Source organism: Serratia grimesii, from assembly GCF_900186025.1.
In the GTDB taxonomy this organism is placed as follows: Bacteria; Pseudomonadota; Gammaproteobacteria; order Enterobacterales; family Enterobacteriaceae; genus Serratia; species Serratia grimesii.
The window spans coordinates 2,544,448-2,602,118 of the sequence record NZ_LT883155.1; the positions used below are offsets into that span (position 1 = coordinate 2,544,448).

The 57,671-nt window shown below is 52.1% G+C and carries 50 protein-coding genes (1 of these 50 running past the window's edge); 22 read left to right on the forward strand and 28 right to left on the reverse strand.

Annotated features, from left to right (window positions below; all coding sequences use genetic code 11):
* Positions 1-238 carry the 3' portion of an alcohol dehydrogenase AdhP gene (gene adhP, locus SGBXF1_RS12040; protein ID WP_037415129.1) on the forward strand. Its footprint begins 776 nt before the window's first position, so only the last 238 of its 1,014 coding nucleotides appear in the window; its start codon lies off the left edge, out of view; its stop codon occupies positions 236-238.
* A gap of 143 nt (positions 239-381) precedes the next feature.
* On the opposite strand, the gene SGBXF1_RS23960 is transcribed toward adhP, so the two are convergent.
* The 3 genes from SGBXF1_RS23960 to exaC form a co-directional block, all read right to left on the reverse strand.
* Positions 382-582 (reverse strand): alpha/beta fold hydrolase, encoded by a 201-nt coding sequence (locus tag SGBXF1_RS23960; RefSeq protein WP_186428444.1) that lies wholly within the window; start codon positions 580-582, stop codon positions 382-384.
* 74 nt (positions 583-656) lie between these two features.
* Positions 657-1,262 (reverse strand): DUF2239 family protein, encoded by a 606-nt coding sequence (locus tag SGBXF1_RS12050; RefSeq protein WP_186428445.1) that lies wholly within the window; start codon positions 1,260-1,262, stop codon positions 657-659.
* A gap of 252 nt (positions 1,263-1,514) precedes the next feature.
* Entirely contained in the window at positions 1,515-3,035 is a 1,521-nt protein-coding gene (gene exaC / locus SGBXF1_RS12055; RefSeq protein WP_037415140.1) for an acetaldehyde dehydrogenase ExaC, read from the reverse strand.
* A gap of 281 nt (positions 3,036-3,316) precedes the next feature.
* On the opposite strand from exaC, the gene SGBXF1_RS12060 reads away from it, so the two are divergent.
* Complete coding sequence (locus SGBXF1_RS12060; protein ID WP_186426868.1) at positions 3,317-5,116, forward strand: sigma-54-dependent Fis family transcriptional regulator; 1,800 nt, start codon at positions 3,317-3,319, stop codon at positions 5,114-5,116.
* A 39-nt stretch (positions 5,117-5,155) separates the two neighbouring features.
* Here SGBXF1_RS12060 and SGBXF1_RS12065 read toward each other — a convergent pair whose 3' ends face one another.
* Positions 5,156-6,082: an ABC transporter substrate-binding protein gene (locus SGBXF1_RS12065; protein ID WP_186426869.1), complete on the reverse strand. Its 927-nt coding sequence runs from the start codon at positions 6,080-6,082 to the stop codon at positions 5,156-5,158.
* Positions 6,083-6,250: 168 nt separating this feature from the next.
* Between SGBXF1_RS12065 and SGBXF1_RS12070 the strand changes: the two genes are divergently transcribed.
* On the forward strand, positions 6,251-7,471 hold the full coding sequence (locus tag SGBXF1_RS12070) for a styrene monooxygenase/indole monooxygenase family protein (RefSeq protein ID WP_186426870.1): 1,221 nt from the start codon (positions 6,251-6,253) through the stop codon (positions 7,469-7,471).
* Between the two features lie 94 nt (positions 7,472-7,565).
* On the opposite strand, the gene SGBXF1_RS12075 is transcribed toward SGBXF1_RS12070, so the two are convergent.
* The 3 genes from SGBXF1_RS12075 to SGBXF1_RS12085 all read right to left on the reverse strand — a co-directional run bounded on the left by SGBXF1_RS12075 (position 7,566) and on the right by SGBXF1_RS12085 (position 14,035).
* The gene (locus tag SGBXF1_RS12075) at positions 7,566-8,201 is read right to left on the reverse strand and encodes a hypothetical protein (protein ID WP_186426871.1); all 636 of its coding nucleotides are present in this window, start codon (positions 8,199-8,201) and stop codon (positions 7,566-7,568) included.
* Positions 8,202-9,220: 1,019 nt separating this feature from the next.
* A complete protein-coding gene (locus SGBXF1_RS12080) occupies positions 9,221-11,308 on the reverse strand; it encodes a putative bifunctional diguanylate cyclase/phosphodiesterase (protein ID WP_186426872.1) in 2,088 nt (695 codons plus the stop codon).
* Between the two features lie 291 nt (positions 11,309-11,599).
* Complete coding sequence (locus tag SGBXF1_RS12085) at positions 11,600-14,035, reverse strand: glucose/quinate/shikimate family membrane-bound PQQ-dependent dehydrogenase (RefSeq protein WP_037415157.1); 2,436 nt, start codon at positions 14,033-14,035, stop codon at positions 11,600-11,602.
* 336 nt (positions 14,036-14,371) lie between these two features.
* Here SGBXF1_RS12085 and SGBXF1_RS12090 point away from each other — a divergent pair, with 336 nt between their 5' ends.
* Positions 14,372-14,509 carry a hypothetical protein gene (locus tag SGBXF1_RS12090; RefSeq protein WP_156479092.1) on the forward strand — a complete coding sequence of 46 codons (138 nt, stop codon included), beginning with the start codon at positions 14,372-14,374 and terminating at the stop codon, positions 14,507-14,509.
* 339 nt (positions 14,510-14,848) lie between these two features.
* On the opposite strand, the gene SGBXF1_RS12095 is transcribed toward SGBXF1_RS12090, so the two are convergent.
* The gene (locus SGBXF1_RS12095; RefSeq protein WP_186426873.1) at positions 14,849-15,781 is read right to left on the reverse strand and encodes a LysR family transcriptional regulator; all 933 of its coding nucleotides are present in this window, start codon (positions 15,779-15,781) and stop codon (positions 14,849-14,851) included.
* Between the two features lie 137 nt (positions 15,782-15,918).
* Between SGBXF1_RS12095 and SGBXF1_RS12100 the strand changes: the two genes are divergently transcribed.
* On the forward strand, positions 15,919-16,626 hold the full coding sequence (locus SGBXF1_RS12100; RefSeq protein WP_186426874.1) for an SDR family NAD(P)-dependent oxidoreductase: 708 nt from the start codon (positions 15,919-15,921) through the stop codon (positions 16,624-16,626).
* 61 nt (positions 16,627-16,687) lie between these two features.
* Here SGBXF1_RS12100 and SGBXF1_RS12105 read toward each other — a convergent pair whose 3' ends face one another.
* Positions 16,688-17,575 (reverse strand): LysR family transcriptional regulator, encoded by an 888-nt coding sequence (locus SGBXF1_RS12105; RefSeq protein ID WP_130380686.1) that lies wholly within the window; start codon positions 17,573-17,575, stop codon positions 16,688-16,690.
* A gap of 130 nt (positions 17,576-17,705) precedes the next feature.
* Between SGBXF1_RS12105 and SGBXF1_RS12110 the strand changes: the two genes are divergently transcribed.
* On the forward strand, positions 17,706-18,128 hold the full coding sequence (locus tag SGBXF1_RS12110) for an ester cyclase (RefSeq protein ID WP_037415166.1): 423 nt from the start codon (positions 17,706-17,708) through the stop codon (positions 18,126-18,128).
* Between the two features lie 68 nt (positions 18,129-18,196).
* On the opposite strand, the gene SGBXF1_RS12115 is transcribed toward SGBXF1_RS12110, so the two are convergent.
* Complete coding sequence (locus SGBXF1_RS12115; RefSeq protein ID WP_186426875.1) at positions 18,197-19,669, reverse strand: pyridoxal phosphate-dependent decarboxylase family protein; 1,473 nt, start codon at positions 19,667-19,669, stop codon at positions 18,197-18,199.
* A gap of 5 nt (positions 19,670-19,674) precedes the next feature.
* The gene (locus tag SGBXF1_RS12120; RefSeq protein WP_037415171.1) at positions 19,675-21,066 is read right to left on the reverse strand and encodes a diaminobutyrate--2-oxoglutarate transaminase; all 1,392 of its coding nucleotides are present in this window, start codon (positions 21,064-21,066) and stop codon (positions 19,675-19,677) included.
* A 608-nt stretch (positions 21,067-21,674) separates the two neighbouring features.
* On the opposite strand from SGBXF1_RS12120, the gene SGBXF1_RS12125 reads away from it, so the two are divergent.
* On the forward strand, positions 21,675-23,549 hold the full coding sequence (locus tag SGBXF1_RS12125; protein WP_061806219.1) for a PAS domain S-box protein: 1,875 nt from the start codon (positions 21,675-21,677) through the stop codon (positions 23,547-23,549).
* 58 nt (positions 23,550-23,607) lie between these two features.
* Here the strand turns inward: SGBXF1_RS12125 and SGBXF1_RS12130 are convergent, their stop codons facing one another.
* The 13 genes from SGBXF1_RS12130 to hycA form a co-directional block, all read right to left on the reverse strand.
* Positions 23,608-24,639: a HoxN/HupN/NixA family nickel/cobalt transporter gene (locus SGBXF1_RS12130; protein ID WP_186426876.1), complete on the reverse strand. Its 1,032-nt coding sequence runs from the start codon at positions 24,637-24,639 to the stop codon at positions 23,608-23,610.
* Between the two features lies 1 nt (position 24,640).
* Positions 24,641-26,938: a carbamoyltransferase HypF gene (hypF, locus tag SGBXF1_RS12135; protein WP_186426877.1), complete on the reverse strand. Its 2,298-nt coding sequence runs from the start codon at positions 26,936-26,938 to the stop codon at positions 24,641-24,643.
* A 98-nt stretch (positions 26,939-27,036) separates the two neighbouring features.
* Entirely contained in the window at positions 27,037-29,193 is a 2,157-nt protein-coding gene (gene fdhF / locus SGBXF1_RS12140; protein ID WP_186426878.1) for a formate dehydrogenase subunit alpha, read from the reverse strand.
* Between the two features lie 11 nt (positions 29,194-29,204).
* The gene (gene hydN / locus SGBXF1_RS12145; protein WP_037415222.1) at positions 29,205-29,747 is read right to left on the reverse strand and encodes an electron transport protein HydN; all 543 of its coding nucleotides are present in this window, start codon (positions 29,745-29,747) and stop codon (positions 29,205-29,207) included.
* Positions 29,748-29,909: 162 nt separating this feature from the next.
* A complete protein-coding gene (hycI, locus tag SGBXF1_RS12150) occupies positions 29,910-30,380 on the reverse strand; it encodes a hydrogenase maturation peptidase HycI (RefSeq protein ID WP_186428502.1) in 471 nt (156 codons plus the stop codon).
* A complete protein-coding gene (locus tag SGBXF1_RS12155; protein ID WP_186426879.1) occupies positions 30,373-30,789 on the reverse strand; it encodes a formate hydrogenlyase maturation HycH family protein in 417 nt (138 codons plus the stop codon). The genes hycI and SGBXF1_RS12155 overlap by 8 nt, the downstream gene beginning before the upstream one ends.
* Positions 30,786-31,583 carry an NADH-quinone oxidoreductase subunit B family protein gene (locus SGBXF1_RS12160; RefSeq protein ID WP_037415228.1) on the reverse strand — a complete coding sequence of 266 codons (798 nt, stop codon included), beginning with the start codon at positions 31,581-31,583 and terminating at the stop codon, positions 30,786-30,788. Before SGBXF1_RS12160 ends, SGBXF1_RS12155 begins: the two co-directional genes overlap by 4 nt.
* Positions 31,580-32,125, reverse strand: a complete 546-nt coding sequence (locus SGBXF1_RS12165; protein ID WP_186426880.1) for a formate hydrogenlyase complex iron-sulfur subunit — start codon at positions 32,123-32,125, stop codon at positions 31,580-31,582. The genes SGBXF1_RS12160 and SGBXF1_RS12165 overlap by 4 nt, the downstream gene beginning before the upstream one ends.
* Before the next feature lie 12 nt (positions 32,126-32,137).
* On the reverse strand, positions 32,138-33,841 hold the full coding sequence (locus SGBXF1_RS12170) for a hydrogenase large subunit (protein ID WP_061806226.1): 1,704 nt from the start codon (positions 33,839-33,841) through the stop codon (positions 32,138-32,140).
* Positions 33,842-33,863: 22 nt separating this feature from the next.
* Positions 33,864-34,799, reverse strand: coding sequence for a respiratory chain complex I subunit 1 family protein (locus SGBXF1_RS12175; RefSeq protein ID WP_186426881.1), 936 nt, complete (start codon positions 34,797-34,799; stop codon positions 33,864-33,866).
* A gap of 10 nt (positions 34,800-34,809) precedes the next feature.
* A complete protein-coding gene (locus SGBXF1_RS12180; RefSeq protein ID WP_186426882.1) occupies positions 34,810-36,678 on the reverse strand; it encodes a proton-conducting transporter transmembrane domain-containing protein in 1,869 nt (622 codons plus the stop codon).
* Complete coding sequence (locus tag SGBXF1_RS12185; protein ID WP_061806229.1) at positions 36,678-37,292, reverse strand: 4Fe-4S dicluster domain-containing protein; 615 nt, start codon at positions 37,290-37,292, stop codon at positions 36,678-36,680. Before SGBXF1_RS12185 ends, SGBXF1_RS12180 begins: the two co-directional genes overlap by 1 nt.
* Before the next feature lie 87 nt (positions 37,293-37,379).
* Entirely contained in the window at positions 37,380-37,847 is a 468-nt protein-coding gene (gene hycA / locus SGBXF1_RS12190) for a formate hydrogenlyase regulator HycA (protein ID WP_061806230.1), read from the reverse strand.
* A 263-nt stretch (positions 37,848-38,110) separates the two neighbouring features.
* Between hycA and hypA the strand changes: the two genes are divergently transcribed.
* The 6 genes from hypA to flhA all read left to right on the forward strand — a co-directional run bounded on the left by hypA (position 38,111) and on the right by flhA (position 43,830).
* On the forward strand, positions 38,111-38,455 hold the full coding sequence (hypA, locus tag SGBXF1_RS12195) for a hydrogenase maturation nickel metallochaperone HypA (protein ID WP_186426883.1): 345 nt from the start codon (positions 38,111-38,113) through the stop codon (positions 38,453-38,455).
* A 15-nt stretch (positions 38,456-38,470) separates the two neighbouring features.
* A complete protein-coding gene (hypB, locus tag SGBXF1_RS12200; protein WP_186426884.1) occupies positions 38,471-39,265 on the forward strand; it encodes a hydrogenase nickel incorporation protein HypB in 795 nt (264 codons plus the stop codon).
* A complete protein-coding gene (locus tag SGBXF1_RS12205) occupies positions 39,256-39,549 on the forward strand; it encodes a HypC/HybG/HupF family hydrogenase formation chaperone (RefSeq protein WP_037415245.1) in 294 nt (97 codons plus the stop codon). The genes hypB and SGBXF1_RS12205 overlap by 10 nt, the downstream gene beginning before the upstream one ends.
* Positions 39,536-40,663: a hydrogenase formation protein HypD gene (gene hypD, locus SGBXF1_RS12210; RefSeq protein WP_186426885.1), complete on the forward strand. Its 1,128-nt coding sequence runs from the start codon at positions 39,536-39,538 to the stop codon at positions 40,661-40,663. Before SGBXF1_RS12205 ends, hypD begins: the two co-directional genes overlap by 14 nt.
* Positions 40,660-41,673 (forward strand): hydrogenase expression/formation protein HypE, encoded by a 1,014-nt coding sequence (gene hypE, locus SGBXF1_RS12215; RefSeq protein WP_186426886.1) that lies wholly within the window; start codon positions 40,660-40,662, stop codon positions 41,671-41,673. Before hypD ends, hypE begins: the two co-directional genes overlap by 4 nt.
* A 90-nt stretch (positions 41,674-41,763) precedes the next feature.
* Positions 41,764-43,830 (forward strand): formate hydrogenlyase transcriptional activator FlhA, encoded by a 2,067-nt coding sequence (gene flhA / locus SGBXF1_RS12220; protein ID WP_186426887.1) that lies wholly within the window; start codon positions 41,764-41,766, stop codon positions 43,828-43,830.
* A gap of 61 nt (positions 43,831-43,891) precedes the next feature.
* On the opposite strand, the gene SGBXF1_RS12225 is transcribed toward flhA, so the two are convergent.
* Both SGBXF1_RS12225 and SGBXF1_RS12230 read right to left on the reverse strand, forming a co-directional pair.
* Positions 43,892-44,122: a hypothetical protein gene (locus SGBXF1_RS12225; RefSeq protein ID WP_037415254.1), complete on the reverse strand. Its 231-nt coding sequence runs from the start codon at positions 44,120-44,122 to the stop codon at positions 43,892-43,894.
* 18 nt (positions 44,123-44,140) lie between these two features.
* Positions 44,141-45,112, reverse strand: coding sequence for a hypothetical protein (locus tag SGBXF1_RS12230; protein ID WP_186426888.1), 972 nt, complete (start codon positions 45,110-45,112; stop codon positions 44,141-44,143).
* A 238-nt stretch (positions 45,113-45,350) separates the two neighbouring features.
* Here SGBXF1_RS12230 and SGBXF1_RS12235 point away from each other — a divergent pair, with 238 nt between their 5' ends.
* The 7 genes from SGBXF1_RS12235 (at position 45,351) to SGBXF1_RS12265 (ending at position 53,423) form a co-directional block, all read left to right on the forward strand.
* Positions 45,351-46,847: a helix-turn-helix transcriptional regulator gene (locus tag SGBXF1_RS12235; protein WP_130380714.1), complete on the forward strand. Its 1,497-nt coding sequence runs from the start codon at positions 45,351-45,353 to the stop codon at positions 46,845-46,847.
* A 131-nt stretch (positions 46,848-46,978) separates the two neighbouring features.
* The gene (locus SGBXF1_RS12240; protein ID WP_037415265.1) at positions 46,979-47,230 is read left to right on the forward strand and encodes a CsbD family protein; all 252 of its coding nucleotides are present in this window, start codon (positions 46,979-46,981) and stop codon (positions 47,228-47,230) included.
* Between the two features lie 272 nt (positions 47,231-47,502).
* Entirely contained in the window at positions 47,503-47,820 is a 318-nt protein-coding gene (locus SGBXF1_RS12245; protein WP_037415267.1) for a cupin domain-containing protein, read from the forward strand.
* A gap of 332 nt (positions 47,821-48,152) precedes the next feature.
* Complete coding sequence (locus SGBXF1_RS12250; RefSeq protein ID WP_186426889.1) at positions 48,153-48,767, forward strand: TetR/AcrR family transcriptional regulator; 615 nt, start codon at positions 48,153-48,155, stop codon at positions 48,765-48,767.
* A gap of 98 nt (positions 48,768-48,865) precedes the next feature.
* Positions 48,866-49,966, forward strand: coding sequence for an efflux RND transporter periplasmic adaptor subunit (locus SGBXF1_RS12255; protein WP_186426890.1), 1,101 nt, complete (start codon positions 48,866-48,868; stop codon positions 49,964-49,966).
* On the forward strand, positions 49,959-53,021 hold the full coding sequence (locus SGBXF1_RS12260) for an efflux RND transporter permease subunit (protein WP_186426891.1): 3,063 nt from the start codon (positions 49,959-49,961) through the stop codon (positions 53,019-53,021). Before SGBXF1_RS12255 ends, SGBXF1_RS12260 begins: the two co-directional genes overlap by 8 nt.
* 72 nt (positions 53,022-53,093) lie before the next feature.
* The gene (locus tag SGBXF1_RS12265; RefSeq protein ID WP_186426892.1) at positions 53,094-53,423 is read left to right on the forward strand and encodes a cupin domain-containing protein; all 330 of its coding nucleotides are present in this window, start codon (positions 53,094-53,096) and stop codon (positions 53,421-53,423) included.
* A 22-nt stretch (positions 53,424-53,445) separates the two neighbouring features.
* Here the strand turns inward: SGBXF1_RS12265 and SGBXF1_RS12270 are convergent, their stop codons facing one another.
* Positions 53,446-54,486 carry an NAD(P)/FAD-dependent oxidoreductase gene (locus tag SGBXF1_RS12270; RefSeq protein WP_061806241.1) on the reverse strand — a complete coding sequence of 347 codons (1,041 nt, stop codon included), beginning with the start codon at positions 54,484-54,486 and terminating at the stop codon, positions 53,446-53,448.
* A 246-nt stretch (positions 54,487-54,732) separates the two neighbouring features.
* Complete coding sequence (locus tag SGBXF1_RS12275) at positions 54,733-55,623, reverse strand: LysR family transcriptional regulator (protein ID WP_238320962.1); 891 nt, start codon at positions 55,621-55,623, stop codon at positions 54,733-54,735.
* Between the two features lie 136 nt (positions 55,624-55,759).
* Between SGBXF1_RS12275 and SGBXF1_RS12280 the strand changes: the two genes are divergently transcribed.
* Entirely contained in the window at positions 55,760-56,680 is a 921-nt protein-coding gene (locus SGBXF1_RS12280) for an alpha/beta hydrolase (RefSeq protein ID WP_186426893.1), read from the forward strand.
* On the forward strand, positions 56,680-57,612 hold the full coding sequence (locus tag SGBXF1_RS12285) for an alpha/beta hydrolase (RefSeq protein ID WP_061806243.1): 933 nt from the start codon (positions 56,680-56,682) through the stop codon (positions 57,610-57,612). The genes SGBXF1_RS12280 and SGBXF1_RS12285 overlap by 1 nt, the downstream gene beginning before the upstream one ends.
* Positions 57,613-57,671 lie beyond the last annotated feature (59 nt).

The window sequence follows — 57,671 nt, forward strand, 5'->3', positions numbered from 1 at the left end:
GCTGCCGCCGGAGAGTATGGATCTGAGTATTCCACGCCTGGTGTTGGATGGTATTCAGGTGGTGGGCTCGCTGGTAGGGACTCGGGAAGACCTTAAAGAGGCTTTCCAGTTTGCCGCTGAAGGCAAAGTGACGCCGAAAGTGACGAAAAGGCCGCTGGGAGATATCAACGCGATCTTCGAAGAGATGAAGTCAGGTACCATTCGTGGCCGTATGGTCATCGATCTTTCCGCGTCTTAATGTAATAAGCAAACGGAAGGGGTAATGCTTGTCGGTTACGGCGGGCAAGCATTACTTTAACAGGATCTACCTTGGGAGCAGCCGGTTCCGCTGTTCTCAATCACTCGGGCGCGCCAGTATTGATAGCGCGACGCGCAACCCGATCAATCATGCGATGAGCAACCCGCGTCACGATTGTCAAAGCGAATCACACGATAGCCTTTTGCCACCAGACTTTCACAAAATAACACCGGCCAGCGGATCATCTGCGTGCCAAGACCGGAGATTAAAAGAAGTGGCTCGGCATGCTTATCGCCGAAGCTGTCACAACTCAGATTGATGCCATTTACATTGAACGTCTTCATTTACCCGTCCGATTCGATACTTCAGGACACATGCACACAGTATTTACGGTGCAGACATCAATAAGCGCCTTGCTTCATACCTGATCGTAGGCCGCTAAACTCATTGCGTAATTGCGAATGTCAGTAGGCCATTTGGCAGTAAGTTGGATGAATTTTTCTGAGTCCCCCGCGAACAATGCTCGTGAACTTTCTTCGAAGCCGGGCATATTGCCCGCCATTGTCGACATGAACTGGTAAGCACGTTCCTGCGTCCTGCGCTTATCGTCACGGTCCACGGTGTTGCGCCTGGCCTCTTCAACGAGTTTGCGTAAGGCGACAGAGGCCCCTCCCGGCTGTGTCGACAACCAATCCCAATGGCGAGGAAGTAGCGTAACCTCGCGTGGGATCACGCCGAGCTTTGGTCTGCCACGGCCACGTGGCTGAAGTGAGGATTGAGCGCTATCGATGGATTCAGATGCTTCTATAGGGTCTTTGGCTAACCGAGTGATCGCTTCAGCGTCTGTTCCACGAATATCGACCTCTTGGACTCGGCCTGTACGGTCATCAAAGATCAATACCGGTTCAGTGGAACCTGACGCTATAGCCCGCTTTACAGCCAGCACGTTGGTTTCCAGGTTGCCACAGGCAATGCGTTTTACACCGTCAAAGCTGGTGAAGGAGGGGGTATCTACAGTTTTCATGGCGATATCGTCAGAGTTTCAATGTTGTATAATTATATCCGGGTAAAATTAAACATCAATTAATACCCGGATAAAATTCAAAATCGGCTTTGTTACTGACGATGTTGAGCGCCCCTGAAAGCATCAAACGCAGCGGAGACACAGCGGTGTGGGTTGCAAGGGACCCTGTTTTGGGTCCCTTGCCAGGTAGAGGTGTTATAGCTGAGGTCTAGAGACTAACGAACAGACATTTGGCCTTATCCCGACAACAAATTAAAACAGCCCGAGTGGTTTTGCGTCGTAACTGACTAACAGATTCTTCACCTGTTGGTAATGCGACAACGCCACTTTGTGGGTTTCGCGACCGACGCCAGAGTTTTTATACCCGCCGAAAGCAGCATGCGCAGGGTAGAGATGATAACAGTTAGTCCAAACACGCCCGGCCTTAATGGCACGTCCCATACGGTAGGCACGGTTGACATCACGGGTCCACAGGCCGGCACCCAGCCCGAACTCACTGTCGTTTGCCAGTGCCAGAGCTTCGGCTTCATCTTTGAACGTGGTTACACCGATCACCGGCCCGAAGATCTCCTCACGGAAGAAACGCATGCTGTTATTACCGGTAATCAGCGTCGGCTGAAGATAGAAACCGCTCTGCAATGTCTGTTCATGGCTGGCGCGTTCACCACCGGCAATGATTTTCCCGCCTTCATTTTTGGCGATCTCAATATAAGAGAGGATCTTGTCGAACTGCTGTTGAGACGCTTGTGCACCAATCATGGTGTCGGTATCAAAGGGGTCGCCCTGGCGAATGGTAGTGATACGCGCCAATACTTTCTCCATAAATTGTGGGTAGATCGACTCCTGGATCAGTGCGCGTGAAGGACAGGTACAGACTTCACCTTGGTTAAAGAAGCCGAGGATCAGCCCTTCAACAGCTTTGTCGATAAACTCCGGTTCGGCCTGCATAATGTCTTCAAAGAAGATATTAGGCGACTTGCCGCCCAGCTCCACGGTGCTGGGGATAATGTTTTCAGCTGCACAGGCGAGAATGTGCCGGCCCACCGGCGTTGAACCTGTAAAGGCGATTTTGTCGATGCGTTTGCTGGTCGCCAACGCCTCACCGGCTTCTTTACCAAAGCCCTGAACCACGTTGAGAACCCCTGGTGGCAGCAGATCGCCAATCATTTCCAGCAGCACACAGATGCTGAGTGGCGTTTGTTCTGCGGGTTTGAGTACGACGCAGTTGCCAGCTGCCAGCGCCGGGGCCAGTTTCCAGGCGGCCATCAGCAGCGGGAAGTTCCAGGGAATAATCTGTCCAACCACGCCCAGGGGCTCATAAATATGGTAGGCCACGGTATTTTGGTCGATCTCAGCGGCAGTACCTTCTTGCGCGCGCAGGCAACCGGCAAAATAGCGGAAATGGTCAATCGCCAGAGGGATATCAGCATTGAGCGTTTCGCGGATCGGTTTACCGTTATCCCAGCTTTCAGTCAACGCCAGCAATTCTAGCTGCGACGCCATGCGATCGGCGATTGCCAGTAACACGTTGGAACGTTCCTGTACGCTGGCTTTGCCCCAGGTTTCTGCTGCGGCATGTGCGGCATCCAACGCCAGTTCGATATCTTTTGCATCTGAGCGCGGAAACTCTGCGACTGTTTGACCTGTCATTGGGGAGGTGTCAGTGAAGTAGTTGCCTGAAACGGGTTCGACAAATTTGCCACCAATATAATTGCCATAGCGTTTTTTGAAAGACACCAACGAGCCAGGTAAACCGGGATGAACGTATTTCATGTAAACACCTCTCATGGGAACTGACACTGTAGGGTTGACGCCTGAATGCACGACGCCATCGCAGAAACCATAAGCATTACCTATGCCACATTGTGATGACACAGTACTCCATAAAAACAAAAGTATTTAATATCATAAAGTTAAAGGTATAAAATACCTGCTCGCGACAATAAAACCGTTGTCTTATTATTCATTTCTATTATTTTTTGTGTTCCATGTCGCAACGCATGGGACACATTCATGATACAAAAATGCAACACTTTATTTGGCGGGAGTTGGGTATGTTGCATAAAGACCAGACCACCCAGACCGGGTTTTCCTCTGATAGCGATAATCTGTCACTCCCCAGTACACTCTCAGAATCCTGGTTACGTAGCCAACACTATGGCTTGAACCGAGCTGACGATCTGGTGCCTTTTGTACGGCCTGCTTTGCTCAATGAAGTGCGTGGTCAAAACGGTTGGGTTGCGCAATTGGCACAGCCGCTGATTGCGCGTTTAGGCAACGAAATTAACCGCCAGCCCTCCATTGTGGTGGTCTCTGATGCCTGTGGATTGGTGTTGGAGACCTGCGGGAATACTGACTTTCTACATAAAGCGTCGCGCATCTCTCTGGCTCCAGGCAACTTGTGGGGGGAACAAGAGCGTGGCACTAACGCCATAGGTACTGCGCTGGCGTTGGGGAGCCTGTGCGAAGTCAACGGTGATGAACACTTCCTTAATCAGAATACAGGGCTTTATTGTTCGGCAGCGCCGATTTACCGGCCCAACGGCGTGATTGCTGGGGTGCTGGATATCTCTACACCGGCGCAGCGCCCATATAATAATGCGCGCTCACTGATATTACAGGCGGTCAGGCATATTGAGCATCAGTGGGTGATGAGTGGCGTGACTGCTCAGCATTGGACGCTGCGGCTGCACAGTGATGCGCGTATGCTCGGCAGCGCACAAGAGCTGGTATTGGTGTTCCAGGACGATATTCTTACCGCTGCCAATCGACTGGCGATGCAAGAGTTTAATCTCTCGGTGGCTTCTTTTGGCACGCTAGACTTTGCCTCACTGTTCCCGGATATGTCACGACAGGCGATGAATGCGCCACGCCAGACGCTGGCGATCAATAATCGCCACTATTACTCACTGTTGCAGATGCCGGAAAGGCATTCGCAAGTCGTTAAGCCGCTGGCACCGCCTTTTGATCGTGATGGCGCTGACAGGCAGAAAGCATTACGTATTCTAAATGCCGGTCTGGCGCTCTGTATTCGTGGGGAAACCGGCTGCGGCAAAGAGTATTTCAGCCAAAGGTTATTTGAGGAAAGTCGGCGTCGGCAGGGAAGTTTTGTGGCGATTAACTGTGCGGCACTGCCTGAAAGCCTGATTGAATCCGAACTCTTTGGCTATGCGCCAGGGGCGTTTACCGGTGCTAATCCCAAAGGGTACATGGGCAAAATCAGAGAAGCCGACGGTGGCGTATTGTTCCTGGATGAAATTGGCGATATGCCGCTGGGCTTACAAACCCGACTGCTGCGTGTGCTTCAGGAAAAAACGGTTACGCCGCTCGGCAGCCACATCTCCTACGCGGTAGATTTTTCGCTGATCTGCGCCACCCATCAGGATCTGGATCAGCAGGTTGCCGCAGGAGCCTTCCGCGAAGATTTACTGTACCGTATCCAGGAATTCAATCTGCGTATATTGCCGCTGCGTGAACGGGCACACGTGGATCGTTTTATTCTTAATCTTTGGCGTGAACTGGGGGGCGAGCAGCGTGGTATCAAGCTGGGGCCTGATGTCGTCGCGGCGTTGGTGCGTTATCCGTGGCCAGGGAATGTGCGGCAGTTGTTGAGCATGCTCAAGGTGTTGTTGGCTCTGACCGATGATGGCAATCTGATCACGCTTGACGATCTACCTGAGCCGTTCAGCGCAGTCTCGTCATCTAGCACAGAGACCCTGACGGCACCGCAAGACATGATTGATGCCATCAGACATGCCAACGGTAATATCAGCCAGGCGGCGAAACGGCTGGGGGTATCACGCAGTACGCTTTACCGCAAAATGGAGAAAAGCAGGGGACGTGTGGCGGACTGACGGTAACCAAGGCCCACGCGTTGGGCCTTGGCGTTAGAATTACTTATCTCCCAATCCCAAAGGGTTAATTTCAGAATGTTCGATTTTCTCGTCGCTTTCTGCCCAACGATCCAACACTTTCAGGTAACTGCCATTGGCAATTGCACTATTGAGTGAAGCTTGCACGGCATCAACCAACCCATTGCCTTTTTTTACCGTGACCGCAATGTTAGCACTGCGTGGCCACCCGCCAGGCACGATGCCAACCAGCGTCGTTTTACCGTTTAACTTCGCCTGATAAGCGCCGGACACGTTTGGACCAAAGGTCGCATCCGCCCGACCAGACTGGATGGCCAGCGTCGCGGCAGCCTTATCAGTGACGTAAATCGGCTGAAGGGCTGGTAAACCTTTCGCCTGGTTCTCCTTATCCCAGGCAAGCAGCACGGCCTCCTGATTAGTGCCGGAATCCACGATGATCTTTTTACCGGCAATATCCGGTGCCGATTTTATCGAGGTGATTTTACTGCCGGTCTTCACATAGAAACCCAGCGTATCCTGGCGATAGGTAGCAAAGTCGAATTTGGTTTTACGTTCCTGAGTCACGGTAATGTTATAAATCGCCGCGTCGTATTTCCCAGAGGTGACACCCAGTGGCCAATCTTCCCATGAGGTCGGTACCAGCTTGAGTTTCAGTCCCAGTCCATCGGCAACCAGCCGCGCAATATCCGACTCACTGCCAATCACCGTTTTATTATCACGGGCGTATAACCCAAATGGCGGGCCGCTGCCCAAAATTGACACCGCTACGGTTAAGGTATTGGGTTCGACGAATTTAAACCCTGCCGGAATTTTGGCCACAGCCTCGGCGCTTTTCACCGTATTAATGGGTGTTTCGTTAGCGACCAGATCAATGCCCGGCGCAGCATTAGCCAGGGAGGAAAGGCTCAAGAGTGCCGCCGCTGCGGTGAGTTTTGCTCTATACATCATTATGATTACCTGCATTATTATGTTGTTGGGGCGGTCAAGGCACTATCCTTTAAGCCGTTAAATCTGTGAACGAACAAAATTGGCTAACTAATTTTAGAAATGTCACGTTGTGCCCGCGTTGCGGCGCAGAGTGGGCTTGTGACCCTTAACTGAAAAAGAGAATGCAACATGAGAACTATTGCCATTGTAGGCGCGGGGCAATCTGGCCTGCAGTTGGCGCTTAGCCTGTTGGCTGAAGGCTATCCGGTTACGTTGATGACCAACCGTGATGCGAGACAAGTGCGTGACGGCAGAGTCATGTCCAGTCAATGCATGTTTCACGACGCACTTGAGGCTGAGCGGGACCGGCAACTAAACTTCTGGGAGGAAGATGCCCCGTGTATTGAGGGGATTAGCCTGACACTTGCTGAGCCTCAATATGCGGAGCTGCCGATATTGCATTGGCGCGGCGACCTGGATCAATACGCGCAATCTGTGGATCAACGGTTGAAAATGGCCGGCTGGATGGAAGAGTTTGAACGGCTCGGCGGCAAGTTAGTGATTGCTGACGTCGGGATCGAGGCCTTAGAACGGTTGACGGCCAGTCATGACTTAGTGCTGTTAGCTGCGGGCAAAGGTGACATTGTTAACCAGTTTGGGTTGGATACGCAGCGCAGTCGGTTTGATCGACCACAGCGCGCGCTGGCGCTGACCTATATTCATGGTATGCGTCCAATGGAGAGCGGGGATCAAATTAACTTTAACCTGATTCCTGGCGTGGGAGAGTACTTTACCTTTCCAGCGTACAGCCTGAGCGGCGTTTGTGACATCATGGTGTTTGAAGGGATTCCAGGTGGCCCAATGGACTGCTGGGACGGAGCTAATACGGCGGAACAACATCTGCACACAAGCCGGGATATCCTCAAACGCTGGTTACCTTGGGAGGCGGAGCGCTGCAAAGACATCGAACTGACCGATGCGCAAGGCTTTATGGCGGGGCGTTTCACCCCTTGTGTACGCCAGCCAATACTGACATTGCCTTCCGGTCGTCAGGTCTTGGGTATGGCGGATGCATTGGTATTAAACGATCCTATAACCGGTCAGGGGTCTAACAGCGCGGCCAAATGTGCACGCCTTTATCTGGCACAGATTATCGCCCGCAGCGACGCGGCGTTTGATGCGGATTGGATGGAGCACACCTTTGAGCTTTATTGGGATTATGCCCGCCACGTTGTCAACTGGACCAACAGCATGCTATTACCGCCGCCACCGCATGTGATGGAGTTGATGTTTAATGCAGCTCATTCGGATGTGCTGGCGGACAAAATTGTCAATGGGTTCAACGATCCTACCCAATTTGAGCCCTGGTGGTTCTCGCCAGAGCGGGTACCTGGACTGCTATCTGAGTGACTCGACAGTAATACCGACCCTATTTTTGACCTTAAACGCAAAAGGAGGCCAAGGCCTCCTTTCAACAACATCATCGTTGATGTGCCTGAGTTACTCAGGAAATAACGTTGATGTATGGGTCAAACCAGAAATAGCCTTTGCAACTGCCATCTACAAATAGCGTGAACTCAAGCCCGTAATTCAGAAGCCCGATAGAATCCCCGATATCGAATGTCACGTAAGGGTGGAAGGTGCGCGGCGTCGAGGAGGTGCCGTCCTGCCCAGCTATCACGCCGCCATCCCGCCAGTATGTGGTGAATGGTGCGTTATCATCGGCCCACTGAGGCTGCGTGGGCGCGTAATCGAAACTATATTCATCGTTGTGTCTTTCCATGAATGCAGGCAGGTCGAGCGGTTTGTCTTCCCCGAGTATATTAATCTGTGTATTAGGATCGGTAGGCGTACCGGTCACGAAGGTCTTAGGCGTTTCATTTCCCACTTTCCAGGAATGCGCGACGAAACGCACTGGCGCAATAATGATGTTTGGTTGACGGTTCAGATCCTCCAACCAGATCTGGATCTGCTCTTCCTGAGAGACCGGCACCGGATAATCACCATCGAAATTCTGCGGGGTGGCTTTATCTTGGCTGACGAGCATTTTGGGATGATCAACCGCCACGGGGTTATCGAAGGTACCACCTTTAGCCGGAAGCGTACCCGTATCAACAGTAAAAATAATCTGTGTTCTCATTTATCACGATATGAAGGCATCCCGTTCGCAAGATTTCTGGCGTGTTGACATTATGAGGGTAGTTAACGCTCATCTGTTATTGTCATTACTCAGACGGTCTTGCAAACTTTCAACATTCACCCTTTTACAAAATAGTTAATATTTATCAGCACATATCGCTTTTAACGATATGAAGCTGACGTATTTTTTCGCATGCTTGAACACGAACTACTGTGAAAGGCGTTTTTCGGTATCATTACCACGTGATTTAAATAAGAATAATCAACGGGTAGTCCCGAAAGATATTCTCGATCAGTGATTCATTAATGGTAGTAAGTTATCTCTCACAATAATATGTGAGGGAGTTGCCATCATGAGTAAAATGATGGTTATTGAAAGATAGAATAGGCACGATTGAATATCAATGGCGAAAAGTAAATATAATTAATTAACGCAGGTGTGAAATGATTAAAATGAAACAAATAATGATGATATTAATCTCATGATGAATGATTTGCATGCCTGGTTAATTAACAAGCTAAAAAACCTTGTCAGAGTCAAATGAAACTGTATGAATAAAATTGTAATTGTCTGTTTTTAAATTGGTTTTTACATTAAATTGAGTTCGGGGTATCCCGGTTATTGGCCGTTTTTACTTAGGTAAGATTTACTCCAGCATGTTGTTTTGCGAGCATTTTTCCGTTGAGCAGTGGATTTTCTTAATGTGAAAATCCATTTTTTTGCGTCGGGAATCATTAAGGAAACGAATAAAAACATGCTGTTAAACAGCCTTTCTAAGGATATTTGGTATTACGCACCCATCAATTTTATATATCGTTTTTTAAACTCATGAGTATAGATAATAACTTTTTATCATTGACTTGCTCTATTTTTAGATTGAGTGTGGTTGTGACTTTTGGTGTTAAATAAGTGACATTGCAAGAGAGGTGATTACCTTATTCTAAAAAGTATCGGGATAATAATATCCTGCGTGGTGATAGGGGCTGCCCGGTATTACTGTCCGGGCTATGTTTATTCGCTCACAGGTTTAAAGTGACATTTTGTCGCAGCATGTTAAGCACTTTTGGCGCCTCAACGGCCTGACTAAAAAGAAATCCCTGCCCAAGGTGATAGCCTGAATCACACAACGTCTGGCGTTGCTGTTCGGTCTCAATGCCTTCTGCAATGATATCAATCGACAACTTTTGCCCCAGGATCCCCATGCTTTCCACAATGCCCAGAATGGCCGGCTCGTGATTCATACGCCGGATGAAGTCTCGGTCCAGCTTAATGCAGTCCAGAGGGTAGTCCATGAGATGTGTAAAGGATGAATGCCCGGTACCAAAGTCATCAAGTGCTATTCTGATCCCCATTTCCTTGAGCATCTGCAACGCGCGCAGTACATACTTCGAACCATGTTTGTTGAACGCATGTTCGGTGACTTCCAGCTCAATCAGGTGATGCGGAATGTGGAACATCTGCAAACGTCTCAGGAACGTTTCAGCGTAGTTATCACGTAAAAACTCGATGGGGGACGCGTTTAACGATACCGGCAAAACTTCGATACCGGCGGCTAACCAGCCAGAAATATCGGTAAAAACCTTCATCTGCATGGTTTCGCTGAGTTTGGTGGCTAATTCGTAATCGTTAAACGCCTCACTGACCGTATCAGGCATCTGCATCCCCTTTAACGGACAATACCACCGCAGCAGGGCTTCAAAACCAATGATTGCGCCATTGTTCAAGCTGACCTTGGGCTGATAACTGGGGCGGATCAGATTATTACGGACAATTTGGCGCGCGTGATTAAGTTGTGCAGCACGTTCCTTTGCCTTATCCATCATTTGCGGATTAAACATATAAACGCCACCGCGGCCGCCGTCTTTGAGTTCGTACAGGGCGGTATCGGCGCATTTCATCAGTTCTGACGCATCACGGGCATCTTGAGGGTAGATCGCACCACCGATGCTCATACCACAATGCAGCGCCTTACCCCCATATGTGATCGGTGATTCAAGCTGCATCAAAAAGGCATTGGCGATCTTGAAAATATCTTGTTCGTTTTCGACGTCGCTAATCACTATCGCAAATTCATCGCCCCCTAAGCGGGAGACGAAGGAGTTGTTGTTCAGGTATGCCGTTAATCGGCGGGCTAAAACGCGTAACAGATGGTCACCTGCGGCGTGTCCAAGGGTATCGTTAACCAGCTTAAAGTGATCAAGATCCAGCAAAATCAGCCCCAGGGACGTATTGTTGCTCAAGGCTTGTTTCATTTCTTGTTTTAATTTCTTCTTAAATAAACGTCGATTGGGTAAGCCGGTCAATTCGTCATATTCACTGGCGATCAATAACCGCTTTTCAGCTATTCGCTGGGAGGTCACATCGCGGGAAACACACAATATATTTTGTATCTGTTCATCTTTGTCGAAAACGGGGCTAAGGATATTATCCCAATGTTGAAGCGTGCCCGTTGGTGAGGCACTGAGACCGGCGAAGCGGGCATTTTTCCCGTTTAATACTTTGCGCAGCGCCTTCCTGCCACGGTTGCGTACTTCGGGTTGCAGCAGCCCCAGCCAAGGCATGCCAAATTGTTGTTGGTTCTCATCCAAGCCCAAAGCGAGGTTACCCGCTTTGTTCATGTGCAGTACCGAACCGTCATTATTAATGACTTTGATACAATCGACGCTGGCGTCGAGCATATTTTTCTGCGCTGCCAATGTTTCTGCCGTTAATTGCTTTTTCAGCATTTTTTCATGGATATCGGCACAGCTAAGATACCAATGCACTAGCGTAGAGCCCTGATCTTTTTTTGCGCCGAACGACAGTAAAAACCAACGATACTCACCGCTGCAATGGCGCAGCCTGGCTTCCTGAACGAACGAATCGGCGCTGAGCATAGACTGTTGCTGCAACATAGTAATGTGGGCATATTCGTCGGAGTGTAGGGCTTCTAACCAACCGACGTCATTGTGATCAAATGAAGAAAGACCGGTATATTCACACCACAATGTATTGAAATGTCCTCCGAGTCCCTTACCAACGCCAATGAGATTTGGTAAACCATTGAAAATTTCATTAGCGATATCAACAGGATGATTTTCATCGCTGTGCTCGGGTAAAACATTCATCTGTCATTTCCTCTGAGAACCGTCCGACATTTACGCTAAAAGAAACCATTTTAATAATATTATAGTCAGCGGCAAATCGCTCTATAGCCTAGTCTGTGCGATAAAAAGCCGCCAGAGAGAATGAAATATAATTCCGAGCAACACATTAGGAATACTCTCGTATTTAAGCGTTAAATTACTTCCATTGATTGCGTCTCGTTTATGATTAAATATCACGAATGCGTAGGGGACTGGATATAAAAAAGCCCCCGCGGTTAGGCGGGGGCGGGAGATTTTCATGCGCGTTGAGATTTACTTATCAAGTGCATAGGCAATGACGTAGTCGCCACGATCGGGTGACTGACGCGCGCCACCGGCGGAAATCACAATGTATTGCTTACCTGTGGTTGGTGAAATATAGCTCATTGGTGTACCGCCACTGCCAACGGGCAGGCGCGCTTTCCACACTTCTTCACCTGTCGAAGAGTCAAATGCTCGCAGATAGTAATCTTGAGTACCTGCAATGAAGACCAGGCCGCCCTGGGTCGCCAGAGTACCACCCAGTGTTGGCATACCCACGGGCATTTGCGCCCGCATCTTGATACCAAACGGACCGGTATCCTGCACGGTTCCGGCCGGGACTTGCCACACCACTTTTTGCGTTTTCAGATCGATTGCCGACAGGGTACCAAATGGTGGTTTCTGGCACGGGATACCCAGTGGGGACATAAAGCGGTTTTTGTTCACGCCGTAGGGTGTGCCTTTCAATGGAACGGCACCCATACCTGTGTTGACTGACTCACCGCCATTGCTGGCCGGTGTATTGGCATCGGTTTTCTGTGGGATCATCTGTACCCACAGGCCCAATCGCATATCGTTGGCGAAGATATAATGGTTGTTAGGATCGGTCGACAGACCTCCCCAGTTCATGCCGCCCAGCGAACCGGGGAAACTGAGTGAGATGTCGGTGTCCGGTGCGGTGAACAACCCATCGTAGCGCATCGATTTAAAACTGATACGGCACATCAGTTGATCGAACGGCGTTGCGCCCCACATGTCGGATTCAGTTAGCTTTTCATTGCCAATCTGCGGCATGCCGACTGAGAACGGTTGAGTGGCTGAGTATTGTTCTCCGGGAATAGTACGCGTTTTCACAGGCAGCTCTTTGACTTCTGTCAGTGGTTTGCCGGTGTGGCGATCCAAAACAAAAATCTGCCCAGTTTTCGCACCAATCACGACGGCGGGTTTGGTGGTGCCATCTTTCATTGGGAAGTCGATCAGGCTAGGCTGCATCGGCAGGTCGAAGTCCCACAGGTCATTATGAACCGTCTGATAAACCCATTTTTCTTTGCCGGTAGTGGCATCAAGCGCCAGGATAGAGGCACCGTATTTGTGATCCAATACGTTACGGTTCGCGCCCCACAGGTCAACTGAAGAGCTCCCCATTGGTAAAAATACGGTATTCATCGCCGGGTCATAGGACATAGGTGCCCAAGAGTTCGGCGTACTGCGCACAAAGGTCTGACCCGGCTTCAATACCGAGTTTGGATCTTTATTGCCTGGATCGAACGCCCAGCGCATATCACCCGTGATCACGTCGAAACCACGCAATACGCCGCCAGGCATATCAGTTTGCACGTTATCGGCCACGCGACCACCAACCACAATGGTCGTGCCGGCCAGCGTTGGCGCAGAGGTGAGTTGGTATTTTGGATCGGCGGCATCGCCCAGACCCGCTTTCAGATCGACCACGCCTTGCTTGCCAAAGTGTTGGCAGAACTCGCCGTTATCAGCATTGATTGCCACTAAACGCGCGTCGATAGTGTTCATCAGAATACGACGCTGACAGCTGTCACCGGCGGCTAAAATTGCCGGTGTCGCAGGCGTTGAACCTGGAACTGTTGGCTGTTGCAGTGGTTTTGTGGCATCAAAATAGGCCAATCCACGGCAACGGTTCCAGACCTGGGATTTCGCATTGACTTCACGCTGCCAGATTTCTTTGCCGCTGTCAGCATCGACGGCAATCACGTTGTTGTGCGGTGTGCACAGGAAAATGCGGTTGCCAATTTGCAGCGGCGTTTGCTGATCTTCTGCGCCATTGCCGTCTGGACTTAGCGGAATGTCACCCGTATGGAAGGTCCAGGCAACCTTCAATTCTTTCACGTTGTCGCGGGTGATTTGGTCCAGCGCCACGAAACGACTGCCGCCTGGCGTGTTGCCGTAGTTGTCCCAGTCTTTCTGTTGTTTGGCTTTATCCACGGGGATTAACGGCAGCTGTTTGCCACTGAAAGCGACGGTAGGGTGTGGCTGGAACATCTGTACGAATGTGCCGACCATGCCAACTGCCAGTACGGCGCTGAACAGGTAGGACAGTGTCGCCAGTGGGACTTTACCTTCTGATTTACGCAGCGCAGGCCAGCTAAGGAAGGCCAGTAGCATTAAACCGGTAGGCACCATAAGCCGTGATACTAATGGCCAGAAATCAAACCCGGCATCGCACACTGACCAAATCAGTGTGCCAATGAAAACCAGCAAAAACAGTATTACTGCCGAAGATTTACGACGGAAGAATTGCACAGCTGAAAGCAGGGTGACAATACCTGCGATCAGGAAGTAGCTACTGCCGCCCAATGAGACTAATTTGCCACCGGCAATGGCAAAGAACAGGCCGACGACAGTAAGGATTATCCCTAATAAACAACATGATAATGTAAGTTTTATACCCGGCCGGGTATTTGATTCAGGCATAGCGAAAAGACTCCAAGATAATGTTTTTCTTCATGTTTACCCCGAGTGTTTACGGTCATACATTCCCTGGTTGGGTGAAGACTTTGAACGTAAATCAAACGATGGAATTCCAGAATTGTACCATTTGATTCGTTATAAGGTTAAGGATATGTTGCTTTTTGAGCGGAAATTGTTAGACCTGCCTGCGAGCAGAGATGACAGCGGCGACGTTATTGACGTTATTAAAGGGGCAATGTTGTTTGTGCCACGACTAACATGCTGTATTCACCCGAACTATCACCATTATTATTTGTTGCACGACGTTATAATTAGACTAACCCTTATGAGGTATATCAAGTGATGGGGAAAGCATTTAATCGTCCATTAATTACCTTTGAAGAAAATTGGCATACCATCTTGTTTTCTGGATTAAACCAGTTTGCTGGTGAAGAGGTTAATGATTACTTCCTAAGCCCTGATGAAATCAGGGGGTAATAAGGATGCCAGCCTCTATGTGCAGGTAATATACAAAACATCGCTTATATTTTGTGTCATGGATAACTGTGGTGGATTATTTATTCTCTTTTCAGTTTCTTTAGTTACATAAGGTTAGAAAATTTAGTTCATTACGTTAATATTAGTATTCCACTATGCAGTGCTTCGATTGATTGGGCGTCATCGTTTTACTGTACTGCATAGTGGTCACTCGTAGATTAAGATTTATTTTTCAGAGAAAAATCAACACCCCTCTCTTGCGCATAAATAATCGCCATTTAACTTCTTCTTCATTAATTTAATAATACCGTCGCCGATGACATATTTGCGTCTATCTCTTCAGATATTTATCACCGAAAAACGTTGTTTAACAACACTCAATACAAATTGCCTCAACCAACGATGAGCGGGATCTGCCTCTAAACGGGGGTGCCACATCTGTGACACGGTAATTCCTCGGGTTTTTACCGGCAACTCAAAAACATAGAGTGTGGCGCCAGGCTGATCACCCGTGGGGTGATTTAACAAGAAGGAGGCGGGAACCAGTGCAACCAAGTCGGACGCCTGAGCTACCGCCAGCGCGGCGGGAAAGCCAGGCACCACGGCGGCAATCTTCCGTTCCAAACCTAATGCAGCCAGCGCTTCATCTACTGGCCCGGTTAATAAACCACGACGCGAGGCAACGACATGACCACAAGCGGCGTACTGTTGGGCGGTAACCTCGGGTTCTTGCTCAAATGGGTGTCCTTTTCTGACGACAGCAACAAAGCGGTCACGAAATAACGTCTGTAATCGAATTTCTGGCCCCATGTCTCCCAACACGCCAATCTCAAGATCGACCAATCCTTCGCGTAAATGTCGTGAGCTCTTTTCTGGCTTAGGAGCAAAACACAGACGCACCAAAGGGGCGACCTGCGCAGCCGCGGCGATCAGCGCTGCACCAAATGCCTCGACAAATCCTTCATTGGCACGCAGGGTGAAGGTGCGATCCAACGCGGCTAAATTCAATTCCGTTGCCGAAGGGCGAAGGACCGCGCGAGCCTCAAATACTGCGTTTTGCGTACGCTCACGTATTTCCTCAGCATAAGGAGTTAACACCATATGGCGACCCGCTCTGACCAGTAAAGGATCGCCAGTGACTGCACGCAGGCGGCTAAGTGTGCGGCTCATTGCTGAGGCGCTTAGTTTAAGGCGGCGTGCAGCACCCGCCACACTGCCCAGGGTAAGAAGCGCATCGAGAGCAATCAGTAAGTTGAAATCGGGTTCTGTCATGTCTGGCATCCTGAGCTATAAATGAATGTAGGCGTCTGGTGCATGTTATAAGTGCAAATGCTGCTTCTTCCGCAATCTACTCCGCATAGTTATATTTTCTACACGACAAAACAACAGAAATGCAGAGGAACTGAACAATGGCAACACCGTCTTCACAACAAAAAACTGTCCTGCTTATCGGTGCTTCCCGTGGTCTGGGGTTTGCCATGGTGGAAGAGTGCTTAAAACGTGGTAACAAAGTGATCGCCACTGGGCGTGCATCGTCTAAAGACGCTCTTTACCGTTTGGCTGAAAAGTACCCTGAAAATCTTGAGGTAGAGACCACGGATATCACGGAGCCTGAGCAGGTGAGTGCCTTACATGAACGACTCCGCGATCGGCATGTTGACCTGTTGTTTGTTAATGCAGGCGTTAAAAATGACGATCGTGAAACAATCGCAGACGTCTCGACCGAAGAGTTCACTCGGGTAATGGTGACCAATGCACTGAGCCCCATGCGTGTCATCGAAACCTTTAAGGACGTGGTCGTTCCTACAGGCACGATTGGCGTAATGTCCTCTGGACAAGGGAGCCTAACGAATAACACCAATGGCAAGTTTGAAGTCTATCGGGCCAGCAAATCCGCGCTAAATATGCTGATGCGCAGCTATGCGGCACGTAACAGTGACGATCCTCGGACTCTGCTGTTGATGGCACCCGGCTGGGTGCGTACTGAATTAGGTGGGTCAGAAGGGCGTCTGAGCATCGAAGAAAGCATTCCGAATTTGCTCAATACTATCGAAGCGTATCACGGGCGTTCAGGGCTGCATTACCTCGACTATCTGGGCAAAGTTGTGCCTTGGTGATAGGGAAGCGTCAGCCCGCCGCCTCGACGTGTGGGGCACGGGTTTATGGGGGCTGGAAAGTCTACGGCTGCAGCTCGTTGATAAGAAAGTCGATAAAAGCCCTTGTTTTTGCAGGTAAATGTAATCGTGAGGTATAGACCATATTGACGGCCAGTTTGGGGAGTTCCCAGTCGCTTAAGACGGGGATTAAGCGACCTGATTGCAGATCCTCATGAATGACATAGGTGGGTTGGGCCAAAATACCCAGATTTTGCAGTGCGGCACGACGAATAAGAAAACCATCATTGGCTTCAACATAAGGCGTGAGAAATGTGGTGACTGACTCGTCGCCCCGTTGAAAAACCATTTTATAAGGATCGTTAGCGTAGGAATATAGCAGTAGTTGATGCTCAGCCAGTTCTAACGGGTGATTAGGGTAACCGTGGTGTTTTAAATATTCAGGTGTTGCGGCTAAAACGCGTTTTGTTTCCGTTAATCTTCGCACAATCAGACTTGTGTCGGGTTCATTTTCTCTGGTGCGAATAGCGATGTCGATATTATCGTCAATAATGTCGTAATAACGGTTCTCTGCAACGATATCTAAGCGGACATCGGGATAGAGTTGTTTGAACTTAGGTATTAAAGGGAAAATTAACTGAAGGCAAAGTGATAATGATCCCGTCACGCGTAACACCCCAGCGGGTTGATCTTTACTCGCGGTAACGGCGTCGGTTGCATTTTGCATTGCGCTGAGCGCAACTTTGGCATTCTCGTAAAACTGCCTACCGACCTCAGTAACAAATAGCCTACGGGTGCTCCGTTCTATCAATCTTACGCCGAGTCTATCCTCCAATGCCACCAGGTGGCGGCTTGCTGCCGCGTTCGACAAACTCAGCGCTTCTGCCGCTTTACTGATGCTACCCAACTCGGCAGTTTTCACAAAAAGCTCATACTCTGTCCAGCGGTCCATTAGCCTTTTTCCATTGGTGGAAATGTGATTTCCAGAATAAGACTTTTTCAATGCGATTGGAATTGACACTATACCTGCAGCCTTATAGCGAAGGTTATCGACGCTGAAGATCACGAATATGGAGCTATGCATGACGGATATTTTACGTGTTGTAAAAGACTATTTTTCAATATGTGTTGATGGCAAGAATGTAGAACGGGTTTCCGACTTCTTTGCAGATAATGTCGTTATTCACAGACCTGACTGCGCCGCGCCTGTTGTCGGTTTGGCGCCTTTCAAAACAGCATTGCGCGCGAATGTCACCGATCGCTATGAATCCATTCATACGACGTTTCAAAAAGAAGTTGTCACCTCCGACACCGTTGTCGTGGCATTAACTCATGTGGCAAAAGGATCTAATAGTTGGCACGGCTTTGATGTCACTGGCAAAGATGTGACCTGGACATCGTTAACTTATTTTCGGTTTGGTGACGATGGGAAAATCATTGAGGAAATTGTTGAGCGCAATGAGTTGTTTATGGCAAAGCAATTAGGGATTATCGATTACGAATAAGGCAGTTTTAGTAATAAAAAAGCCGATAACGGGAATGTTATCGGCTTTTCACTGCGGGTTAGGGCAGATTAGGCGGCAGGCAACTGCTGTGCAGTTTTATCCACTAGCGCCAGCAGGACTTTGATATCGTCCAGGCTGACCGTTGGGTTTAACAACGTCATTTTCAGGCAGGTAACGCCATTAAATTCGGTCACCCCAACGTTGGCACGGCCTGACTCCAGCAACGCATCACCAATCCGCTGGTTCATCAACGCGACTGCCGCGTCGCCGCGCGCAGTCAATGTTTCAGGACGGTAGCGGAACAGTACGCTGGCCAATTGTGGTTGCATCACCAGTTCCAGCGCCGGTTGGTCACCGATATAGTGTGCAACTTGCTGTGCCAGCGTCACGCCGTGATCGATGATCGCTGCGTATTGCTGTTGTCCCAATGCCTCTAATCCCATCCACAGTTTTAAGGCATCAAAACGGCGGGTGGTCTGCAAGGATTTAGAGACCAGGTTAGGCACGCCCTGAGCTTCGTCAAACTCGGAGTTCAGGTAAGCCGCCTGATAACGCATCAGTTCATAGTGACGGGCCTCTTTCAACAAGAAAGCGCCGCAGCTGATGGTTTGGAAGAATTGTTTATGGAAGTCCAGAGTAATGGAATCCACCAATTCAATACCATCCAGGTAATCACGGTACTTCTCGGAAAGCAGTAACGCACCGCCCCAGGCGGCATCAACATGCACCCAAATCTGGTGCTCCGCAGCCAATTCTGCAATACCGCGCAGTGGGTCGATCGCCCCGGCATCAGTAGTACCTGCAGTGGCGACAATCGCCAGGATCTGCTCGTCATTGGCCTTGGCTTGCGCCAGTTTTTCGGCCAAATCGTTCAGATCCATTCGGGCGAATTGATCGGTTTTCACCAGCGTGACGGATTGATAACCCAGACCGAGCAACGCCATGTTCTTTTGCACAGAGAAATGGGCATTCTCAGAACATAACACTTTAATCTTACGCAGATTACCCACCAAGCCATCCTGTTGCACAGAATGGCCTTGTTTGGCGAAGAAAGCATCGCGTGCCAGCATCAGACCCATCAGATTGCTCTGAGTGCCACCACTGGTGAACACGCCTGCATCGCCAGGCTGATAACCTACCTGGGTGCGCAACCATTCAATCAGCTTCATCTCGATGATGGTGGCTGACGGGCTTTGATCCCAGGAATCCATGCTTTGGTTGGTGGCGTTAATCAACACCTCAGCAGCTTGGCTAATCACCAGGCTTGGGCAATGCAAATGCGCGACGCACTGTGGGTGATGCACCGACAGGCTGTCTTTTAAAAAGTACTCAATCGCACGTTCGATTGCCGCCTGGTTACCCAGGCCCTGAGGATTAAAATCAAGCGTAATGCGTTCACGCAGTTCGGCAACGGTTTTCCCTTGGTACATCTCGGGTTGTTGCAGCCACTGCACTACCGCCTGGCTACTTTGCTCGATCGCTTGCTGGTATGCGTCGGTGCTTTGCGCCGAGGCTGCCAGAATCGGGTTTAACCGGGACATCGAATTCACTCCATACCTACAGGCTTAACGCCTGCGGCTAACAGGGCCTGTTCAAATTTGTCCAGGAAAATGCCCAGTTCATCGTTAGAGATCAGCAGGGAAGGTAATAGACGCAGTACGTTACCGTTACGGCCACCACGCTCCAGGATCAAGCCTGCATCGAAGCATTTTTTCTGCAGCAGAGCAGACAACTGACCGTCAGCCGGGTAGCAACCCATATGATCCTGCGCTTCGTTTGGTTTAACGATTTCCATGCCAATCATTAAGCCCAGACCACGCACGTGACCAATCACCGGGTAACGTTTTTGCAGCTCGGCCAGTTTAGCTTTCAGCCATTCACCTTGTGCGGCAACCTTATCCGCAACGTGGTTATCTTTAAGATGCTGCAGGGTGGTCAGGCCAGTGGCCATCGCCAATTGGTTACCACGGAAGGTGCCGGTATGGTGGCCAGGCTCCCAGGCGTCAAACTCTTTCTTGATACCCAATACTGCCAGTGGCAAACCGCCGCCAACAGCTTTGGACATCACAATGATGTCTGGCTCAATGCCTGCGTGTTCGAAAGCGAAGAATTTACCCGTGCGGGCAAAACCAGCCTGAACCTCGTCGATGATCAGCAGAATGCCGTGTTCCTGAGTGACTTTGCGAATACGTTGCAACCACTCTACAGGGGCCGGGTTAACGCCACCTTCACCCTGAACGGCTTCCAGAATAACGGCCGCAGGTTTGCGCACGCCGCTTTCGACGTCGTTAATCAGATTTTCGAAATAGTAAGTCAGTGCTTTAACGCCAGCTTCGCCGCCGATGCCTAGCGGGCAACGGTACTCATGCGGGTAAGGCATAAACTGGACTTCCGGCATCATGCCGTTGATCGCTTCTTTCGGCGACAGGTTACCTGTTACCGCCAGCGCACCGTGCGTCATGCCGTGATAGCCACCGGAGAAGCTGATCACACCAGAACGGCCGGTGTATTTTTTTGCCAGTTTCAGTGCGGCTTCTACCGCATCTGCGCCCGATGGGCCACAGAACTGCAGACAATATTCCTGGCCCTGTCCTGGCAATAAAGAGAGTAAATAAGCTGAGAACTCATCTTTCAACGGTGTTGTCAGATCGAGTGTATGTAACGGCAAGCCGCTGGTAATGACATTTTGGATGCTTTGGAGGACGTCAGGATGGTTATGACCCAGAGCCAGCGTACCCGCACCAGCCAGGCAATCAAGATATTGATTATTCTCAACATCCGTGATCCACACGCCTTGGGCTTTCGCAATTGCTAACGGCAATTTGCGGGGGTAACTCCTGACATTCGATTCAAATTCAGCTTGCCTCGCTAAATATGTTTCGTTGTTTACATTTTTTGAACTCACACCTAAATTATCAATACGGACTTTATCCGTCATCATATCTCTCCTACAACTGGGGGTATCGATACCGCCCGAGTTGAATTATTGAATGCAACAATTAACTACCGTGAGAAAAACGCGCCCAATATATGGCTTTTTACCCCCCGGCTCAATAGTTATTTAGCCGGGGGGTAATTATTGTTTTTTCGATAAAAATCAATAAATTGGTGCTTTATTAGCCAATAATGCCACCGTATGGACGTAACGGGAAAGTTGACAAGGCACGTATTGCGCCCGCAATAAAAGTAGGGGTACTAACCCAATGCACTTATTTTGCTGACAATTTTCTGATCGTAGCCAGGTTTACGCTTGGGTGTTTTTTAAGCAATAACTTATTATAAATAAATCGTTGCTTAGAAATTGAGCGAATTTAGGATGGCATAACCATAGTAAACGGGTGGTTATTGTCGTTAAATCTAAAATATAGGGGGTTTTATTGATGTTTTGTCTGCATGATTAATTCTTCTCCTGAGTCAGTAAAACCAGCAGAACCGTCTAAGCTGAATGAAATAAGTCAGTTACGGTGCGGTGTTAAGCCATTAAGGGTAACGGCTAGCCATGCAGGTTGTGAATCAGCATCGCCCAGTTATAAGCCGGAGTAACCTATGTACGAACCCTGTTTTCCAGAAAATGAAACCGAACGGCTATCGGTTCTGCATTCACTGAACATACTGGACACGAATTCAGTAGAGAAATTAGACCGGCTCACGCGCCTGGCCGCCAAATATTTTGGCGTCAGTATTGCCCTGATTTCGTTAATCGATCGCGAGCGCCAATGGTTCCTTTCTCGCTCGGGCCTGGAGGCACGGGAAACCCCACGCAATATTTCGTTTTGCGGTCACGCCATTTTGCAGCGTGACGCGTTGGTGGTGCCGGATACTGCGGTTGACCCGCGTTTCTTTGACAACCCCTTGGTCACCGGCGGGCCCAAGATCGGTTTTTATGCCGGGCAACCCTTGTTGTCACTGGACGGTCTGCCGTTAGGCACCCTATGCATTATCGACGGTCACCCACAGGCGTTCTCCTCAGAGATGGTGCATGATTTACGCGATTTTGCCGCCGTTATCGAAGAGTATTTGCACAGTATTGAGCGTGATATCTATACCGAGAGTCTGAAATCAAACCTGCAACGTACCGAAGCCCTGTTTGAGCAGACCTTTGCACAGGCGGCAGTGGGCATGGCTCTGGTCTCGCTGGAGGGATATTGGCTACGGGTGAACCCGCGGATCTGTGAAATGCTGGGATATTCTGAGAGAGAATTGCTGGATCGCACCTTCCAAGACATCACCTATCGCGAAGACCTGCACACTGATCTCGGGCTGTTGAAACAACTGTTAGCCAATGAAATAGACACCTATTCGATGGAAAAGCGCTACATCCGCGCTGATGGTTCAACAATTTGGGTTCAACTGACGGTGTCGCTCAATCGTTTGCCGAATGGAGAGCCTCATCATTTTATCTCGGTCATTGTCGATATCAGCGAGCGTAAAGCGGCCGAGGCTGACCTCTATGCACTGCAACATGAGCTGGAAGACAGGGTAGTGACACGTACCCGTGAGTTGAATTTTGCCGTCAATAAACTCAATCATGAGATTGCCAATCGGGCACTCACCGAGCTGCAACTGAGTAGTGAGAAAGAACGCCTGCGGGCCATTACCGATAATATGCCGGCCTTGATCAGTCAGATTGACGTCAATGAGCGTTATCTGTTCGCCAACAGTGCTTACAAAAGCTGGTTTGGTCTGGATGAATCTCAGCTCAATACGATGACCGTACAGGCATTTATGGGCGACGAGGCTTATGCCGTAGCCAGACCGATGATCGAGCGGGCGTTACAGGGGGAAACCGTCAGCTTTGAGAATGAGCTGCAAACGCGCCAGGGGACAGCGATCATTCATACCACCCTGGTACCCAGTGAAACCCAGGGCTTCTATATTCTGTCCATGGATATTACCGAGCTTAAACGTTTGCAGCGGCGGTTAGAATACGACGTCTCTCATGACATGCTGACCGGGCTAACCAATCGGCGGGCTTTCCTGCTCCGGTTAGGCGCAACGCTTCAGGCTTGTTGCCCACAGCAGCAGATGGCGTTGTTGTTTATCGATCTTGATGGTTTCAAAATGCTTAACGACAGCTTTGGCCATGATTTCGGCGATCTTATTCTGAAAACCTTTGCAGAATTGCTCAATGCCTGTGCCGGGCCTCATCACAGCGTTTCACGCCTCGCCGGTGATGAGTTTACGGTTATCCTCTGGCCTTTGGCACACCCACAACTGCAGGTCAGTGCCTTTTGCGAAAGTGTACTGGTCAAGCTGGCGGCAATGGAAAGGGTCGGCAATCAAAAAGTGAATCTCTCCGCCAGTATCGGTGCAGCCATTACTTCTGGCGGTGATATTACCGCCGAGGCCCTGCTGACCAAAGCGGACGATGCCATGTATCGGGCAAAATCCGCAGGTAAGGGGACCTATATTATCCGTTAATCAGAGTCCACGCTGGTGGCAGCCCAAACCAGGATAGTTGGGCTGCCGATAATGGGGACTAAAAGGTCAGCGAATCATAGTTTTTGCGCCGGTAATTCAGCGCGGACAATGCCCACAGCAGCACAAACAGCACGATAGCGGCGTAACCGACGCTGCCCATATGGGCATTGAGAATCTCAACACCGTGCCAAAGGCCGCCTTGTAACCCCAGTTTGTCGGCCAACAAACCTAAACCTTCCAGGCCCCCAATCACCAAAGCAATCACCCCGCTGGTGCCGGTAATGGTCATATTGTAATACAGCTTGCGGATCGGTTTATTGAAGGCCCAGCCATAAGCGCCGACCATCACAAAGTTATCCAGTGAGTCGATCAGCGCCATGCCGCTGGCGAAAAGCAACGGGAACAGCATAATCGACCAGACCGACAGGCCGGACGTGGCGCCTGCCGCGGAGATACCCAACAGACCGACTTCGGTGGCGGTGTCAAAACCCAGACCAAACAAAAAACCGACCAGATACATATGCCAGCTTTTATTCACCAGATTAAAAGCAAAGCGATACAGGCGTGTCATCACACCGCCGCTACCGTTAACCAGCAGAGCCACATCTTGTTCCACCAATTTTTCTCCGCGTTTCGCCTGACGGAAAATTCGGTAAACATCGCGGAAAATCAGCCAGTTTAATAGCGCCATGGCCAGCAGGAACAGTGAAGAGATGAGCGTGCCCAGTGTCGCACCATACTGATGCAGCCAGCCAATGCGGTCGCCAAAGGCCAATGAAGTGGCGGCAATGGCAATGCAGGCCAGGATCACAATGCTGGAGTGGCCCAAAGAGAAGAATGCGCCGACGGAAACCGGGCGCTGGCCTTGCTGCATCAGTTTGCGCGTAACATTATCGATAGCGGCGATATGGTCAGCATCCACCGCATGACGCAGCCCATAGCCATAAGCGAGCAAAGCGGCGGCGATTAACGCCGGGTAGCGATGGAAGGCGGCAAAAGCGGCCCCCCAGGCCAACAGATTTAGCGCCACCAGCGCCAGTAATAACCAAAAGGCGCGGGTATGGGTGTGGAAAAACTCGCGGTTTAACATGTCAGGTCCTGTCAAAGGTAGAAGAAGAAGCCGGAGAGTGTTGGGCGCAGGCGACCAGCGCCTGACCCAGCGCCAGCCCGCCATCACCCGCAGGCAATTGCTGTGGCAGCAGTATTTGCAAAGGGGCCAGATGGTGCTGCAGAAGTTGACGCAGCAGACGGTTGTGCAAAACACCACCACTTACCGCCACATGCTTAATGCCATGTTGAGCAGCAAAATGTTTGGCCATATTCGCAAACCCTTGCGCCAACGCATCATGGAACGCCCAAGCCTGTTGCGCGGCGGGGGCCTGCCAGCCCAGCCATTGCTGCCAGAACACGGATAAATCCAACTGATTACCGTGAAGCGGTAACGTAACAGGGTGAGGGCAAGGCTCACTTTGATGGGCAAGAGCTTCAAAAATGCTGGCTGCTTCTCCCTCCCAACTTTGCTGTGCAGGGGCATAACCCAGCGCCGCTGCTGCGGCATCAAACAAACGACCGCATGAAGAGGCTAACGGCGCATTAATACCGGCGTTAATTGCGTGTAGCAGCGGTTGCCATGGGGTTTGCAGCAACGGTTTAGCCTGTGGATAGCGTTGCCAGTCCGGTACGAAACGTGCAAAGTGCGCGAGCTGATTACGCCAAGGTTGTTGTGCGGCACGATCGCCGCCGGGCAGCGCGACTGCCGGCAGGCCACCCAGATGGCGGCAACGACGGTAATCAAATAACAGGCATTCTCCACCCCACAAAGCACCGTTCTGCCCATAACCGAGACCGTCTAACGCCAGGCCGATCAGGGCACCGCCGTCCAGCGGCCAGTGATGCTCAGCCAGACAAGCGGCCAAATGTGCATGATGGTGCAACACGGGTGTCACCGGCAGCGATTGCCGCGCAGCCCACTGGTGGCTGACATAACCGGGATGAGCGTCGCTTGCCAGCCGCTGCGGTTGGCAATGGTATAAGCCGATGAAATGCTGCATTGCCTGTTGCCACTGTTGCTGGATATCCTCCCGTTCTAAATCACCAAAATGCGCGCTGAGCAGGGCGTTATCTCCTGCGATCAGGCAAAAAGTATTTTTACGATCGCCACCCACGGCCAACAACGGTTGCTGAGCAGGAAAGCCTGGCGGTAGCGGCAGGGCGTCAGGCACGAATCCACGCGCCCGGCGTAGCATTTCATGGCCATTCGGCAGCAAACGAACGAGAGAATCGTCCGCACGTTGTACGATCTCGCGATTGTGCATGAGCCACAGATCGGCAATTCCGGTCAGCTCGGTTAACGCCTGGTCATTCGTTAATACCGGCGCATGGCCTGCAGCATTGCCAGAGGTCATCACCAACGGCCGTTGTATTTCTTGCATCAAGAGATGCTGAATTGGGTTAGCGGGCAACATTAAGCCCACTTCATTCAATTGTGGGGCAATAGCCTCGGACAACGGTGACTCGGCAGACAGTGCCGTCAGGACGATAGGCGCGGCAGGCGACGTCAATAATGCCTGTAACCGCGGCAGGTCAACGTCAGCGGAACAGCGCTCCAGCCAACGGGTATCCGGTAACATCACCGCCAGCGGTTTGCTCGGTCGCCGTTTCCGTAGGCGAAGGCGATCGACGGCCTGGGTATTGGTGGCGTCACAAGCCAGGTGAAAACCGCCCAGACCCTTGATTGCCACAATGTGTCCGGCAGCCAAGGCGACGGTAGCCTGTTGCAACGCCGCTTCGCCTTGATACTGTGGCTCTCCCTGCGCCCCACAGCAGAACAGCTGTGGCCCACATTCGCTACAGGCCACGGGTTGTGCATGAAAGCGTCGGTCTTGCGGGGCGTGATACTCCCGATCGCAGCGCGGGCAGAGAATGAATGGCGCCATGCTGGTTGCCGGACGATCATAAGGCATCGTGCGAATAAGGGTAAAACGGGGGCCACAATGCGTGCAGTTGATAAAGGGATAACGGTAACGCCGATCCTGCGGATCATTCATTTCCTGTAGGCATTGTGGGCAGGTCGCCGCGTCCGGGACGATGTGCGTAGCCATAGCGCCGGACTGACTGGGGCGGATGCTGAAATCATTGGGGGCGTGCAGCCAGGTAAAGGGCCATTGCTGAATGCGATCGATCTGCGCCAACGGAGGCGCCTGTTGGTGCAATACATGCAAGAACAACTCAAGTTCGACGGGCTGTACCAGACGAATCTCCACACCAGCACTGTCGTTCCAGACTTCGCCACGCAGGTTGAGCTGTTCGGCCAGTTGCCAGACAAAAGGTCGGAAGCCGACGCCCTGTACTTTGCCGCTGATGCGCAGCAGTAATCCTGAATGGGACATAGTTAATTACCTTCTGCGGGTTTTGTAGGGGCGCTGCATGGCTGCGACCGGGTTATCGGGGCGAATTATTCGCCCCCTACAAAGTTGACGGTGCCGCTTTAGAACACATCTTCTGCTGCGCGACGCAGGCGGGCCTTCATGTCGCTGTAGCTCTGTTGCGCATAATTTTCCGCCCAGTTCTGATCGCTAATTGCCGCCAGTTTTACCGCGCAGTACTTGGTTTCTGGCGTTTTGGAGACCGGGTCCAGATTTTCTTGAGTCAGTTCGTTACAGGCCCCAATCCACCATTGGTAGGTCATATATACCGCCCCCAGATTGATGCGTTCGTTATAGTTGGCGCGACTGATGACCTTGCCGCGGCGCGAGCTGACCCACACCAGTTGCTGATCGGCAATACCCAGCGCTTCGGCATCCTGTGGATTGAGCTGCACGAAACCGGGTTCATCAGCCAGAGTTTGCAACGCGGCGCAGTTACCGGTCATCGAACGGCATGAGTAATGGCCGACCTCACGCACGGTACAGAGCACCAGCGGGTAGTCTGCATCCGGGATTTCCGCTGGCGCACGCCAGGTGGTGGCAAATAATTGGCCCTTACCGGACGGCGTGGTGAACTGATTGCCCTGATACAGATAAGGCGTTCCCTGGCTTTCCAGCGTGGTACAAGGCCATTGAACATGGCCAAGTTCGCCCATTTTTTCGTAAGTGGCACCGTAAAACAGCGGGCAGAGTTCGCGCATTTCGTCCCAGATCTGCTGGTTATCGTCGTAATGCATCGGATAGCCCATCTCGGTCGCCAACAGACTGATGATTTCCCAATCGCGTTTGACGTTGTACTGCGGCTCAATGGCTTTTTCGAAACGTTGGAACCCGCGATCGGCACAGGAGAATACGCCACCATGCTCACCCCAGGAGGTGGCAGGCAGGATCACATCGGCCTGTTCGGCGGTTTTGGTCATAAAGATGTCTTGCACCACGACAAAGTCCAATGCCTCGAACGCGCCACGCACCAGGCTCAGATCGGCTTCGGTCTGTAACGGATCTTCCCCCATGATGTAATAGGCCTTCACTTTACCTTCGTGCACCAAATGTGGGATCTCGGTAATGCGGTAACCGACGTTGGGATCCATCTTGCTGGCATCAATACCCCAGGCCGCAGCGAATTTGGCGCGGACGCCAGCGTCGGTGACGGCCTGATAACCTGGGAACTCATTGGGCAGGACGCCCATATCACAGGCACCCTGAACGTTGTTCTGCCCACGTACCGGGCCAACCCCCACATTAGCGCGTCCCAGATTGCCGGTAAGCAGCGCCAGACTGGCAAGGCCTTTGACCACATCGACAGCCTGACCGAATTGAGTCACGCCCATGCCCCACATGATGGTGGCGGAAGGCGCACTGGCGTAGGTGCGCATCGCCTGGCGAATTTGCTGGGCGCTAACGCCGGTCAGATGTTCCACGGCTTCTGGCGCATAATCCGCTAACTGTAGGCGGTAAGCCTCGAAACCTTCCGTGTATTTCGCCACGTAATCGCGGTCATACAGGTTTTCTTCAATCAGCGTATAGGCAAAGGCATTCACCAGCGCCATGTTACAGCCGTTTTTGATCTGCAAATGTTGGTCGGCAATACGTGCGGTTTCGATACGGCGCGGGTCACAGACGATAATTTGCGCGCCTTTCTCTTTGGCCTTCAGCACCCGGCGAGCCACGATAGGGTGCGAATCGGCACAGTTGTAACCGATGACCAGCAGGCATTTAGAGTTTTCGATATCGCCAATCGAGTTGCTCATTGCGCCGTTGCCCAAGGTGGCCTGCAAACCTGCCACCGACGGGCCATGACAGACACGGGCGCAGCAGTCAACGTTGTTGGTCCCAATCACCGCACGGGCAAACTTCTGCATAACGTAGTTGGTTTCATTACCGGTGCCACGTGATGAGCCGGTATGCATGATCGCGCTGGCACCGTGTTTATCTTTGATCTGTTGTAAGCGTTGCGCGGTATAACGAATCGCTTCATCCCAGCTGACCGCCTCAAACTTGCCGCCTTTCTCACGGCGAATAAGCGGCTGGCTCAGGCGCGGGGTCAAGAGTTTGGTATCGTTTAGAAAGTCCCAGCCGTAATAACCTTTCAGGCACAGCTCGCCCTGATTGGTCACGCCATCAGCCGCCTCAGCACGGATGATTTTCCCGTTGTCGACCACCAGTTTCATTTTGCAGCCTGCACCGCAGTAAGGGCAGACGGTTGTGATTTTTTTCATCGGTTCAGTTCCTAAAACAGTGACGACAGGGTGTCGAGCGCGGCGCGACGACGTTTCTCGGCATTCATTTCTTGCAGCATATTGCGGTCAACGCAGTGCAGTGCATTAGTTGGGCAGGTTTCCATGCAGGCGGGGCCGCTATCACGACCGATACACAGGTCGCATTTATGGGCTTCGGCTTTCTCGGTGGTGGCACTCATCACTGCGCCGTTCTGGCGGACAACCGGGCGGGTGATCACTTCCATCGCGCCGTAAGGACAAGCGACGACACAGGTTTTGCAGCCGATGCAGCGTTCTTGCATCACCAGTACCATGCCGTTGGTGCGACTGATCGCACCGTTGGGGCACACATTGGAACAAGGTGCGTCTTCACACTGGCGGCACAGTACGGCGGTACTGACGTTAACGCCTTTGATCACATGCAGTCGCGGGGCGAAGCTGGCGGGATTTAGCGCTGAAATTTCCTGGCTTTCACTGTGTGCCATCACACAGGCGATCTCACAGGTACGGCAGCCGATGCATTTTTTGGGATCGGCGATGATAAACCGGTTCATCAATAACTCCTGGGTTACCCTTCAGCAGGGTATGGCAGTAGAAACGTTGTGACTTCTTTTAGGCATAAAGCATGCCAATTATTAAAATCCATTAAAAACATAGGATTAGTGAGGATGTGACGATATGACCGACCACGCATCGACATAATTGACGATGCCGCGTCAGACATTCGTCACCACCAGTTGTGGGTAGCCGCCCTGGTGCGGCCAGTCATGCAGCCGCTGATGCAGGGTGGTTACTGCCTGCCTTACTGCCGCGCCGATCGGGTAGTAAAACGCCACCACCTCCGGCTGAATGCCGATAAAGGTAATATCCGGCACCGTTTCGCGCAGTTGGTCGATCAGGAAGTTGAGCGGCAGGTTATGGGTAGTCATGATGAACATGTCGGCAATGTCTTTTTCATCGATCACCCGGGTTTCACCCGCGGCCAGCCCCATGTCGGTGGCATCGACAATCACCAGCCGATCGGGGTGCAGCTCGCGGATATGGCCAATGTCGTTTTCCGGTGCGGCGCCGCCGTCAATCACCGTCCAGCCGTCGGGGGGATTGCCGGCACAGAGTTCTGCCAGCAGCGGTCCGGCACCGTCATCACCCATCATGCAGTTGCCTACACACAATAGAACGTCAGTCATCATGCCTCCGGACCATTAGATAAATGGCAGGTTCGTTTTCAATCGATTGCAGCAGGGCGATCAGCTTCTGGCTCCAGTCTTGCTGTTCCACGGTCATCTGCGGCGCTGCGGTACTCAAGGCAGTGGCTAACAAGTGGGTATGGCTGCTGTCGATACAAATTTCCCCAAAGCGATCGACCCCTTCAAGCTTGCGCCGGGCGGTGCTGCCTACGGGCAGGTGGGCCACCCATGCGTGGAACCCGGTCAGTGGGCAACTGAGTTTGGCCTCCAGGCAGTCGATAACACCCAGATGGTGGCCGATAGCCAGGCTGTAATAGATCACCTCTTGGGCTTTGGGTGGGGCCTTTTTCTCTTGCACGAACTTACGGCTTAGGGAGTAAAACACCACTTGAGCCTGAGAACCGGTCATAGTCGCAACTCTCCACGCAGTACCCGCTGATAGATACCTTGCAGGTTGCCGACAATCTCGCTCAGACGTAGATCGTCTTGTTGTTGCAGGTAAGCGCTAATGCGTTGTTCGACGGGGAGTGCACTGTCTGCTGCCAGCAATTGCATGAACTGGTCGGCGATTTGGCGACCATAGCGGTAGCCGGCCATCCGCCTGGCTTCCCGATCCAGTAATACCCTTAACGGTTGGGGGAGTTCAGGATGCAGCAAATGTGCCGCTTCACCCTGGGTTTCATCATGCTGACGGCCTTTGATTTTCTGATCCAACAGACCGAGCGCCATGGCGAAACCGTAAATGGTCGCGGCGGGTGTTGGCGGGCAACCGGGGATATAGACATCGACCGGTACGATGCGATCGGTGCCGCCCCATACGCAGTAGAGATCGTGGAAAATGCCGCCGCTGTTGCCGCAGGCACCGTAAGAGATGCTGATTTTCGGATCGGGTGAGGCTTGCCAGGCACGGATCGCCGGGATACGCATGGCGCGGGTGACAGCCCCGGTAAACAGCAAAATATCGGCGTGACGAGGTGAGGGAACCACTTTAATACCGAAGCGTTCGGCATCGAACAGCGGCGAAATGGCGGCAAAAATCTCTATTTCACAGCCATTGCAACCGCCGCAGTCCACCCGGTAAACATAGGCCGAACGGCGGATATCCTTCAGCAGGGTAGTTTTTAGCTTGGCGATACTGTCGTCGAGGGTGATCGGCACCGGCAGGCCATTTTCATCGCGTGGGCCAATCAGTGGCGGATTCATGAGATGACCTCCCGGGTCAAATGACGGCCAATGTCAATGCGATCGGCCTGGGTCAGGTTTTGCTGTTGTTTACAGGCAGGACAGGTTTCAAACTGCGGACGGCGGGCGGCCATTTCTGCACTGCTCAGTCCAAGCAGCGCAATCGCATAATCGATTTCTTTTTGCGACGCATAGGCTTTGCCACATTGGCGGCAATGGCAGAGGGCAAAGTCGGCGTGTTCGTACAGATCCTCTTTGCGCCACACCGCCAGCTCGAATGCCTGTGAAAGTCGGATGGCGGTGGTTGGGCAGACCTCTTCACAGCGCGCACAGAAGATGCAGCGACCAAGAAAAAACTGCCAACGTATTGTGCCGGTGGTCAGGTCGGTCGACATGGACAACGCATTAGACGGACAGGCGTTAGCACAAGCCCCACAGGCAATGCATTGCTGCGGGTTATATTCGGGTTTGCCGCGAAAATTCGGGTCAATGACCAATGGTTTGGCTGGATAGGCCACGGTGGCAGGCCCGGTGTTCAGCACTTTTTTAATCAGTTTCAGCATGATGGGCTCCGGTTAGAACGGTTTGTTTTTCCGTTCGATGCCATAACGCTCAATTTCTTTGTACGGCACGATGATGGATTGGCGCTTACGCACGTCGACGATGGTCATCCTGTCGGTACAGGAATAGCAGGGATCCAGGCTGCCAATGATCAGCGGGGCGTCAGAAACGGTATTGCCGCGCAGCATGTAGCGCAGGGTTGGCCAATTGGCATAGGTTGCGGCACGGCAGCGCCAACGGAACAGTTTCTGGTTGTCGCCGGTCATGCTCCAGTGGATATCATCGCCACGCGGCGCTTCGGCGAAGCCCAGGGCAAAGCGGTGTGGAATGTAGGTGAATCCCTCCACGGCCAGCGGCCCAGTTGGCAAGGTTTGCAGACCAAACTCGATAATGCCAAGCGAGTTGAACACTTCGTGAATACGTACTTTAAGCCGGGAGTAGACGTCACAACCGTCCTCAACGCACAATTCCACCGGCAGTTTGGCGTAGCCGGCAAACGGATGATCGAGACGAGTATCACGTCGGTGGCCGCTGCCACGGATCATCGGCCCCACGTTGCTGTAGTCACGAGCCACCTGAGGATCAAGACGGCCAACGCCTCGGCTACGTTGTTCGGTATTCGGCGTACTGAGCAAGATATCGACCAGATCCACCAGCTCACTGCGCATTTGTGCCGCCAGCCGCAAGGTTTGCAACATGTCGTCTTTCAGAATGTCGCGACGGATGCCACCAATCAGGTTCAAACCATAGGTTTTACGCGCGCCGGTCAGTATCTCAGCCATCTTCATCGACTGTTCACGCACCCGGAAGAACTGCATAAAACCGGAGTCAAAACCGACAAAGTGGCAGGCTAGCCCCAAATTCAGCAGATGGCTGTGCAGGCGTTCCACTTCCAGCAGGATCGAACGGATCATTTGGGCACGTTCTGGTACCTGAATACCCATCGCGTTCTCTACCGAACTGGTGTACGCCACACTATGCGTAAAACCGCAAATGCCGCACACGCGATCCGACAAGAAGGTCACTTCGTTGTAACCCATGCGGGTTTCGGCCAGTTTCTCCATCCCACGGTGTACGTAGAACAGCCGGTAGTCGGCATCGATGATGTCTTCACCGTCCACGAACAACCGGAAATGCCCCGGTTCATCTGACGTAATATGCAATGGGCCAATAGGCACGACATTGGCTTTGCTACCAGCCAGGCTCTGGAACGGATAGGTTTCCACGTCGGTGGTTGGTGCGGGGCGTTGACGATAGTCCATGGCGTCTTTACGCAACGGGTAGAGATCGTCCGGCCAGTCGTCCGGCAGCACCAGTCGGCGTTCATCTGGCAAACCCACCGGGCGCAGGCCATACATATCGCGCACTTCGCGTTCACCCCAAACGGCAGCAGGTACCCGTGGCGTCACGGAAGGAAACTCCAGCGTTTGAGCATCAACTTCGGCGCGTACCGTGATCCAGCATTTTGTGCCTTGCTCCATCGACAGCACGTAATACAGCGCGTAATTGCCACACAGCGTGCGTTCGTCGTTACCAAACAGCACCGACAGCCAGCCGCCCTGTTGGTAATACAGCCATTCCACTACTTCCGGCAGTGCGTTGAGTTTGACGGTCACCGTCAGTTGGTCGGCCGTTTGCCATTCCGCCGCCAGCATGGCAGCGGGGAATTGTTGCTGCAATGCCGCCAGATAGTGCTGGCCTTGATGTTCGTTAGTCATTGTTGATTGCCTTAATCATTATTCAGCCGACGACCAGCCAGGAAACCAGCGCCAGAAACGCCAGTCCAAAACCGGTCCAGGTGGTGTAAGCGGTTTTCAAGAAACGCAAACGCGCCACGCTGTTTTCGATAACCGCAATCAGTGCCACGGCACACAGCAGCTTGAACAGCGCCAGTACCAGTCCAACCAATAATTGCGAAGCGTTGAGTTCTGCCGCTTGCCCCCAGGGCAGGAAAACGCCGAGGAACAATTGCAACACCACCAGTTGTTTGAGGCTGATGCCCCATTTCAGAATGCCTAGCTCAGCCCCGGAATATTCCGTCAGCGGGCCTTCCTGTAGCTCTTGTTCCGCTTCAGCCATATCGAACGGCAATTTGCCCATTTCGATGTAGGTGGCGAACGCACAGGCCAAGCCGGCCAACAGCAGCGGTAACCCGGCGTGGTGTGGCAACCCCAACACGCTTTGCACCATCGCGCTTAGTTGGGTGGAACCCGCAACCAATGCCGCTACCCACAAACCGAGTAGTAAAATGGGTTCAACCAAAATGCCCAACACGGCTTCGCGGCTGGCACCGATGGCGGTGAAGGGGCTACCGGTATCCAATCCTGCGATAGCGAACACAAAGCGCACTACGGCGAACAGATAGATCAGTGTGATCACATCACCGATGGCGGGCAGCGGTGAGGCGGTGGTCAGCATCGGTAGCGCACAGGCGATGGCCAGCAAGGTGCCGGTCAACAAATAAGGCATGGTACGAAAGGTCAGGCCGGAAGCGCCCGGTGCCACGCTTTGACGCTTGAGCAGTTTGGCGATATCACGGTATTCCTGTAATACGCCGGGGCCACGTCGGGTGTGGATGCGGGCTCGCAGCACCCGGCTGATCCCGGCAAACAGCGGGGCAACGGCCAGTAACAGCAGGGCCTGTACCAAGCCGAGTAATACATAGGGATAGGTCATCGTTATCTCCTCAGGCAAAAGCCACAACCAACAGCACCGCCAACTCTACGGCGGCCAGACCGCGGCAGAAGGTAACGAATACGTTACGGTGTAACCCATCACTGACTTTCTCAGGCAGCCAGCGTCGCAGTTGATACAGCGGGGCAAACATTACTCGCAACGGCTGAGCAAAGCCGGTAGCGGTGATCACCATTGCGTCTTCATGCCCATAACCGCAGGCCCAGGCACTGCCTTGCACCCGATGAGGCTGGCGACGAGTTTGATAACGCGCCGCGATCAACAAAGGCAGCAGTGGCATCGCCAGCAATAAAATGGCGATCAGCGGAGTAGAAACCAGCGCATCAGTCACAGACAGGTTGTGTTCCGGCAGGGTGCCAATCAAGCGGGCAAACAGCGGGACGATCCAGGGGGCGCCCAGACCGCATAGCAAGCACAGTAATGCAGGCAGTACATGGCTGAGCGTCAGCCACAGGTTGGCCTGAACCGCATTCTTGGCAGCGGCGCTACGCGGCGCGCCCAAGCAAGCGACACCAAATACCTTGCTGACGCACATCACCGCGAGTGCACCGGTCAAGGCTAAGGTCACTGCCAGCAACGGGCCAAACAGATGCCCGATAAAGCTGGGTGCTGCGCTGAAACGGAAGAGTCCCTGATAGATTAGCCATTCACTGGCGAACCCATTTAAAGGAGGCAGTGCAGCCATCGACACCAGACCAATCAACAGGGCAACCGCGGTCCAGGGCATCAGCCGCGCGAGTCCCCCCATTTTTTCCATGTCTTTCAGGCCGGTTTGTTGCTCAATGGCACCCGCCGCCAGAAGCAGTGCGCTTTTGAACAGGCTATGATTCAACAAGTGGAACAGACCGCCGATCAGGGCGAATGCGGTCAATAGCGGCATTTGTAGCGCCATGCCGACCATCGCACCACCGATACCCAACAGGATGATGCCAATGTTCTCCAGCGTGTGATAAGCCAGCAAGCGGCGCAGGTCGTGCTCCATCAGCGCATACAGCCCGCCGAAAAACGCGGTCCCAGCGGCTAACAGCAACACCAGTAAGCCCCACCAAAGTGGCGGTGTGCCCAACAGATCCATACCTATTTTCATAATTCCCAGCAGGCCGACTTTCATCAGTGCACTGGAAAACAACATGGCGGCGGAGGCCGGTGAGCTACTGTGAGATTGAGGAACCCAGGCATGTAATGGCATCACCCCGGCAAAGATGCCGAACCCGGTGAGTGCCAACAAAAACACGCCATTACGCAGTGCGTCCGGCAATGGCGTAGCGCGGATCACGCTGAAGGCCAAACTGTGGCTATGGGTATAAATCAGGGCGAAAGCGATAACCAGTAACAAGGTACCCAAGCGCATCAGTAAGAACTGGTTATGCCCGGCACGCAGGCTTTTGGCTCCTGGGGCATGGACTATCAGGAAATAGCCGCACAACGCGGCCAGCTCCAACAGTAACAGCAGCGCCAATGCATTATCAGCCATCACCGCGGCACTTAACGCCGACAGCATCAGGTTGGTCAGACCACCAATTCGCCCGCGAACGCGCGCGTTTAAGCTCAATATGCAGCCTACGTGATACAGCGCGGTGCAGATACCGCTGAGGGCAATCACCAGTAGTAACAGTGCGTTAGGGCCACTGATTTCCACGGCATAATTCAGCCAGGGTAAGCGGGCGCTATGCAGCGGCGTAAACAGCATAGATAAGGCCGCCAGCAATGTGGCTATAGCACACAACAAGCTGCCGCCACTCAGTAGCTGGCTAACACGTGGCCAAGGAGAGATTAGCCAGCTCAACAGGGCGCAGAGCAAGTACCCCGCCAATGCCAATGTCAGAAGCAACAGTGGATCGGGCGTAATGGTATACATCATTAATTCGGCTCCTTGCGGGATTCAGGGGCGGCAACGAACGGTAACTCGGCACTGAGCGCCTGCATGGCGTTACGTCTTTTTTGCTCGCTTGCATTACGTACGTCATGATCAGTCACCAGACGGATGGCCTGGGTAGGACAGGTACGGATACACGCGGGGCCATCGGCACTGAAGTCGCAGAGATCGCACTTCACCGCCACGGCACGGACACCGGGTACGCAATCCAGGAAGGGGCTGATCGGGCGCGCTGCTTTGGGCGCGGGCAATGCCAGCGGGGTGTTGCAGTCCGCAGGGATCGCCAGCGGAGTACTGCCCCCGAAACCAATGGCGCCGAACGGACAGGCAATGCCGCACAGCTTGCAACTGATGCACAGGCTTTCGTTCAGTACGATGGCGTCATCTTGGTGGCGGATAGCATTGACCGGACATACCTGTGCACAGGGGGCGTCTTCACACTGGTGGCACATTGCCGGTGCAGAGTCGCGGGCGTTGCGTATTACCTGCAAGCGGGGTAATGCCTGCAATCCATATTGCCGGTGTTCCGCAGAACAACTTGCCATGCAGGTATTGCAGCCAATACACAATTTAGGGTCCGCAATAATAAAGCGGTTCATGCACACTCCTTGCTTCGTCATTTATGACGAAATCGTCAGTAAAAAATGACGTTTCGACAGTTTTCTGTCAGTGATTAACGCCGACAGTCAGACGGGTAAGGTTATTTTCTTCAGTGCGTCATAAATGGCATTGCCATCATGAAGAGAGTCAAACAAGCATTGGTAAATAACGGCTATCTTATCCAGATAATGTTCAAATACTGCCTGCGTATCACGGTTGTTTATTTTCCCGTCGACATTGCCGCTTTCATCCAGTGTGGCATGTGCAAAAGGGGCAAAATTTTCCGGTTCGTGTGCCGTCGCCAAATTAATGCGGTAGCAAATATCGCGACTGTAGAACCCCTCGCTTAATTGAATGCTGACAATAAAGTGGTTGAACAAAACAAAGCGCAAGTCGTCTTCCTGCCCATAAGTAAACTGATGATTAATCTTCTTTTTGGTGGTGGTAACTGCTTTGATTAACGTGCTGTGGTAGGTCTGCCACTGTGCCATCAGACGGTTGCTTTTGCTGGCGATATAATCGGCCTGGCTGGTTACTTCACTGATTGTACTCATTGTCCTCACTCAAAATTGATGATCATTGTCGAAATAGCTCCTGGTCAACGAGTTAAAGCATAAAGTGTGCCAAACATTCTAATTCCTCACTAATCCCTTTTATTTCAACCGTTGGCGATAAATTAAATGCGTAGCCAGCCCGTCGGCGACTGATGTAATTACTGTCGACGACATGACGCTCGACAAATATGTCAATTTCGGCTTGGCATCATATTTGCAGTGTTATTAATACAACGCGTTTTATCACCTTTGGTGGAGACCAGATGCACGAAATAACCTTGTGCCAACATGCGATGGAAATAATGCAGCAACAGGCTCGCCAGCATCGTGCCCAGCGTATTACAGCAGTGTGGTTTGAAATTGGCGCATTTTCCTGCGTGGAAGCGGAGTCTTTGCGCTTTTGTTTCGACATGGTGTGTCGTGACACCCTGGCCGAAGGCTGCGAACTGCATCTGGTGGAACTGAAAGCGCAGTGTTGGTGCCATGACTGCCAGAGAGATGTCCAGTTGCTGATACCGCAGGTTTTGGTCTGCCCGCACTGTAGCGGACGAAATCTGCGGGTACAGGCCGACGATGGCTTGCAAATAAAACGCCTGGAAATTGAATAACAGAGGGGAATGAATATGTGCAGTACCTGCGGTTGTGCCCAGGGTGAATTGACGATTGAAGGAGAAGTAAAAGTGCCATTCCGTCCGCAACGGAACAGGCAAGGCGATTTGCATTATGGTTTGGGGCTGGCCGGTACCCATGCGCCAGGTATCAGTCAGCGCCGTATGCTGGACATTGAAACCCGGGTGTTGGATAAAAATGATCGCCTGGCAGAACGCAATCGTCAGTATTTCGCTGAACAACATATTCTGGCGCTGAACCTGGTATCCAGCCCCGGTTCCGGCAAAACAACGCTGTTGACAGAAACGCTGCTGCGGTTGCGTGGTCAGCACCCGTGCGCGGTGGTGGAAGGCGACCAGCAAACCACCAACGATGCTGAACGTATTCGCGCCACGGGCGTGCCGGCGATCCAGGTCAATACCGGTAAAGGCTGTCATCTGGATGCCCAAATGGTGCATGAGGCCGCCCAGCGCCTGGAATTAAAACCCAATAGTCTGTTGTTTATCGAGAACGTCGGCAATTTGGTTTGTCCGGCCAGTTTTGATTTGGGTGAACGCCATAAGGTGGCGGTGCTGTCGGTTACCGAAGGGGAAGACAAGCCACTCAAGTATCCACACATGTTTGCCGCCGCACGGCTGATGCTGCTGAACAAAATCGACCTGCTGCCGTATCTGAACTTCGATTTGGCGGCCTGCATCGACAATGCCCGCCAGGTGAACCCCACCATTGAAGTGATTACCCTTTCAGCGACCAGCGGTGAAGGCATGGATCACTGGCTGACCTGGCTGGAGAAACAGTTATGTGTATAGGCATTCCTGGGCAGATCGTGGCGTTGGATGAAAACCACCGTCAGCATGCCTGGGCCGACGTTTGTGGCGTACAGCGTGAAGTGAATATTGCGTTAGTTCGCAAAGACGATGAACCGAGAGAAGCCATGATCGGCTGTTGGGTGCTGATCCATGTGGGCTTCGCAATGAGCCGCCTCGATCAGCACGAAGCCGAAGAGATGTTGGCGGCACTGCAAGCGATGGGGGAAGTCGAACAGGACGTGGCGCTGTTTTTAACGGGGGAAGGTCAACATGCACTACGTTGACGAATTCCGCGATCCACACCGGGTAAAAGCCCTGTTGCAGCATATCCGACACCGTGCCGCCCAGTTGCCGTTTACCGCTGAGCGACCGCTACAAATCATGGAGGTGTGCGGGGGGCATACTCATGCCATTTTCCGTTTTGGCCTGGATAAACTGCTGCCGTCGCACATTGAGTTTATTCACGGACCGGGTTGTCCGGTATGTGTGTTGCCGATGGGGCGCATAGACGCCTGCTGCGAGATTGCCGCGCACCCGGAAGTGATATTTTGCACCTTTGGCGACGCGCTGCGGGTACCGGGAAAACAGGGATCTTTATTGCAGGCCCGTGAGCGCGGTGCCGATGTGCGGGTGGTTTACTCTCCACTGGACGCTCTGACACTGGCACGGCAAAACCCGCAACGGCACGTGGTGTTCTTTGCCCTTGGTTTTGAAACCACCATGCCGGTTACGGCGATCACATTGCAGCAGGCACGGCAGGAAGGGCTGAAGAACTTTAGTGTGTTTTGCCAACACATTAGTTTGATCCCGACGCTGCGCAGTTTGTTGCAACAGCCAGATGTGCGCATCGACGGTTTTCTGGCTCCCGGCCATGTCAGCATGGTGATAGGGACCGAGCCTTACGGTTTTATCAGTCGGCAATACGGTAAGCCTTTGGTGGTGACCGGCTTTGAACCGCTGGATATCTTGCAGGGGGTGATGATGCTGGTTGAACAGTTCATTGGGCAGCAGAGTCGGACCGAAAATCAATATCGCCGCGTGGTGCCGGAACAGGGAAACCTGCTGGCTCAGCACGCCATGAGCGAGGTATTTGTGCTGGGAGGCGGCAGCGAATGGCGCGGCCTTGGGACCATTGCCGACTCCGGTATTGCCTTAACACCGGCCTATAGCGACTTTGATGCGGAACGCCGCTTTCGGCCACAACATCGTCAGGTCGCGGACGATCCTCTTGCCCGTTGTGGTGACGTGCTCACGGGACGCTGTAAACCACGTGATTGCCCGTTATTTGGCCGCGGTTGTACGCCGCAAAATGCTTTTGGTGCCCTGATGGTGTCTTCAGAAGGCGCCTGTGCCGCCTGGTACCAATACCGCCGTGAAACAGAGGAAATCCCCGCATGAATAACGTGATTACTATGGCGCACGGCAGTGGCGGTGTGGCGATGCAACAGTTACTGGATACGCTTTTCTTACCTGCCTTTGCCAATCCACTATTGGACCAGCGTGAAGATCAGGCGCGGTTAAATTTGGCAGAGTTAACGCAGCAGGGCGATCGACTGGCGTTTACCACCGACAGTTACGTGATTGACCCCATCTTTTTTCCCGGGGGGGATATCGGCAAGCTTGCCGTTTGTGGCACGGCGAACGATCTGGCAGTCAGCGGTGCCTGTCCACGGTATCTTTCTTGCGGGTTTATCCTCGAAGAAGGCTTGCCCTTGGCTGATTTGCAACAGATCGTTGCCTCAATGGCGGCGACTGCCCAACAGGCCGGCATTCGCATCGTGACCGGGGATACGAAGGTGGTACAACGTGGCGCTGCTGACAAAGTGTTTATCAATACTGCCGGTATCGGCGTGATCCCGCCCGATCTCAATTGGGCCGCTCAACATATTCGGGCCGGTGATGTCATCATTGTCAGCGGCACATTAGGTGACCATGGGGCAACTATCCTCAATTTACGGGAAAGTCTGGGGATGTCGCTGGACGTCATCAGTGATTGCGCCGTATTAACCCCTTTAATTACGCCCTTACGCACTATCAGTGGCGTGCGTGCGTTGCGTGATGCTACCCGCGGTGGTGTGAACGCCATTTTGCATGAGTTTGCTCGTGCAGCACATGTCGGTATCGAAGTTGAAGAGAGCCTCTTACCGATAGCGCCAGCGGTAAGGGGAATTTGTGAGTTGCTGGGGCTGGACGCCATCAATTTTGCCAATGAGGGCAAGCTGGTCATCGTCGCCGCACCTGAAGCCGAACATGCGGTTTTGGCCGCATTGCAAGCCCATCCCCTGGGAACCAACGCGGCGGTCATTGGCCGAGTGACGGCAGGGAGACAAGTGAGAATGCAAGGGGCTTACGGCATCAGCCGCTTACTGGATTTGCCACATGCCGAGCCTTTGCCACGCATTTGTTGATCCTGTCGGGGGAGAACCTTGTCGCCCAGCGTTACACTTTGTGACGTGACTCACTAAAATCATCATCGCGACTCAGGCAAGTGATAAACAATGTCGAATGCTCAATTAGAAAAACAAGAATTACTGGAAATTACCCGCACGCTACTCAGTCAGCACAACTTCGCCAATTTGCTGATGCAATTGCGTCAGGTGCTGCAACGTCAGCAACTGGCAGACCATGTGACGCTGGTGCTGTTTGATTTGTACAGTGAGCGAGTCAGCTTTCATGGGCTGGATGCGCAGCGGCAGCCGGTTATTTATCAGGATGAAACTCTGCTGTCCAATGGGCCGGTGAGCCGACTGCGACAAAGCCCGTTGCCGCAACGCTGGCAGAGTGATGATCTGCATGCGCGCTACCCACAAATCAGTGCGTTGGCGTTGTATCCACCCTTTAAACAGTATTGCCTGATGCCGCTGCACGCTGGCGGTACCCTGATCGGCGGTTGTGAACTGTTACGCAGTAGCCCGCAACCCTTCAGTGATGCCAGTCTGGTGCAGTTACAGACCCTGATGGAATTAGTTGCGCTGGCGGTGGAACGGATCAGGTTGCGTGAGCAGGCGGAAAACCGCCAACGTCAGTTGCGCCATGAGCGCGACGATTACCGTATTTTGGTCGATGTCACTAACGCGGTGCTGTCGAAGCTTGATCTGGATGATTTGATCGGCGAAATCTCCACGGAAATTCACCGTTTTTTCAAGATCGACGCCATCAGCATGGTGCTATGTGACGATAAAACCGATCAGGTGACCATCTACTCCACCCATTATCTGCAAGATGACGTGGTTGAACGGCAGCAATACAGTGTGCCGTTGGCCGGTACGTTATCGGAACAGGTGATGCAGAGCGGTGAGATGCTGCTGTTAAATCTAAAGCATTCCGATCGCCTGGCGGCTTATGAACGTCAGTTGTTCGATCTGTGGCATGACCAGATTCAAACGCTTTGCGTACTGCCATTGGTGTTTGGCAAAAAGACCCTGGGCGTACTGAAACTGGCACAATGCCAACCGGACAACTTCAACGCAGCCAATCTGCGCGTGTTGCAACAGATTGCCGAACGTATTGCTATCGCGGTCGACAACGCACTGGCCTACCAGGAGATCAACCGGCTTAAAGAGAGCCTGGTACATGAGAACCTGTATCTGACCGAGCAAATTAACGGTAACAATCCAGATTTCGGCGAGATTGTCGGGCGCAGCGTAGTGATGTCTGCGGTGCTCAAACAGGTTGAAATGGTGGCAAAAAGCGACTGTTCTGTGCTGATTCTGGGGGAGACCGGCACCGGTAAAGAATTGATTGCGCGCGCTATACACAATCTGAGTGAGCGCCGTGAACAGCGTATGGTGAAAATGAACTGTGCAGTGATGCCAACAGGATTGCTGGAAAGTGATCTCTTCGGTCATGAAAAGGGCTCGTTTACCGGAGCCACAAACCAGCGGATGGGGCGCTTTGAACTGGCCGACAAAGGCACCTTGTTTCTGGATGAAGTCGGGGAAATTCCCGTTGAGCTGCAACCCAAGTTGCTGCGGGTGTTACAGGAGCGTGAGTTTGAGCGAGTCGGGGGTAACAAAGTAATTTCGGTTGATGTGCGTCTGATAGCAGCGACCAACCGCGATTTGCAGCAGATGGTGGCCGATCGGGAATTCCGCAGCGATCTTTTCTACCGGCTGAATGTGTTCCCGATCGTCATCCCGCCATTGCGTGAACGGCCGGAAGACATCCCGCAATTAGTGAAATTCCTGACCTACAAAATCGCAAGGCGGATGAAACGTACCATCGATAGTATCCCGGCGGAAACGTTACGTTTGCTGAGCCAAATGCCATGGCCAGGCAATGTGCGTGAATTGGAGAATGTCATCGAGCGCGCCGTATTACTGACACGCGGTACCGTACTTAACCTGCAACTGCCGGAGATTCAGTATCCTGTACCTTCGATGGCGTTGCCTATCCCTGCGGCGGAACCCATCCAGCCCGGCGAGGACGAGCGCCAGAGGATTATCCGCGTACTGAAGGAAACCAACGGTGTGGTTGCCGGCCCACGTGGCGCGGCACAGCGGCTGGGTCTGAAGCGAACCACATTGCTTTCCCGGATGAAAAAATGGGGGATTTTGGTCAAGTAAGGGGAGTATAAAAGGCCAGAGCCCGGTGCTATCGGACTCTGGCATCGTTAGAGGCTTGATCTTAACTGTTCAGCTTTGTTTCGTCGTCAATATCAAGCGGCCTTTGCTTGCGGAGTAAATGCAACAGTAACGACACGCGTCGCTCTGTCCGCTCCGGCGTGTCCGGCGGCAAGTTATAGCGCAAGGTATAACGCTCGTTTTTTTCATTGAAGAATTCGATGACAAGCACGGGGACCGAAGCCCCGACGACTTGTTGATAGTTCAATGAGATAGATGACAGGTCTCTTTTCATGAAAACACTCATTATCCATCAGCTCACGACAACGGTACGACGTGTTGATACCGCAATCCGGCCGATACCAAAACTCAGTGCGGCACCCAATAGCAGTATTAGTAAAGAACTCCATGCCGCACGGGAGACTTGTTTGGCAGCCACGTCCGCAGCTTCACGGGCTTTCTGCTCAGCCTGAGCTTTAAGCTGTTCGACTTTTTGCACCGCCTGCTGATAAGCCTGGGCGTAATTATCAACGATTTGGGTTGCTTCGGCGTGACTCTTACCGGTACGTGCAGCAACGATGTTCACCAGCGCATCCTTATCCGCGGCGTTCAAAGCAGGTTCACCCGATTGCTTAACGCGTTTGAACCATTGCTTGAGCTCTGTGGCCGCCTGCGTTGGGTCAGTGGTTGCATCCGTGGCTGATTGCTTGCCGTCCGTCGCCGCTTGTTCGGTTTTTTGCGTCAGCTTTGACGGGTCTAATTCAGTCTTACCGGTTTGCTTGAGTGTGGTAGTCAACTGATTCTCCAAATCGTCCCAGTCCAGACTAATACCTTTCTTATCAAGCTGCTGTTTGACGCTATCACCAATACCCGGTGCTGCTGCAGCAAGACCGTTACCCGCCAGAGATAGCCCTTTGCCAACGGCATTGCCGGCTAAACCGACAACGCCACTCGCCAACGAAATAACCAACCAGGTAGTCAGCAACGTGGTAACCGCCCAACTCAACAGGCCGTGCAAGCCACCGCGGTCCGGAGCCGTACGACCGGCGATAAATGCCCCTGCGGCCAAGGCGATCAGCGTGGAGACAAATAGCCAAATTCCGGTCCCAACACCGAAGCCGCTTAAGGGGTTGCCTTCATGCATCGGGTCCACGGCAGATGCGCCAACGGCGGTACCCAGAACGCTTAATATTAGATAGGTCACCAGCGCCATGGCACTCCCGGCCAATATTGAGCCCCATGAAACGTGAAACGCAAAGCGATTGGATTCATAGACAGTGGTCATTGTTATTCCTTATATTTACTGGACAAGTGGTTGTATGCGCAGCAGTCAACCGCGCCGACTAAATCAGTCTGCCGCTCTGCACCACTAACCGTCCCGGTTCATTTGCACCGCTAGACCTAGTGCATTCACACCCCGCGAATGAATGACTTACGCACTATGCTGATCGTGAAGTCGCGTAACTTACAGGAGCTCCGATCGCCGCTCGGCGGCCCGAGACCTTTCGCCTTTTGGAGAAAACATGAGCCAGGCCGTTCTTGCCAGCGAAACTAACCGTAGCCAGTTACAACAGATCATCTCAGGGCTGACTGAAGGGGTGATCCTGATTGAAATCGACCAGACTATTCTGTGGGCGAATGAAGCCGCTCTGAACATGCATGGATTGAGTCATCTGAGTGAGCTGGGGGCAAATGCCCGTGAGTATGGCGAGCGTTTCGCTTTGCGCTATCGCAACAATCATCCTTTAACGGCGGATCAATACCCGATTAACCGGGTTGCCAATGGTGAGACATTTAGCGACGTACTGGTGGAGGTGAAACCCAGCACTGAGCCAGATTTTATTTGGGTGCACCGTTTACGCAGCCTGATTATCACCGATCACCAAGGACAGCCTGAGTTACTGGTTTTGATCTTGAGCGATGCGACAGAATGGGCAAGTGCAGAGGCGCGTTTTGAGAAAACCTTCAACGCCAATCCCGCACCCGCAGTCATCTGTAGCCTGAACGATCTGCGTTACATTAAGGTCAACCAAGGGTTCCTCGATATGACCGGCTATAGCCGCGATCAGGTCATGGGCAATTCGGTCTACGCATTGGATGTACTGGAGCAGGCAGAGCATAAAGAACAAGCGGTGCAGCGCCTGATAGACGGGGAAACTATTCCGCAGATGCAGGCTGAACTGAAACTGCCTGCCGGGGGAACTAAACTGGTGATCGTCGCCGGCCAGCCGTTAGACATTAATGAAAAAGATTGCATGCTGTTTACCTTTACCGATCTTGAGCCACGTCGTAAGGCAGAATCAGCATTGCGCGAGAGTGAAGAGCGCTTTGCCAAGTCCTTTCGTCTGAGCCCCGTTCCTACGCTGGTATGCACCGCCGACAAGCAGCAGGTGTTGGATATCAATGAAGCTTTTATGAAGACTACCGGCTATGCCGCTGATGAGCTGATCGGTAAGTCGGTTGATGACATCAATTTTATCGACGGGCAAGGAGAATGTCAGCGCTTGTTTACCACGTTGGGGAAAACTGGCAACGTCGAAAGTCAGGATTTTAAAATCCGGAAAAAGGGCAATGAGGTGATCGACTGTGTGGTCTCAGCGGATGCGGTGAGTATTCAGGATGCCCCTTGTTACCTGCTCGTGCTGATGGACATTACTGAGCGTAAACGTTCAGAACTTGAGTTGGTCGTTGCCATCGAGGAAGTGATGCAAGATGCGTCTTGGTTTAGTCAAACTCTGCTCGAGAAGCTGGCCAATGTAAAAAGTATCAATAAGCCCAACCTGTCTGCATTTTCCTTCACCGATCTTACCGCCCGCGAACGCGATGTATTGGGGCTAATCTGCGAAGGCCTGCCGGACAAGAAAATCGCCACGCGGCTCAACCTTGCCCCCAATACCGTTCGCAATCATGTGGCTACGGTGTATTCCAAACTTGATGTGCATAGCCGCAGCGAAGCTATCGTCTGGGCCAGAGAGCGGGGGCTGTTTGCCGGCGAGCGACAGCCTAAAAATGGCAAATAGGGTGCAAATGAACTAGTCCTGCCCATGCAAACTGACCTTATGAACCATTGACTGCCAGATTAATATTGGGGAACCCGTACAGGTATCGGCGTGTAAAGACGCCGATGTGAACCTAACCTCAGGAGAGCATAATGAACAGCGATAAGATCAATGGTGTTATGGACAAAGTTGTGGGTAAAGCGCAAGAAGCGGCAGGTGACATGACTGGCGATGAACAGTTACAAGCCGAAGGTACCGCCCGCTACGTTGCTGGGACAGTCCAAGAGAAATATGGTGACGCTCTAAACTGCATCAGCGATGTGGTCAGGAAAAAACCCATCACTACCTTGGCAATCTTTGCCGGTGTGAGTTTATTGGCCGGCCTGTTGTTACGTCGTCGTTAAGATTGATTTAACTGCCATTTATTTCTGATATCGCCCGCTTTTTGCGGGCGAACTGTTGCCAAATAGGCTTGTCATTGATAGCCAAATTCACTCATCCTCTATCGTCTACGCAATCATCTTTGTCAGCTATCCTTCCTTGAACAGAACCAAAACCATCTTGGGCTCTGTTTTGCGTCTGACGCATACGTCCTATATATTTATTAATAGGCCCAATGGCCGTTAGGGAATAGTGATTCTTGATCCAACTAGTCACCGATTACTAGGAAGCTATCATGCATAAAAGAACACTGGCGACATTGCACTACGAGAATATGCCTTACGACGGGGTGTACTACCATATCTTAAAACGTGAGGCGCAAGGGCACACGGCGCTGTTGAAACTTGATGCTGGCAGTAAGCAGTCGGCCCGCATGCATCCGGGCTGGGTTAAATTGATGGTCCTGTCCGGTGAGCTCAAAATAGGGGACCAGACTCTTCAGTCTCATGAAATGTTGATGATCCCGGCCAAAACCGCGTATACGGTAGAAGCCATAACGGAAGTTTTCTGTCTGGCGATTTCTGAACTCGATGGGGTTGAACTGGCCCGTTAAGGATTGTACTTATCAGATTGGCCTGGTGGGCGTCATGGCTTATCTGATGGAATTCCCCGTTCAAGCTACGGGGAGTTCTGATTTAGGGCGGTAAACGGCCTAAAACCCAATGAAAGACATCGGTTTTGCCTGCTGACATCCGCTTGCCATCGTTTTTTGAACTGATATAACCCATCCAATCTATCCTGCCAGTTTCAGAACATCCCAATGTCCATGCCTCTCACTGCAACGTCTTGAGCCATCAACAGAGAAGGGATATAAAACATTATTGTGACAAAATGACAAATTAGTCACTCGTTGTGAATCAAGGCGCACAGAGATAAGCTATACCGATGAATGAGAAAATAAATACACCACAGACGCGGGGCCCCTCGGACCACAGTGTTCGCGATCAGGTCGTGGCAGCCGCTACCGAATACTTCGGACACTACGGTTATGAAAAAACCACGGTGTCCGATCTGGCTAAAGCTATCGGCTTTTCGAAGGCTTATATCTACAAATTCTTTGAATCCAAACAGGCGATTGGCGAGGTCATCTGTTCAAATCGGCTGGCGATGATTATGGCGCTGGTGGACTCAGCAATCATCGATGCACCTACTGCTTCAGAGAAGCTGAGACGCTTGTTTAGGGCCTTGTCAGAGACCGGTAGCGATTTATTCTTCCATGACAGAAAACTCTATGATATCGCCGCCGTCGCTGCACGCGATCAATGGCCGTCTGTGACAGCGCACGAGACGCATCTGTTGCAAATCATCCAACAAATCCTCCGTGAAGGGCGTGAGTCTGGAGAGTTTGAACGCAAGACCCCTTCGGATGAAACCGCCAGTGCGATTTATTTGGTTATGCGTCCCTATATCAACCCCGTACAGCTGCAATATAACCTGGAAACCGCCGGGGAAGCCGCGGTGCTATTGTCGGCCCTGATATTGCGTAGCCTATCGCCTTAACACAATACTATCGCCTTAACACACCAGTGACCATTGACTTAATTGGTCACTGGTCGGAGAATGCGGTTCTTGTCTTGCCAATGACGTAAGGGAACCCCATGCTTCGGCTCAAACCTGCCACCATTGCCGCTTGCCTGTTACCGCTGGGCCTGGTGGGCTGTGATCACGTATCGACCGTCGACGATCCACGTAATAAGCCGCCGTTAGTGAGAACAGCGGTGGTTGAAGATGCGGTCGATATCTCCCGTGCATTCACCGGCGTCGTGGTCGCCCGAACTCAAAGTGATTTGGGATTCCGTGTCTCCGGCAAAATACTGGAACGTCTGGTCGATACCGGTCAGTCCGTCAAGCGCGGTCAGCCGCTGATGCGACTGGATCCGGTTGATCTTGGCTTGAAGGCACGAGCACAGCAACAAGCGGTGGCGGCCGCCCGGGCGCAGGCTCGGCAGGCGACTGCCGATGAGACACGTTACCGTGGGCTAGTCACAACCGGCGCTGTTTCGGCTTCAGCCTATGATCAGATCAAAGCGGCTGCGGATACCGCAAAGGCGCAACTCAGCGCCGCAGAAGCTCAGGCAGATGTTGCGCATAATGCGTCCGAGTATGCTGTTTTGCTGGCTGACACCGATGGTGTGGTGATGGATACGCTCGCCGAGCCAGGACAAGTTGTCAGTGCAGGGCAACCCGTAGTGCGACTGGCACGCGCGGGGCAACGAGAGGCCATAGTACATCTACCGGAAACGTTGCGTCCGGCCATCGGCAGCGTGGCTATGGCCCGATTGTATGGCCACAACGCGGGAGAGGTTCCTTCAACATTACGCCTGCTTTCTGATGCCGCCGATCCTTCCACCCGGACGTTCGAGGCAAGGTATGTACTTAACGGTCCGCTGGCAGGGGCGCCCTTAGGAGCGACCGTAAGCCTCAATATTGTCAAAAATGAAAGTACGGCGACAATGCGTCAGGTCCCCATAGCAGCGCTGTTTGATCCAGGCCAGGGGGCCGGCGTATGGGTTATCGCTGGTAAGCAGGCAACCGTATCCTGGCGCCCCATACAAGTCCTTAGCATCAGCGACGATGTCGCGATGGTTACCGGCAATCTTAATGCAGGTGAGCAGATCGTGGCATTGGGAGCCCATTTGCTGCGAGACGGTGAACAGGTAAGGGTGACATCCGCTTTACCGGGAGCCGTCTATGAGTGAAGGACGCTTTAATCTCTCGGCGCTTGCCGTTCGCGAACGGGCTATTACGCTGTTCCTGATTCTTCTTATCGCAGTTGCCGGTATCCTTGCGTTCTTTGAACTGGGACGGGCGGAAGATCCTCCATTTACGGTTAAACAGATGACGGTTATCACCGCCTGGCCGGGGGCGACTGCACAGGAAATGCAGGATCAGGTCGCCGAACCGCTCGAAAAACGGATGCAGGAACTAAAATGGTATGACCGCACCGAGACTTATACACGCCCAGGGCTAGCTTTCACCCTAGTGTCACTGGCAGACAAAACACCGCCATCCAAGGTGCAGGAAGCTTTCTATCAGGCACGCAAGAAGCTGGGTGATGAGACTAAAAACTTACCCGCGGGCGTCATTGGGCCAATGGTCAATGACGAGTTCTCTGACGTGACCTTTGCGCTGTTTGCACTAAAAGCCAAGGGAGAACCGCAGCGTCTGTTGGTTCGTGATGCAGAATCTTTACGCCAACGTTTACTGCATGTATCCGGTGTTAAGAAGGTCAATATCATCGGGGAACAGGCCGAGCGCATCTTTATTTCATTCTCTCACGATCGGCTCGCCACATTGGGGGTTACCCCTCAAGAGATTTTTTCTGCGCTAAACAGTCAAAATGCCTTAACGCCCTCGGGGTCGATTGACACCCACGGGCCGCAGGTCTTCCTCCGCCTTGACGGTGCCTTCAACACCCTGGCCAAGATTCGCGCCACGCCCATTGTGGCGCAAGGACGAACTCTGAAGCTTTCGGACGTCGCAACAGTGGAGCGCGGCTATGAAGACCCGGCGACCTTTATTATTCGCAACAACGGCGAACAGGCTTTGCTGTTGGGTATTGTGATGCGTGAAGGGTGGAACGGACTGGATTTAGGGAAGGCGCTTGATGCTGAGACTACCAAGATAAACGCGGATATGCCGCTGGGTATGACGTTCACTAAAGTGACCGATCAGTCAGTTAATATCCGTTCCGCCGTTAATGAGTTTATGGTGAAGTTCTTCGTTGCACTTCTGGTAGTGATGGTAGTTTGCTTCGTCAGTATGGGGTGGCGAGTGGGCGTTGTCGTCGCGGCTGCTGTCCCCTTGACGCTGGCAGTCGTGTTTGTCGTCATGGCAGCCACCGGCAAAAACTTTGATCGTATCACCTTGGGCTCGCTGATACTGGCGCTGGGATTGCTGGTTGACGACGCTATCATCGCCATTGAAATGATGGTGGTGAAAATGGAGGAAGGTTACGACCGTATCAAAGCCTCCGCCTATGCCTGGAGCCACACCGCCGCCCCTATGCTGGCGGGGACGCTGGTGACAGCGATTGGATTTATGCCTAACGGTTTTGCGCAGTCAACGGCTGGTGAGTACACCAGTAATATGTTTTGGATTGTCGGTATCGCGCTGATCGCCTCTTGGGGGGTTGCGGTGTTCTTTACGCCGTATTTAGGGGTTAAGATGCTGCCGGACATCAAGAAGGTTGAAGGCGGGCACGCGGCAATCTATAACACTCGCCACTATAATCGTTTCCGCCGCTTACTGACCCGTGTCATCACTCGTAAATGGTGGGTGGCCGGTGCGGTGATTGCCGCCTTTATCGTGGCCATCCTTGCTATGGGGCTGGTAAAAAAGCAGTTTTTCCCCACCTCCGACCGTCCTGAAGTGTTGATCGAGGTGCAAATGCCTTATGGTACCTCCATCGAGCAGACTCGTGTTGCCACCGAGAGAATTGAAACCTGGCTGAAAAAACAAGGTGAGGCCAAGATCGTTACGTCCTATATCGGTCAAGGCTCACCACGCTTTTATCTGGCGATGGCGCCAGAGCTGCCCGATCCATCGTTTGCAAAAATTGTGGTGCTCACCGACACCCCGTCAGCCCGTGAGGCATTAAAATTCCGCCTGCGAGCGGCGGTGGCAGATGGACTGGCCGCAGAAGCGCGAGTGAGAGTCACCCAGTTGGTGTTTGGCCCGTATTCGCCATTCCCGGTTGCGTATCGTGTTATGGGACCGAACGCCGATAAACTGCGTGAGATTACAGGCCAGATCGAGGCCGTGTTGCAAGCCAGCCCAATGATGAGAACCGTCAATGCCGACTGGGGAGCACGCGTGCCGACGCTGCATTTCTCTTTGGATCAAGACCGGTTGCAAGCCGTGGGGTTAACGTCAAACAGCGTGGCGCAACAACTGCAATTTCTGCTCTCAGGTGTACCGATTACTACGGTGCGCGAAAACATTCGTGCCGTGCAGGTTGTAGGACGTGCGGCAGGGGACATTCGACGCGATCCCGCCAAGATTGAAGGCTTTACTCTGGTGGGGTCTGCCGGGCAGCGTATTCCGTTGTCGCAGGTGGGTGAAGTCGATGTACGGATGGAGGATCCCATTCTGCGGCGACGCGACCGTACCCCAACGATGACTGTGCGAGGGGATATTGCAGAAGGGCTGCAACCACCAGATGTTTCCACAGCGATACTAAAAGAACTCCAGCCGGTAATCGACCAACTGCCTGCCGGTTATCGCATCGAGCAAGCGGGGTCGATTGAGGAGTCAGCCAAAGCAACCAAAGCAATGTTGCCACTATTCCCAATCATGATTGCGCTGACGTTATTGGTCATCATTTTGCAGGTACGCTCTATGTCGGCAATGGTCATGGTGTTTCTCACTGCGCCGTTGGGCCTGATTGGCGTCGTCCCCACATTACTGCTGTTCCAACAACCATTTGGCATCAACGCCTTGGTAGGCTTGATAGCACTGTCGGGTATTTTAATGCGAAATACCCTGATCCTGATTGGGCAAATTGCTCATAATCAAAAAGCAGGCATGGATCCGTTTAATGCCGTGGTGGAAGCCACAGTACAACGAGCCCGTCCGGTGTTGCTCACGGCGTTGGCAGCCATATTGGCGTTTATCCCACTGACCCATTCGGTATTCTGGGGCACACTGGCATACACGTTGATCGGCGGCACCTTCGGTGGAACTATCATGACTTTGGTATTCCTGCCCGCCATGTACGCTATCTGGTTTAAGATCTGTCCTGACAAGGCATAACGTGATGACATTGTCACTTGCTTGCACGGTAGAAGACTTCACTGGGCGAGGCCAACAATGGAGAAGGTCAAGATGTTGAAGAATATGTTCACACATTTTCCTGACGCCGCACTTAAGGCCGAAGCTGAAATCTTCGAGACAGTGTTATCGCAACCGAATGTGCATATTGAACGCATCATCTCTACCGGGCAATCAAGCCCGCCGGACTTCTGGTATTGCCAGCCGCAAAGTGAGTGGGTCATCGTATTACAGGGTTCTGCCGGCTTGCGGTTCGAGCATGAATCGGAGATACGGGTAATGAACGTCGGCGACTTTGTGAATATTCCGGCACAAAGCCGCCATCGCGTTGAATGGACAGATTTAAGCGGGCCGACGGTTTGGTTAGCGGTTCATTACGGGTGAGCAAATCCCATGAAAATAATTCTTAAATTTTAAATCGCGTCGGTCGATAAATTTCAGGAATGGCCAGGTTCTTGCCGGAAATCAGTTCTTCACTGACCATTCGCCCTACAGTGGCTGCACAGGTCACGGCAGGGTGCATAACAGCAACATAAACGCCTGTGACGCCACCCACGAACCCCATGACGGGATAACCGTCATGCAGCATCGGACGTTGACCCACAGATTGTCGGAGTAAATGGACTGATTCCGTCCCTTTCAGACTCTGTTTAATTGCTGCTAATGTTTCCAAAGCCACGTCTTCTGTACTGCCCGTTGCTGGATAATCCTCTGCCGCCAGAATATCGCCATTCCGGGCATGACGAACCTCAATATCATTCCCCGAAATCAGAGTATTAACAACACGTTCACTGATACCGTATCGTAGCAAAATGGCTGGCGAAGCCATGACCGGGAGCGAGATCCCAATGGTTGTTAGCAGGGGAGAAATGCCTGTTCCGCAAGCCAGAATGACACTATCAGCGTTTACTACTTCGCGTGGTGTTTGAATGCCAGTGATTTGGCTTCCCGTTTTGATAAACCCGGTTACGGGGGTTTGAGTTTTCACTGTTGCACCAAGACTCCGGGCTTTATTCAATAGCACACGGGTAGCGTCTTCCGGATCAACAGCGCCATCTTGTTTCGCATAATATGCCCATAGCGGGGGAGCATTCATCGCGGGTTCAAGTTGGGAAATGTCAGACTGTTTAAGTATTTTTTCTTTATCTTGTTGGCCTGATAAAGCATCACCGTAACTCAGTGCGCCACCCCAGTGAACCGAGAGTTCCGGCACTTCTTGCTCAAGCCGATGCCAGTCTTCCACCGAAGCGCGACGAAGAAGTATATCTGGTGCATCATCGCTCACGGTTGTGTGGATCCAACCAAAAGAGCTGCCCGTTGCGCCTGATGCAGGTTCACTTTGATCAATGACAGTCACTTTGACACCGCGAGTGGCCAAGTGGAAAGCAATGGAGGCGCCCACAATCCCTGCACCCACAATAATCATATGTTTTTCAGCGCTGTACATACTGGCTTCCTGGCGTAAAAGGGGGCCTGACTATCTCATAAAATAGCCATTTCGTGGATAGAAATACAGGAATCGTTTTTTGATTTATGCGTATGTAAGGCATTCACTAAAAAAGGTGAGTAGCGCTCCATTTTAGTGACAGCGTCACGTTATTAAGTTAAATACACACGCATTCAAGTGAGTAAAAGGCTGGCATGTTGACCGATTCAGCGGAATGTATGAGACCCGCCATCAACAACGCATGTTCTACGTCGTCTGTCTGAGCGCCTGGAGGATAACGTTGAATGCTGCTGAGGATTGTAAACGGCTGGTGTAGTACAAGTAGTACTCAGGATAAGTGATACAAAATTCGTCCAATACTGTGACAAGTTTGCCTGCATCGATGTGATTTTGTGCTAACACCTTGGGAACAAAAGCAAAACCATAACCATCAACAGAAGCCTGAAGCGCCTGGTTGATACCGTTGACGACGATTTGCCCGTTTACCCGCAGTTTGTGCTCCTGCCCGTCAATGGCAAAAATCCAGGCTAAAGGTTCATGCGTGGGCAACAGCAAATTGATGCAGGAAAATGTCAGTAATTCACTTGGGACCGCGGGAGAATTGTGTGTTGCAAGGTAGTGCGGGGAGGCGATCACCACCATCTGATGTTTGTTGCTGATGGGTATGGCGATCATATCTTTGGCGATCAAACCACCACGCCTTACGCCCGCATCAAAACGTTCTTTGGCGATATCAACCAAACCATAATCCGTGATGAGTTCCAATTTGACGTCGGGGTAATTTTTAAGGACCGGGGATAATTTAGGCCATAGGATTTGTTGAATAGCGTACTCATCGGCCGAGATACGTACCGTACCAGCAGGTTTTTCTCGAAGATCAGCTAATTGTTCAAGCCCTAATGAGATCTCTTCGATAGCCGGACCGATAAGGCTGAGCAGTCGCTCTCCGGCATCAGTCAGCGTAAGACTTCGGGTGGTTCTGTTCAACAGTTTAAGCTGTAGCCTGCGTTCCAGGCTGCTGATCGTTTGGCTGACGGCAGATTGCGACGTACCCGCTTTTGCTGCTGCGCGAGTAAAGCTCCCTTCCTGAGCGACCGCCATAAAGGTAGCCAGATCATTGAGGTTCTCTTTTATCATTTTATAAGCCCAACTTATAACTGAAATCTGATTATCCCCGCTAATCAAAATGAATGTCCAGTCTTAAGATGACTCATGCCATCAGTCAGTAGAAAACAAAAGTTTTACTGACCGCCGAACACTCATGAGGAACGTGATGATGAACCAGAAGATAAGCTTCATTAATACCAACAACCCGATGATCTCTTTATCCGCTGTTATCTATTTCCCACCAGAGTTTAATGAAAACCGTCAATATCCAGCGATTGTCATTTCACATCCTGGTGGTGGTGTTAAAGAGCAAACCGCTGGCACTTACGCCAAAAAATTGGCAGCGCAGGGTTTTGTCACCATAGCCTATGATGCCTCTTATCAGGGCGAAAGCGGCGGCGAGCCACGCCAGTTGGAAAACCCTTACATTCGTACCGAAGACGTCAGCGCGGTGATTGATTATCTGACTACGCAACCTTACATCGACAACGCACGCATCGGTGCCATGGGGATCTGTGCTGGGGCAGGCTATACCGTTAATGCCGCCATTCAGGATCGCCGCATCAAGGCTATCGGTACCGTCAGCGCAGTCAATATCGGTTCTATGTTCCGTAACGGTTGGGAAAATAATGTGAGCTCCATTGATGCATTGCCATTAGTGGAGGCGGGTTCCAATGCACGTACACAAGATGCCAACAGTACCGATATCGGCACCATGCCGCTGGCACCGATGAAGGAAGCTGATGCACCAAATGAGGAGTTGCGCCAGGCCTGGGAGTATTACCACACGCCGCGAGCGCAATGTCCGACTGCACCTGGATTCGCCACACTACGCAGTCTGAACCAAATTATCACGTATGACGCTTACCACATGGCAGAAATCTACCTGACGCAGCCGTTACAGATTGTGGCCGGTAGCGTGGCTGGCAGTAAATGGATGAGTGACGATATCTACGACCGCGCAGCCAGCGATGATAAGCGTTACCACACTGTCGAAGGTGCTAACCATATGGATATGTACGATGGAGAAGGCTATGTCACAGAGGCTGTTTCTGTCCTGGCAGCGTTCTTTGAGGAGACACTGTAATGAAAAATGTTCAAATCCAAAATGCAGATATGGCTTGGCACATTGCAGCCAACATTCATTTACCGGCGGGCTTTGATGAGTCGAAGAAGTATCCGACGATCGTTAGTGTACATCCGTTCGGAAGCTGCAAAGAGCAGACTTCGGGTAATGTTTATGGCAAAGCGTTAGCCGAAGCCGGCTACGTGGTGATTGCCTACGACGCCAGCTTCCAGGGGGAGTCCGGTGGATTTCCTCGCTGGATTGAAGATCCCACTCAACGTGTAGAAGATATCAGCCGGGTTATCGATTATGCCGTGACTTTGCCGTATGTTGATGCTGAACGTATCGGCGTGCTGGGGATTTGTGGCGGAGGCGGTTATGCCATCAATGCCACCTTGACGGAGAAACGCATCAAGGCAGTAGTGAGCATCACGGGTGTTAACGTAGGCAGACTCTTCCGCGAAGGCTTCAGCAATTACGATCCACTCGGTGCGTTACAGGCCATGGCAACACAGCGCACGGTGGAAGCGCGGGGTGGAGAGCTCCAGATCAATGAATTACTTCCCGCCAATCCAGAAGTGGCCAAAACGCACGGCCTGACAGAGCGTGATGTTTTTGAAGCCACGGATTATTACAAAACGCCACGCGGGCAACAGCCAGGAGGAACCACGCGCATGCTGTTTTCTCACGCACAGAAAACGTTAGCCTGGGACGCATTTGCTTTTGCAGAAACGCTGCTCAATCAGCCAATGATGGTTGTCGTTGGTGAGAAAGTCGGTGCCTTTGGTGCATTCCGTGATGGCATGGAGGTGTATGGCAGGGCGACAGTATCGAAACACCGCGAGCTGGTTTCACTGCCTGACTTTTCCCATTACGAACTGTACGACAAACCCGAAGCGGTTCGTGCAGCGTTGGACAAGGTGATACCGTTCCTGGACACGCATTTGACCTAACCATTTACAACCGCGAACAGGCGGGCATTTGCCCGCCAAACTACCAAGATTGCTTATTT

Bases quoted from the DNA above. Each gene is read 5' to 3' on its own strand.
- SGBXF1_RS23960 (WP_186428444.1), bottom strand. From the start codon at position 582: ATGAAGACGTTCAATGTAAATGGCATCAATCTGAGTTGTGACAGCTTC.
- SGBXF1_RS12050 (WP_186428445.1), bottom strand. From the start codon at position 1,262: ATGAAAACTGTAGATACCCCCTCCTTCACCAGCTTTGACGGTGTAAAA.
- exaC (WP_037415140.1), bottom strand. From the start codon at position 3,035: ATGAAATACGTTCATCCCGGTTTACCTGGCTCGTTGGTGTCTTTCAAA.
- SGBXF1_RS12060 (WP_186426868.1), top strand. From the start codon at position 3,317: ATGTTGCATAAAGACCAGACCACCCAGACCGGGTTTTCCTCTGATAGC.
- SGBXF1_RS12065 (WP_186426869.1), bottom strand. From the start codon at position 6,082: ATGATGTATAGAGCAAAACTCACCGCAGCGGCGGCACTCTTGAGCCTT.
- SGBXF1_RS12070 (WP_186426870.1), top strand. From the start codon at position 6,251: ATGAGAACTATTGCCATTGTAGGCGCGGGGCAATCTGGCCTGCAGTTG.
- SGBXF1_RS12075 (WP_186426871.1), bottom strand. From the start codon at position 8,201: ATGAGAACACAGATTATTTTTACTGTTGATACGGGTACGCTTCCGGCT.
- SGBXF1_RS12080 (WP_186426872.1), bottom strand. From the start codon at position 11,308: ATGAATGTTTTACCCGAGCACAGCGATGAAAATCATCCTGTTGATATC.
- SGBXF1_RS12085 (WP_037415157.1), bottom strand. From the start codon at position 14,035: ATGCCTGAATCAAATACCCGGCCGGGTATAAAACTTACATTATCATGT.
- SGBXF1_RS12095 (WP_186426873.1), bottom strand. From the start codon at position 15,781: ATGACAGAACCCGATTTCAACTTACTGATTGCTCTCGATGCGCTTCTT.
- SGBXF1_RS12100 (WP_186426874.1), top strand. From the start codon at position 15,919: ATGGCAACACCGTCTTCACAACAAAAAACTGTCCTGCTTATCGGTGCT.
- SGBXF1_RS12105 (WP_130380686.1), bottom strand. From the start codon at position 17,575: ATGGACCGCTGGACAGAGTATGAGCTTTTTGTGAAAACTGCCGAGTTG.
- SGBXF1_RS12110 (WP_037415166.1), top strand. From the start codon at position 17,706: ATGACGGATATTTTACGTGTTGTAAAAGACTATTTTTCAATATGTGTT.
- SGBXF1_RS12115 (WP_186426875.1), bottom strand. From the start codon at position 19,669: ATGTCCCGGTTAAACCCGATTCTGGCAGCCTCGGCGCAAAGCACCGAC.
- SGBXF1_RS12120 (WP_037415171.1), bottom strand. From the start codon at position 21,066: ATGACGGATAAAGTCCGTATTGATAATTTAGGTGTGAGTTCAAAAAAT.
- SGBXF1_RS12125 (WP_061806219.1), top strand. From the start codon at position 21,675: ATGTACGAACCCTGTTTTCCAGAAAATGAAACCGAACGGCTATCGGTT.
- SGBXF1_RS12130 (WP_186426876.1), bottom strand. From the start codon at position 24,639: ATGTTAAACCGCGAGTTTTTCCACACCCATACCCGCGCCTTTTGGTTA.
- hypF (WP_186426877.1), bottom strand. From the start codon at position 26,938: ATGTCCCATTCAGGATTACTGCTGCGCATCAGCGGCAAAGTACAGGGC.
- fdhF (WP_186426878.1), bottom strand. From the start codon at position 29,193: ATGAAAAAAATCACAACCGTCTGCCCTTACTGCGGTGCAGGCTGCAAA.
- hydN (WP_037415222.1), bottom strand. From the start codon at position 29,747: ATGAACCGGTTTATCATCGCCGATCCCAAAAAATGCATCGGCTGCCGT.
- hycI (WP_186428502.1), bottom strand. From the start codon at position 30,380: ATGACTGACGTTCTATTGTGTGTAGGCAACTGCATGATGGGTGATGAC.
- SGBXF1_RS12155 (WP_186426879.1), bottom strand. From the start codon at position 30,789: ATGACCGGTTCTCAGGCTCAAGTGGTGTTTTACTCCCTAAGCCGTAAG.
- SGBXF1_RS12160 (WP_037415228.1), bottom strand. From the start codon at position 31,583: ATGAATCCGCCACTGATTGGCCCACGCGATGAAAATGGCCTGCCGGTG.
- SGBXF1_RS12165 (WP_186426880.1), bottom strand. From the start codon at position 32,125: ATGCTGAAACTGATTAAAAAAGTGCTGAACACCGGGCCTGCCACCGTG.
- SGBXF1_RS12170 (WP_061806226.1), bottom strand. From the start codon at position 33,841: ATGACTAACGAACATCAAGGCCAGCACTATCTGGCGGCATTGCAGCAA.
- SGBXF1_RS12175 (WP_186426881.1), bottom strand. From the start codon at position 34,799: ATGACCTATCCCTATGTATTACTCGGCTTGGTACAGGCCCTGCTGTTA.
- SGBXF1_RS12180 (WP_186426882.1), bottom strand. From the start codon at position 36,678: ATGATGTATACCATTACGCCCGATCCACTGTTGCTTCTGACATTGGCA.
- SGBXF1_RS12185 (WP_061806229.1), bottom strand. From the start codon at position 37,292: ATGAACCGCTTTATTATTGCGGACCCTAAATTGTGTATTGGCTGCAAT.
- hycA (WP_061806230.1), bottom strand. From the start codon at position 37,847: ATGAGTACAATCAGTGAAGTAACCAGCCAGGCCGATTATATCGCCAGC.
- hypA (WP_186426883.1), top strand. From the start codon at position 38,111: ATGCACGAAATAACCTTGTGCCAACATGCGATGGAAATAATGCAGCAA.
- hypB (WP_186426884.1), top strand. From the start codon at position 38,471: ATGTGCAGTACCTGCGGTTGTGCCCAGGGTGAATTGACGATTGAAGGA.
- SGBXF1_RS12205 (WP_037415245.1), top strand. From the start codon at position 39,256: ATGTGTATAGGCATTCCTGGGCAGATCGTGGCGTTGGATGAAAACCAC.
- hypD (WP_186426885.1), top strand. From the start codon at position 39,536: ATGCACTACGTTGACGAATTCCGCGATCCACACCGGGTAAAAGCCCTG.
- hypE (WP_186426886.1), top strand. From the start codon at position 40,660: ATGAATAACGTGATTACTATGGCGCACGGCAGTGGCGGTGTGGCGATG.
- flhA (WP_186426887.1), top strand. From the start codon at position 41,764: ATGTCGAATGCTCAATTAGAAAAACAAGAATTACTGGAAATTACCCGC.
- SGBXF1_RS12225 (WP_037415254.1), bottom strand. From the start codon at position 44,122: ATGAAAAGAGACCTGTCATCTATCTCATTGAACTATCAACAAGTCGTC.
- SGBXF1_RS12230 (WP_186426888.1), bottom strand. From the start codon at position 45,112: ATGACCACTGTCTATGAATCCAATCGCTTTGCGTTTCACGTTTCATGG.
- SGBXF1_RS12235 (WP_130380714.1), top strand. From the start codon at position 45,351: ATGAGCCAGGCCGTTCTTGCCAGCGAAACTAACCGTAGCCAGTTACAA.
- SGBXF1_RS12240 (WP_037415265.1), top strand. From the start codon at position 46,979: ATGAACAGCGATAAGATCAATGGTGTTATGGACAAAGTTGTGGGTAAA.
- SGBXF1_RS12245 (WP_037415267.1), top strand. From the start codon at position 47,503: ATGCATAAAAGAACACTGGCGACATTGCACTACGAGAATATGCCTTAC.
- SGBXF1_RS12250 (WP_186426889.1), top strand. From the start codon at position 48,153: ATGAATGAGAAAATAAATACACCACAGACGCGGGGCCCCTCGGACCAC.
- SGBXF1_RS12255 (WP_186426890.1), top strand. From the start codon at position 48,866: ATGCTTCGGCTCAAACCTGCCACCATTGCCGCTTGCCTGTTACCGCTG.
- SGBXF1_RS12260 (WP_186426891.1), top strand. From the start codon at position 49,959: ATGAGTGAAGGACGCTTTAATCTCTCGGCGCTTGCCGTTCGCGAACGG.
- SGBXF1_RS12265 (WP_186426892.1), top strand. From the start codon at position 53,094: ATGTTGAAGAATATGTTCACACATTTTCCTGACGCCGCACTTAAGGCC.
- SGBXF1_RS12270 (WP_061806241.1), bottom strand. From the start codon at position 54,486: ATGTACAGCGCTGAAAAACATATGATTATTGTGGGTGCAGGGATTGTG.
- SGBXF1_RS12275 (WP_238320962.1), bottom strand. From the start codon at position 55,623: ATGATAAAAGAGAACCTCAATGATCTGGCTACCTTTATGGCGGTCGCT.
- SGBXF1_RS12280 (WP_186426893.1), top strand. From the start codon at position 55,760: ATGATGAACCAGAAGATAAGCTTCATTAATACCAACAACCCGATGATC.
- SGBXF1_RS12285 (WP_061806243.1), top strand. From the start codon at position 56,680: ATGAAAAATGTTCAAATCCAAAATGCAGATATGGCTTGGCACATTGCA.